The organism is Pontibacter lucknowensis (assembly GCF_900156415.1).
Taxonomy (GTDB): Bacteria; Bacteroidota; Bacteroidia; order Cytophagales; family Hymenobacteraceae; genus Pontibacter; species Pontibacter lucknowensis.
In genome coordinates this window covers 57,672-115,342 of the sequence record NZ_FTNM01000005.1, presented here as the reverse complement: position 1 = coordinate 115,342, position 57,671 = coordinate 57,672, and the positions used below count along the sequence as shown (strand labels likewise).

Sequence of the window (57,671 nt, the reverse complement as noted above, 5' to 3'; positions counted from 1 at the left end):
TAAACCTGTATTTGTGTCAATCGTATTTTACTTTAATTCAATTTTAATGCCTCTTTTTGCAGCATTTCCTTGTCTGACATTTTGAGTTGGCATTGCCTTAAGTCCATCAGCCCAATATCGTTTCCATGTACATCAGTCTTTATACAGCCCGACAACTGCGTAAGATCAAAGACCGGCTGCTTTGGTTAGGGCTGTTCATGGCAAGCGGAGGCGGCTCGGCATCTCTTTACAATCTCATACTGATAGATGAAATACGCTGGTTGTGGGGTATTGCAGCCATCATTATTGTTTTGGCTGGGCTATACCTGGTGGCGCTTGGTGCTGATAAGGTGCCCCTCAAAAACGCCTTTGTAGCCATATCTCCGGTTACGATCAGTTACAGACTTAATTTTTACAACAAGGAAAACAGGTTGAACTGGAACACGATAGCTGCAGTGCAATTGAGTGATCACTGTGTGCTTTTTGACCTGTATGGCGGTCAACAGAAATCACTGCTCTTGTCTGATATCGAAAGTCAAAACGTGGCCAGTCAGGTGGCTCTTAGTTTGCAGCTAGCAGCGCTGGAGCGCAATGTGGCTGTTAACGGTGTCCGGTTCAACGTCCCAAAACCGGTTGCAGATATATAAGCTCCTTATCTCTTGCTCCCCCCCAATGCCGGCCACCTCTCTTTCGGGATGGTTCTTATTTTCAGCGTTTCCCGGTCGAATTCTTAGCACTCAAGCACTGCTTCACCACTCACATTCGTGCTCCAATTTTAGAGTGTCATGGAAAATTTAGTGGTTGTTTTGTAATATGTAAATAAAAAATATAACTGAAAGTTTTTTTAATATATATTTTAAGTTTAATATTGCAATAGATAGTCTTCTCTCACCTATAACAACCAGCTAATGAAACTAAAATTCTATACAGCCTTAATTAGTGCCCTGATGTTTTTGTCATTCGCCAGTTTTGCTGATGCTAAAGTAAAGTCAGATAAGAGCGAGAAAATAACCAAGAGCAAAAGACAGGCAGTATCCAGCAAGAAAACAGCCGAATATTTTTCATTCAAGTCATCAGTTTATAATAAGGATGGCCTGGTAAAAAAGAAGCGTAACAGGAAGGGATGCCCTAGTTTCGACTAACCTTCAGATTGACCGCTATAAATATCATTGGAGCAGCCCGAGGGGCTGCTTATTTTTTTTGCGCATAATCTGGCTTAAACACAGGGGAATAAACTTACTAGCTGGCTAGGCAAACCACAGCATGTCATCCTGGCTATAGTTTTGGAGCGATTGTTTTCGGAACTTGCGGCTTTAATCTGACTATGGCCGAGCTGAAAACACGTGTGTATGGACTTCAATTTGGATTGCTGTGCCTGAGCTCTTTTCTTTTCTTCGCAAGCTTCAACATGATCATTCCGGAGCTGCCCAATTATATTACACAACTGGGCGGTGCTGAGTATAAGGGGCTTATCATTTCTCTCTTTACCCTGACGGCTGGCTTGTCCAGGCCATTCAGCGGACAGTTGGCCGACAAGATGGGGCGTATACCTGTCATGCTGATCGGGGGCACTGTCTGTATATTGTGTGGCTTCCTGTACCCGATCACCGGCACGGTAGCGGCGTTCCTGCTGCTGCGCCTTGTGCACGGCTTTTCAACAGGTTTTACACCTACTGGCACTGCCGCCTACGTGGCCGACATCATCCCAATGGAGCGAAGGGGAGAGGCAACGGGGCTATTGGGGCTAGCGGGCAGTCTGGGCATGGCTGCAGGACCTGCCATGGGAGCCTCAATCGCCAATAGCTTTTCGCTTGACGCCATGTTCTACTCTTCTTCAGCGGCTGCCTTCCTGTCCGTGGCCGTCGTAGCCCGCATGCACGAAACGCTGGACAACCCAAACCGCTTCCGGATGGGACTGCTCAAAATTTCCCGCAAAGAGATATTTGAACCCCGTGTTCTGCATTCTTCCATTGTGATGATGCTCACGGTGGTTTCGTTCGGTATCATCCTGACGATCATTCCTGACTTCAGTGAGCATCTCGGTATTCAGAACAAAGGGCTCTTCTTTACCAGCTTTACACTCTCATCGTTAGCTATCCGTTTCCTGGCTGGCAGGGCCTCTGACAAGTATGGGCGTATCCGGGTACTGAAAATCAGCTCCGCCTTACTGGTGGTGGCCATGGGGCTGATCGGTTGGGCCAGCACGGCTACAGAGCTTCTGCTCGCTGCGGCTGTGTTTGGTGTAGCCGTAGGCATGAACTCCCCGACAGTCTTTGCCTGGACCATTGATCTGAGCCACCCGGAGCACCGGGGGCGGGCAATGGCCACCATGTACATCGCCCTCGAGGCAGGTATAGGGTTTGGCGCGCTGGCTTCCGGTTGGATCTATGCCAACGATGCTTCCAGGTTCAGCATGGTGTTCTGGACAGGAGGGGCCTTTGCTCTGCTAGGGTTTTTATACCTCAACTTTGTGGTGAAGGACCGAAAGTAGATAATCACAGGTATAGCCCTTGTCCTTTTAGCATTTGCAGAGAGGTCTCCTCAGGTAGGGGCCTCTATTTTTGAGCGGAGCGCTACACTACTCCAGCCGGTATTTCACGTTAATCATAGACACAGGCCACAGCTGCCCGTATAGCTATTTACTGTATATACTTCAGTTAAACTTTAATCAGGCTACTTAGTTTCTTCTGCATTATGACAGCAATCAGCCAGGCTTTTATTGAACACTTGACGGCTGTGCACAAGCAGTCCCGCCACGTAGTGCCACACTCGATGAGCTGCGCCTTTCTGGATGGCCTGCTGCAACTGCTCTTTCCATCCCTTTCGGAGCGCTCCTTTAGTTCCCGGTCTGAAGTTGAAGCCTACGCCATGCTGCTGCGTGCTGATTTGGAGAAGATTCTGTACAGAATAGAAGAACGCCTGCCCGGCAAACCTTATGAAATAGCAGATGCTTATTTTGAGGCGCTGCCGGACCTACAGCGCCAGCTCAATGACGATGCCGCTGCCATAGAGGCAGGTGACCCGGCCGCAGTGAACGTAGACGAGGTGATCCGCACTTACCCAGGCTTTTTTGCTGTGGCCGTATACAGGCTGGCCCATCAGTTTTGCCGTATGGAGGTGCCATTGCTGCCACGCGTGCTCGCTACCTACGCACATACCAAGACAGGTATAGACATCCATCCCAAAGCTAGCATAGGAGCCCGCTTCTGCATAGACCATGGCACCGGCGTTGTGATCGGAGAGACAGCCGACATTGGCAACAATGTGAAAGTATACCAGGGTGTAACGCTGGGAGCACTAAGTGTAGAAAAATCAATGGCGAACCTCAAACGCCATCCTACCATAGAAGATAATGTGATCATCTATGCCGGAGCGACCATACTGGGTGGGAATACAGTGGTGGGCCACAGCAGCATCATAGGGGGAAATGTGTGGCTGACCGAAAGTGTGCCTCCTTTTGCAAGAGTGTACCACCGCCCACAAATAAAAGTGAGTTACTACGAAGACAGAGCCGATGTTCTGAATTTTTCAATTTAAAAAAAGATACAAATATGAAAGCGCATAGCATACTTGAAACCATAGGCAAAACGCCCCATGTGAAGATCAACCGCATGTTTAAAGACAAAGCGGAAGTATGGATGAAGTTGGAACGTGCTAATCCGGGCGGCAGCATCAAAGATCGCATCGCTTTGGCTATGATAGAGGATGCCGAAACAAGAGGTGTCCTGAAAAAGGATAGCGTGATCATTGAGCCCACTTCGGGTAATACCGGAGTCGGACTGGCCATGGTCGCTGCTGTGAAAGGGTATCACCTGATCCTGGTGATGCCGGAGTCCATGTCCATTGAGCGACGCAGGCTGATGGCGGCTTATGGGGCCAAGCTGGAGCTGACACCCCGTGAAAAAGGTATGAAGGGAGCGATAGACCGGGCACGTGAAATGCTCGAAGAACACGATAACTCCTGGATGCCCATGCAGTTTGACAACGAAGCCAACACACAGGTTCACATCGAAACCACAGCACAGGAGATTATGGCTGATTTTCCGGAAGGCTTTGATTACCTGATCACCGGGGTGGGCACAGGTGGGCACATAACTGGTGTGGCCAGGGTGCTGAAGCGGCACTTCCCCAATCTGAAGGTATACGCTGTAGAGCCAGCCGCCTCGCCGGTGCTGAGCGGTGGCCAGCCGGGCCCGCACCCGATACAAGGTGTAGGAGCCGGGTTTGTGCCCAGTATAATGGATACCAGTCTGCTGGATGGTGTGATAACGGTGGCAGCTGACGATGCATACGATTATGCCAGGAGAGTAGCTATGGAAGAAGGAATATTTGTGGGAGTGTCTTCAGGGGCCTCTTTAGCAGCGGTGCAGCAGAAACTGGACGAAGAAATTCCGGATGGTGCCAGGGTGCTGACCTTTTGCTACGACACAGGCGAGCGCTACCTGTCAGTAGAGGGATTGTTTGTATAACGCAAAAGCATATCTAAAAAAGCTGCGCCGCCTGTTGCTCTAAGCAGCAGGCGGCGCAGCTTTTTTATCAGGCAGCCAGCAGTTCCTGGATGTCCTCGTTTAGCGACTGCTTCACTTTCTCCAGCTGTCCGTCGGTCATGGTGCGCTGCAGAGCCCGGAAGACAGCCCGGAAGGCCGCTGTGATTTCTTCATCCTGCTGAAAGTCGTTATTAGCCGCAAAAGCATTCTTGTTGCGGATGTAATTGATCCAATCGTTCGCATCCCGTATCCTGACTGGCACCTTGGATGTGTCATACTGGTCGAAGTAGATGCCCTTCCAGAAAATAGGCAGCTGTGCGGCAAATTGTACGGCATCATTTACAGGTAATCTGTCCCGTATAGATTGCAGCACGGCTCTGAAAATGCGGCCGGCTTTGTTGAGGTCATCTGTTTGCAGCTCTGCAGCTACGTCCTGCAGCATTACTGTCGCGTTCTTGATGTTATCTTCAAAATTAAATGGCATTGACATAGATCCTCCCTTCTTTAAGCATTGCGTCCTATATGGTACGGGCAGTATGGGGGCATGTTCCGGAATATTTAACCCCTCAGGTATAACCAGTCTAGGCGTATTGGTATAAAATGGAGTTGCGTTTGCGCCATAGCTTATAAATGTGCTGTATGATTGGAATTAAGGGATGTCGGATAATACACACCTTCTGATAACGACTGATTTTGAGGAGTAAATCTGGCCCTCTCATGGAAGTAGCGGCAGGTATAAGTATAGTGGTTATAAACATTTTACATAGATAAAAGAATGCAGGAAGGCCAAAATACCCAATTAGGGGCACTCTAATCAGTCAAAATTGTAGAGCTGGTAGAATGAAAATAATTTCCGTGGTTTTAGTATAAAATTATCTATATATTGTACCGGTATTGAAGCAATGTGAATTATGAATGCCCAAGTCTCCTCGGTAGCTCATTCGATATATAATAACAAAGGTGCATTTGCGCTCTTATTAGGCTCTGGTGTTTCCAGCGGTGCAGGCATACCTACGGGTAGTGACATAGCCCTGGACCTGATCAGGCAGATAGCTGTGCTGGAGAATGCGAATTGTGAGCCGGAACCAGAGGAATGGTTTTTTAAGCGGTTTGGAGAAAGGCCGGGCTATGCAAGCCTGCTGGAGCCGCTTACGAACACTGAGACGGAGCGGCAAAACCTCTTGCGAAGATATTTTGAGCCTAACGAAACCGAACTTGAGGAGGGGCTGAAGAAGCCAACACTTGCCCATCAAACAATTGCCCGGTTAGTCAGCAAAGGCTATGTGCGGGTAATCATCACAACTACCCTCGACAGGCTGGTAGAAAATGCATTGAGATGCATCGGTATAGAGCCTGTTGTGATAAGCTGCCCCGGCCATATCGTAAACTCCCTGCCTATTGTTCACTCCAGAGTCACCGTCATTAAAGTCAACGGAGATTACATGGACTCCAGCTTCCTGAATGTAAAGAGTGAAGCAGACAAGTACGAGGAAAGACTGTCGGAGCTGTTGCGCTATGTGTCAGATAATTTTGGGCTGATCACCTGCGGATGGACGGCCACGAGTGATCGTGTGCTCAAGGAGGCTTTGGAAACTTCAAACAAGTTCAGGTTCTCTAACTACTTCACGTATTCAGACGAGGTTGGTAATGAACTGGAAGAACTAGCCTACATTAGAAGAGGGAAGGCTGTGAGCATCACCAATGCTGACTTGTTCTTCAAAGAACTGCATGAAAAGATAGAGGTGCTTGAAACCACTAAGTCTGCACATCTTTCAACATCGCAGATTGCACTGACCAAGTTGAAGAAGTTTATCGTGCATGATGAGCAGATCATATCACTTCATGATCTTATAAGAAGTGAAGTTGATCGGATAAACTTTAATTTCAATGCTTTGCCGGTCGCTGGCACCCCAGCCAAAGAAGAGATCAAGACACGGGTAAATTATTATTTCAAGCAATGCAGTTCTCTGAGCAGCTTATTTGTAAATGGGGTTTACTGGGGTAAAGAACAACACCATTCAATCTGGCTTAACAGCCTAGCCTGTTTCACGTCTGCAAAAGAGAGAGAAGAGGAAGGAGGCGTATGGCTGGATCTCGAAACGCTACCAGGGCTTATCTTCCTTTACAGCATCGGGCTTGCCAGCATCATGAAGAAGGACTACAAGTTGTTGTCTAAGATGTTCTCCATGACATCCCACCTAAGGTATGGCGAAGCCTCTATCCTTGATCATGTCAATGCGGCTAAAGTATTGGACTATGACACGCTGCGGGAAGCCCTTGGCAACAGGCAGCTTGTGCCTATGTCTGAGTTGTTGTTCTCAGAACTGAAACCACTTTTCAATTCTTTCCTGCCGCACAGTAAGGACTATGAAAACATATTCGATATGTTTGAGTACCTGCTAGCTTTGGCTCATACCAAGAAAATGGGTAAAGGGCGGGTTCCTGTTGGCAGGTTTGGGTATAGAGTAAAGCAGAGTGGCGTCAAACATCCGTTTGAACAAATCGCTAATGAACTAGGTACTCACAAAGAGGCTGAAAACCTGTTTTCTTCTTCTCTCTTTGTTGATATAGCAGACCTGAAGCATACAGAGAAGAAATTCAAAGAATATTTTGACAAGCTTTCTGGTTATTATTTCTAGAGGATAGAAGGCCATATAATAAGTAAGGCAACCTGTATAGGTTGCCTTTGTTGTAAGTATCCAGTTAACTGGTGAACATGAAAAGCCTCTGAGTTGTGCTAGCCAGCTTGATCAGCGGCTCGATGTACTTGCGGCTCTTCTTTCTTTTTATCTCTGCTTCCCTTTTGCGGGCGAGTTGCGTGATGGGGTAAGTCTCGCTATACCTGAGTGTCCACGGTGCTCCTGCTTTGGTGGAGGTATTCCGTCCAGCATTGTGCTGGGCCAGCCTAATCTCCCTGTACTGCAACTGCACACATAGTAGTGGTCCGTTATCTCAGAGTAGCGGGTATAGGGCATAGTTGTGTGCAATTTGTATAGGCCCTAAATAAAAAACCCTTACGTTTTTGACGTAAGGGTTTGATTATCAGTGTGGAGAATATCGGAGTCGAACCGATGACCTCTTGCATGCCATGCAGAAGATTGGTATTTTCCTTAGTATTCATCCTTTTCTATTTTATCTGTAAATGCTTGGTTATGACTCCGTAACACATAAATTTACTTAATATATCCTTTCTCGTATTTTCATTTATTTTATACATTTGTGTGTACCATTGTGTGACCCCCTTTGGAGGGATACACAGTATAATTCATGAATGTATGTTTGAATTCTCTGACAGTGGCGTAACGTTAGCCACCATACTTGAAACCCGTAAAGCCAACGCAGATGGGCTATGTCCTGTTAAGGTTAGGGTAACCCACCAACGGCAGCGAGCTTACTATTCGACAGGGAAAAGGTTAACCCTTGAAGACTGGGAAAAGCTACCGACCACAAAGGCACGGGAGTTGAAAGCCATTCGGGAATCTATACAGAAGTTTGCTAATGAGTTTGAAGCAACGGTAAGGCTGCTAATTAAGAACGATCAGTTTAGTATCGATAACTTGCAAGCACAGTTGAGCAAAGGACAGAGCAGTACTGTAGATGCAGCGTTCTCGGCTAAGATAGAAGAGTTGAAGGCACGGGGTAAGATAAGTACTTCAGACTGGTACAAGTACACGCTTAGGAGCATCGGGCTGTACAGGAAAGGCAAGAAGACAGAGTTTAAACATATCACAATAGATTGGCTAAGGCAATACGAGCAGTATCTGTTGGATGAGGGTAAGAGCTATACCACTATTTCCATGTACATGCGGGCATTGCAGGTTGTTGTCAATGACGCAAAGGCCGCAGGTATCATCAAGCCAGCTCAACACCCATTTGGTAAAGGCCGCTATGAAATTCCACAGCATGCAGGCCGTAATATTGCCCTAACCCTTAGCGATATCAAGAAGATTGTACAGTACGAGTGCGAAACCGACACAATAGAGAAATGCCGGGATCTTTGGTTTTTTTCCTACCTGTGCAACGGAGCTAACATCACTGATATCTGTAAGCTAAGATATTCCAGCATCCGCAATGGGGAGGTATGTTTCTACCGGCAGAAGACATTGGCGAAAGCGAAGAAGAAGAAGTTAATACACGCCACCCTTTTACCAGAAATGCAGGGTATTATTGACCGCTGGGGAAACATAGAGGAAAGCCCTGAAACATTTGTGTTTCCTATCCTGCAAGGTGAAGAAAGCCCAGCAGAAGAGCGCACTAAGATCAAAAATATCACAAAGCTCATGAATACCAAGCTTAAAGCCATTGGCAAGAAGCTGGGTATACCTAACATCAGCACTTATACAGCCCGACACAGCTACGCTACAGTATTGAAGCGATCAGGAGCAAACATAGCCTTTATATCAGAGAGTTTAGGCCATAACGACCTGAAGACTACTGAGAACTATTTAGCCTCATTTGAGCAGGAAGAGCGAGTTAAGAACGCTGCATTGCTTACTAACTTCTAAGAAGAAATATAGATGAACAATTTAAGGGATTGGCAAAATTCAGTAGGAACAGAAGTTAACTGGGCGCTACACGTTGCAAATGATGGGAACGCCATATTTAGAATTATCAAAGGTGACAAAAGCCTAAGTATTGCGTTAGAGCCCAGCAAAGTAACTCCTCTACTTCATCCCCTTTTTGAGAGGTACTCGATATGGTTTGAGCAGCAGTCTAATGTTATTGCTAAAGAGTTTGAAGAACTAAAAGAAGGTATTGTTTTGTGGTTACAGGATAGGTACCGTATTACCCCAACGGTAAAAGCTTTTACAAAATGGTTCGTGCTTAAACGTCTAAGTGCAACTATGATCAAGCTTGATTTTAGCGTTGATGAAATAACTGGAGACTTATTGCCTAAGATTAAGCTTAGTTTCAACTTCTCAAATATTGAAGAGACATATCCACCTGCTGTCTTAAAGAATGATTTAGTGGAGTTCTGTCATTGGGAAGATCAGGAACTTAATAAGATTGATCAATCCATAAACAGTAGTTTTCAGAGCAGTAAATTACCTCTAATAAAGGATGAAAGTGCTACAGATAAGTACGTTGTAAAATCAGGGTTGCTTGCAATAATCTATAGTACATTTGATGGTGATCTCTGGGAAGAATTACCACTGGGTGAGTTCTTACTTGTCTTTGCTAAAAATCCTATAGGCATACTAAATATCAAGAGTGGGAAGAAAGAATTGTTTTGTGGACTCCTACGGAGAATGCACGATTTGGGAGGAGATGGTTTTGAGTTCCAATATGAATGGGTAAGACCATTTATAGATCGTCATGGCTTGAGTTATGGAACATACGAGAACATCCACAATAAATTGTTTCACAAGCCTCACAAAAGTGACCCTCAAAAGAAGTTTCTAAAGAAGTTGGATCAGGTAATGCCACCAATTGAAAAGTAACTCACTAATGACTCACTAATTATTTTAGTTTAGAATTTCAATTGTTTGACTATCAATAATTTAATGTGCGAATTAAAGTAATGACTCACTAAATTTCTCACTAACCCCATAGCGTACTTTGTTGGAAATCAATCAAGTACATTATGGAACTGATAGTAACAACAGCAGATCAGCTATCAACTCTAATTCAGAGAGCAGTAGCAAGGGCAATAGTCCCAACATCAACACCCACCCCCAAACCAGACCGCTGCACATTAGATGAAGCAGTAGAGATCACAGGGCTTAGTAAGTCTAAGCTTTACAAACTCACTTCATCTAATGACATACCTCACAAGCGGTATTCAAACAGGCTTATTTTTAGTCGTAAGGAATTAACAGACTGGGTAGAAGAACAGACTATTAAGAAGAACAGCGATGATGCTACATTAGCATTGGCTGCATCTGCACGACGTAAAAAAAGGAGGGGTTAAGCTATGCGGAAACATAACCTAACCCCCATGCAATCTTTGGTAACTCGACAGACCAAAGGTAACAACCACCTAAACCAACTGCAAACCATATTTAAGTTTTTGCAGTCGCATGTAGCCACAGCCTCAATGGTTTCTGCAGAAACTGGCATCCCTCAGAAGTGTATCACACGCTATAAGCGAGATCTTGAGAAAGCTGGCCGCTTATGGGAAGTAACACGCACTAACTGTAAGCTCACAGGCTTCAGGGCATGGTATCTAACTACCGACCCCGAAAAAGCACCTAACTCATCTTCTCAACTTAGCCTGTTTTAGCGATGGATAGTTTAAACAATCATACACCCACCAATGGGGATACGTTTCCTAAACACGCTCTTCCTAAGGAGTTGCAATACATGGTTGAAATGTTGCAGGATGCCTACCAATTCCCGGTAGATTATTCTGTAGCTGCGATGATTTATGCTACCTCAATAGCCATAGGGAATACCCACAAAGTAGAGGTCAAACGAGGTTGGCAGGAAAGCCCAGTTATTTACATGGCACTCGTAGGCAGACCAGGTTCAAATAAAAGCCACCCACTCACATGGGCTCTTTCACCAATATTTGAGAGAGATGGTGAAGCTTATACTTTCTATCAGAAAGAATATGATGCATTTAAAAGCGTCATGAACCTCACTCAGAAGGAGAGAAGAGGGCAGGGGATCGAGGGAGAGCCAGCTAAACCAGTCTTAAAGAAGCATATTGTGCAGGACTTTACACCGGAGGCACTGACTAAAGTGCACGAACATAATCTAAGAGGTCTGGGTGTGTATGCAGATGAATTAGCCAGTTGGTTTAAGAATTTTGATAGGTATAGCAAAGGCAGTGAAGAGCAATTTTGGCTTAGTAACTGGAGTGGAAAGCCTATTGTAATTGACCGCAAAGGAGATAATCCCATTCTGATCAAAAAGCCTTTCATATCAGTTTGCGGCACTATTCAGAACGGCATCCTTACCGATTTAGCGAAAGACAGCCGTAGTCGGAATGGATTTATGGATAGAATGCTTTTTGCCATACCAGAATGCTCGAACAAGCCTTATCCAAGTGAAAAGGATTTGCACCCGCAGGTGAATCAGAACTGGTTTACATACCTATCTAATCTGCTTGACCTATCAGGCATAACAGATGGTGAAGGTAATACCAAACCTCAGCTTCTAAAGTTCACTTCTAAAGCTAAAGCAGTATTGAACGATTGGAATCGCACCAATACTGACCTGATCAATGGGACTGAATCTGAGAGTATTGCAGGGCTATACACAAAGCTTGAGGTGTATCTAATCCGGTTATCACTAATACTCCAAATGTTGGATTATACCACAGGAGAAAGCGCACGGGAGTACATTGAGGCTGATACCGTGGAGCGGGCTATTCTATTAGTGGAGTATTTCAGGCAGACAGGATTAAAGGTACAAGGCATACTAAATAGTACTCCTTATGACAGATTGAGCATTGTGCAGCGCAACGTATACGACCTATTACCCGACAATTTCCACACTAAAGCAGGGTTAAATATTGCTCACAGTGAGGACATGCCAGCAGTTACCTTTAAGCGACTACTGCAACGCTCTGATCTGTTCATAAAGGAGAGGCACGGGCAATACTCAAAGAAATTCTAAAAAGTGCAGGGTGTGATATTATTGATACTCCTGACACTTTCAGCACTTAATAATATCAATAGTATCAATAATATCATACCTGCACAATCTGTAAAAATCGATTGATAAGCATTATGGAAAGTGTTTTAAATGTACAGGTATCTTGTTTTAAAAGATGTTTCATACCAAGCGGTATGGCAACGGTGAATTTGTGTACATGGCTAACGTCTGATAAGTACGCCAAAGAAGTGCTGGCCATCAGGAATGAAGAGTATGATACTGAGCGAAGTATTTTGAAAAGGCGGCTACTGCCAGTAATTACACCATCAGGGATATTCCCATACCGGAACGAAGGAAACTGCAAAAGTCATAGTGGCTTAATACAGTTTGATATTGATGAGAAAGAAAACCCAGCTATGAAAGATCTTGATGCAGCCCGTGAAATGTTGGCAACACTGCCATACGTGGCGTATTGCGGACTTAGCGTAAGTGGGCGGGGTTTATGGGGGTTGGTAAGTATTTACGATTCAGCCCATCACACAGAGCATTTTGAATACCTGTATAGAGAGATTTCATCAATGGGTATGAAGCTTGACACAGCACCCCGCAACATAGCCAGTGCACGGTTCTACAGTTATGATCCTAACGCATACTTTAACCATTGGGCTAAACCATTGCGAGGGAGATATAAAGCGCCTAAGCAAGAGTACCATGCCACCACCACAGGTAACCCAACAGAAGACCAAGCAAAAGTTGAAGCCTGTATTAGTGAGATTATAAGGCAGGGGATAGATGTTACCACCTCCTACCATCAGGACTGGTTGCCCATTGGCTGCAATTTTGCCAGCACGTTTGGCGAAAGCGGGCGGGAATATTTCCATCAGGTAAGCCAATTCCATCCAAAGTACAGCCAAAGGGAAACAGATAGGCAATATGATAGATGCTTATCTAAGTGTAATGGTATTGCCGCAATAGGCACTTTCTTTAGTCGCTGTGCAGATAAGGGTATCAATTATAAGGAGTTATTGAAGCGGGGAGAAGTTTAAACAATCATCAGCATGGAAAATAATGCATTAACACCCAAACAGCAGCGGTTTTGCCTTGAGTACATCAAAGATAGCAACGCTACACAGGCTGCTATTAGAGCTGGTTACAGCTCTAAGACAGCCAATGAGCAGGGAGCACGGCTGTTAGCCAATGTTAGTATTCAGCAGGAGGTGCAGCGGCTGCAAAAGCAGGTAGCGGATGAAACAGGAGTCCAGGTAAAGGCATTGGTGCAGGAGCTCGCTAAGATAGCCTTTGCAAGTGTTCCTGATTTACTGGATCCTGTTACTAAAGAACCTAAACCATTGGATCAGCTTTCAGCAGCAGAGCGGGCCTGTATAGTGGAGATAAGTGAAATCACAGGCACTACAGGCATAACCCGAAAGGTAAAGCTGCACTCCAAGCTAACAGCCATTGATATGCTAATGAAGCATTTGGGTGGCTATGTAACGGCATCAGATATTATTGACAAGCTGCCACCGGAAAGGCTGGATCAGCTAATTGAAGACCTGCTAAGTAAGTTAAAAAGTAATAATGATCGGTTATGAAAGACCAGAAACGCAGCATACTGAAGCAAATAGTGAATGGCAATGTATCCGGTAAGGAGGCCGCTAACCTACTCAATAGAGCTAAAGGGGGCTATAATCTTATCATTGTGTATGTACAGGATGATGGTTCTTATTTAATCGATGACGTACGCTACCTGACAATGGAGCAGGTTAAGGAAAGGGTACAAGGGAATTCGCATGTTATCGTTCCGGAGAAAGCCCGTAGATTAGGAGATGCCATCCCTGAGAACTAATCGCTTCATTCCGTTGTCTGCCTTGCATGGAATGGTATCATGTGATTTTGTCACTGCCGGCAGTTGTTGCCGGTTGGTGGCTGTTAGACAAGCAAAAGAAGTTCATTGGACGTAGCCTGCACGGGTATAACCCACGTCGTAGGAAAAAGAAGCATTGGAAGTAATAGGTATAGATTAGGATGGATAAGCTCAAACTACGGGAGTATTTGCAGAGCAATACGACAAGGCTGTTTATGATTGGTGGCAGGGCATCTGAGGATATTTACCAAAAGAAGAAGCAGATAAGACTTGCAATGGTAGGTAGGCCTTTTGAATTCGTTTATGATGGACCTGTCAGACGTGTAAAGCCGTTCCAAGCTAAACTTTGGGTAAGACCCGCTCCTAAAGTTGGAAGCTATGCAGGCTTTGGATACCTGAACTATTTGGATCCAGATAACAGAAGCGGATTGGAAGCAATGGAATCTTTTGATTCCGCTTGTAAGGCTTATGAAAGGGAGTTTGGCTATTATCCAGATAGCATTCTTTTAGTGAGGGTATGATTATCTCACTATCACTGTCCACCTGAAAATTTTTTAAATCATTTCACTATAGAGTATCCTGTTGATTTGATTAATCTATTTAATATCCCTAAAAACTCATCGAATTCTTGTGGATAAGAATTGGAACCATAAGAGTTAATATTGATACCATTTCCTTTAACTTTCAACTCCCACTGAGTACCATCAAGTATTTCACTATCATACCTTTTATTCCATCTACAGCTTTTTAAATAACTAATTAAATAAAGCCAGTCGTTGTCGCAATCAGTTTGAATTAATTTGAAGTGTTCAGGCAGAGGTATACTATGATAGGTTGAAATGTAAAGGTTCTTATCCCTCAAGATTATATTGAAATTATTATCACGTCCATACCCACCAAGATAAAACTCAAAAACCATGATTGAAATAGTCTTGATTTTGCATTAAGTGCATCAATAAAAAACTATTTGTTTATGTATTTTATTTTTTCTTTTTCCGCCTTTTCAATAATAGAGATATTGAGAGCCCTAAGCAGTTGGTCTCCAAATAATTCAACACTCATTAAGTGTTTAGTTGATAAGTTAATTTCTTCTCCTACCTTAAAGTTGAAGCCCATTGAGTACGGCTTCTTAGATATTTCAGCTAAATCCTCAGGTACAAACTTCTGTCCATGTGTAAGACAATTCCTCAGAATAGCTATCCCCTTTAATGTTTCAACCCATGTTTCAGGAGACGTGTGTTCATAATCTTTAGGTTTCTCAAGACCTACTGTATTCATGTAAGACAGAAACACCTGTGGAAGACTTTCATAAAGCTTCTTCCTCTGCCAGTTACCTAATCGCTCCTCAAATGCTGAATTCCATGCTTCAGGATCACTTTCTCTATTATTGTAAATTTTCCTAAAATCTTTATTAGCAGGACCTACAAGAAATACATCTGGTTTATGCTTAAGATAAGATTTATAAAAATCGAAAATCAACTCTTCAAAGCAGGAGTACAAATCAATAATGCCATAACTGGCAATCATATTCACTGACTTCAGGTGAGCATCAGCAGCAACATTCCCGTCCCACTTTGCAATAGGAGCATCGACTATTTGGACCTCATTCCGCATTCTAAATCCTGTAACAATAAACTTTTTCCCGCTACGTCTCCATTTTGGGTCACTATAAGTTTTGCTTGCTTGATGAAGACCATTTATAGCTAAAGCCCAGCGGATGTATGTACTTCTAAATATATCACGCCATTCACCTATTTTATAGGTTGCTTCTTCTGCCCATTTAAGCTCTTCGATTGTAGTCTTATAAATGATATTATCAATTTGAGGTAAGCTCTTGAAGTTAGGTTCAGAGATATGATGAATCTCATGACCAACAAACCTTATGTTACGTCCTAATGACATTTTATTAATTACTTAGGACAGCCTCCTCAACTTCATTTAGTTTCATAACATCTAATTGCCTGGCAGAAGGCTCAAAAGCTTCTTTAAGTACCGCTTGCATCAGCATTTGTGCGTGCTTATCACTTTGGTCTATTTCAGCATCTAATGAGTGTAACTTTCCCATTAGTAAATCGACTTTATGAACTATGGCTTTTTGTTCTTCAAAAGGAGGCAATGGAACAGGGAATGATCGAATTCTCCCCAAATTAAAATTTCCCGCAGAGGCTCCTATACTACTCATATTACCAGTAGCGTATAAGTTCCCGTATGGTGAATTCATCACTATTGCTAAATACTCAGGAGAGGTAAATTCTTTGAATGTTTTTATCAATCCAAGACTAACATAAAAAGCAAATTCTATATCCCTATCGATTACCGCCGTTTCTCCTTTAGATCCAACACGTCCTACCAACAGGTCTCCTCTCTCGGCTAATCTGTTTTGAATATACTCCCTATAATCTTCCTCAGAAACATACTTATGATTCTCGGGTAAAAATTTGAAGGGCTTAACATTTTGTGCAGATAAAAATATTCTGCCTTTCTCAGTATAAGTTGGCGTTAAATGAGTCCCATCTGTAATATACTGTGATATATCATCCATATCTGCAAAAAGCCAAGTCTTAGGCAATTCAAATTGTATATTACCTAAATCGTTGGATAATTGCTTTTTACCTTTCTTTATTTTTTTCTCTTTTATTAGCTTCTCTTTTTCAGTTTTGATACGCTTAATCAATTCGCAGGCAGGTTCTACTTCAGGGTTTTGATTTCGCCAATCTATTGTCAATTTGCCTTCTATGGCTTCCTGAAGTATAGCTTGCTTGAGTTGGGAAAGAAGCTTTTTTTGATTTTTTAATTCATCTAAAAGCTTGAAACTTTGATTACGTGTATTCAAGAAGCTCTTCTCTATTTTCTCTTGCTCAGCTAAAGTTCCTAATGGGATTTTCCACTTTAAAACATCTTTAGGTCTGATTGCCGAATAGTTAGTAGAACCTTTAGCTTTTATTTGATCTTGAATGATCTCGGTTTGAATAATAGCTTCAAAATACTCTTTTCTGATTTTAGTAAAATCTACTTCAAACAAAAAGTAATGACTACTTACAATAGCGTTATCTAAATCTTCTGGTATAAAACCATAACCTCCTACTTTGGCATCCATTTCAGCAACTATAAAATCTAAATGCTTACACACTTGCTGCTTTTTGGTTTTAATTAGGCTGCCATATTTATTTTCGCGCAAGACAACACCTTTTCTGTTTGTTTGAACCCTACAAAGCTTATAATTCTTAGAATCAGAAATGTTGATAAAAACTTTCCTTAGGCTCAAGACCTCACTCAATTCAACTAATTTCATTCCTTTATTTTTTTGCCAACTCTTCAAGAATTACTTGACACTTACTAAATGAATTGAGTAACATCTCCTGCAACTCTATGCTGCTATACTTAATTTCTTCTTCAACCTTTGTCGGGTTTTTTATATCTAAATCCCAATCTTTCAGGTTCTCTACCTTCACTTTCCAAGCTATTTCATTTTCTACACGGTTATGCCACCAATCAATTAACGGAGTAAATTCATGAAATTGTATTGGCTTGGTTTTAGAGTAGCTTTTCTGCCCTTCTGGTAATTTATGTTCATAATACCATATCTCTTTAGTAGGGCTGCCTTTCTCAAAGAATAGTAGATTAGTACTAACTGTAGCTGGGAAAAAGGTACTTTGGGGCAAGCGCACAATCGTGTGCAAGTTAGTGTCAGACAATAACTTTTCTCGTATACGTGCTTTTACACCTTCACCCGTAATTGAACCGTCTGGTAGAACTATTGCACAACGACCTGTTGACTTGAGCAACTGTAACATTAGGACCACGAACAGATCAGCACTTTCCTTGCAGCGATAGTTCGCAGGAAAGTTAGAATCAACACCATCAGCAATAGTTGCCCCAAAAGGGGGGTTAGCCAGTATCACATCTACCTGATCCTTTTTACTAATGCTGTTGTATTCTTTTTTAAGACTATCGATGTAATGATAGTCAGGAACGTCCATTTCGTGTAGAATCAAGTTTGTAAGGCCTAAGACATAGGCCACAGGCTTCAATTCCCAACCTGTTATGCTATTCTGTAGGAGACTTTCATCATCTACCGTCTTTACATAATTCTCCCTCACATGGTCAATTGCTGCTGTTAAGAAGCCACCTGTACCTGCTGCTGGATCAAGAATCTTCTCACCAAGCTTAGGATTCGTTAGTTGCGTCATCAACTGGGTAACAGCTCTTGGAGTGTAGTATTCCCCTTTATTACCCGCATCTCGAAGCTCCTGTAATATGCTTTCGTAGATATTGCCAAAGATGTGCTTATCTTCTGAGTTATTAAAATCAATCTCGTTAAGCTTGTTGATGACTTTCCGCATCTCATAGCCCGACTTCATGTAGTTGTTTGAGCCATCAAATACTTCTTTCACTATAGCTGCTCTCTTAGGGTGAGCCGGTACATTCAAATTTCGTAAAGTAGCGAACAAACCTTTATTTCCCTCAGTATTGCTATCGATGAATTCAAGCAATTCATCCCCTGTTACGCCTTCAGGATCAGCGGCCCAATTACGCCACTGAAACTTTTCAGGGATTACTGAGATATAATCATCTCTTAGTATTTCAAGCTCCTGATCCTTATCATCAATAATCTTCAGGAACAACATCCATCCAAGCTGTTCTAATCGTTGTGCGTCACCAGATATACCTCTGTCCTGACGCATAATATTTCTTATGCTGCTTATGACAGCCCCTACATTTGCCATTTAATCTATGCTGATTGGTAAAGTTCTTTTTCTAATTCTTTCACTGCCTCCATGTACTGTGCTTTGTTGCCAAAGGCCTTTATTAGCTCTATAGGAGTACCTAACTTATTCAATGGATCAAGCTTCAGTACTTCAGTACTCTCAATAGTAAGCAAACCATCATCAGCATACTTATCCAGTAAGCTATTGATAACAGCCTGCGCTTTTTCCCCATACTTTGTAAAGTAGTTCTTCTTCTTAACGTTGTTAGCCCGCTCTTTTCTGGTAAGGGGCTTTGAGTCGTAAGCCACATGACAAATTAAATCAAATAAGTCGAAGTCTTTGCCTACTTCTTCCTTCAAGGCATCAAAGAAAATACCCTGACCTTCGAGCTCTTCTATAAGTGCCTTCTTCTGATCAGCACTATTCCAATGGGTTAGGAATTCGTCTAATGATTTGAAGTGCTTAATCAAATTCTTCTTAGTGTAATCCCTAAGATCTTCTGTGATGATTTTGCCGTCAGCATCCAAGTACTGTACTCTTTCATTGAGGATCTTCACCTGGACCCCATCTACCCTTACTTTTATCTTTGGCTCTTCTTTGATAGGACCACCTCCTTCAACTTCAGGCATTTCAGGCTCATCAGGAAACTCTACTTCTTCGCCTCCTTCACCTGTAACAGGATCATCAGGTGTTTCTTCATCTGCACCTCCTAAGTCCTCATCTTCGTTTACTTGCTTAATCATTGCCGGATCACCATCAAAGTCAGGATCTGCAAAAAGGTCTGTCACATTCCGGAAATCCATGATGGTGAAGTAGGTCTTTCCATACTCTTCATTAATGCGTGTACCTCTTCCGATGATCTGTTTAAACTCAGTCATAGAAGCAATATTGCTATCCAGCACAATCAGCTTACAAGTTTGAGCGTCTACACCTGTAGTCATCAGCTTTGAAGTAGTTGCAATCACCGGATAGCGTTCACTTGGGTTGATAAAGCTGTCCAGTTCCCTTTTGCCCTCTTCATTGTCACCAGTGATCTGCATGACATATTTAGAGTTCTGAGCTACCAGATCTGCATTGGCATTGGCCAGAGCCGTACGCATTCCTTCAGCGTGTTCTATATCAATACAGAAGGCAATGGTCTTAGCAAACCTATCATTACCTTTTAGAAATTCTGTAATCTTATGGGCTACAAGCTTTCTCCTTTCCTCAACTACTATATTCTTATCAAAGTCAGTCCGATTATAGATCCTATCCTCAACAGGATTGCCGGCCTTGTCTAAAAATCCTTTAGAGGGTCGCCATCCTTCAGCATCAATATCTAATGTCACCTTCACTACCTTGTAAGGAGCAAGGAAACCATCATCAATACCCTGCTTAAGTGAGTATGTGTAGATAGGCTTGCCGAAATAATGAATATTGGATACTTCTTCCGTTTCCTTTGGTGTGGCGGTTAGGCCAATATGTGTAGCTGTATTGAAGTATTGAAGTATCTCTCGCCATTTACTGTCCTCTTTGGCACTACCCCTGTGGCACTCATCTACTATTATCAGGTCAAAGAAGTCACGACTAAAATCCTTAAAAGCATCTGGCACTTCAGGATCAGAGTTACTTAGTCCTTGATATAAGCCCAAGAATATGTCATAAGCTTTATCAGCTGTATCTATACCCCGTTTCTTGCTTGACACCAGCGTCTCCTTCCCATCTAACACTACAATCTTCTTTTTGATGACGGTCATAGCATCTTTGAAGTGTCGGAAATCACCCCTGAGCGTCTGATCAACTAAGGCTGTCCTGTCAGCAAGGAAAAGGATCTTTCTCTTTGCTTTAGACTTGAATAGGCGATAAGCAATCTGAAAAGCTGTGTAGGTCTTACCTGTTCCTGTAGCCATCACCAGAAGGATACGGTCCTGCCCTTTGGCTACGGCCTCCACAGTACGGTTAATGGCTATTTGCTGATAGTATCTTGGGGCTCTTCCTGTACCATCTTGGAAGTACTCCTGAGCCACAATCTCTTCTTGCTTTTTGCTCTCAATTCCTTTGTACTGCTTATACTTCTCCCAAAGCATCTCAGGGCTTGGGAATTCATCGAGTATTAGCACTTTCTCTATTAGACCATCTGTAGCGGTTTTATCATGGAAATGAAAGCCATCACCATTGCTACTGAATACAAAAGGAATATCAAGAGTGTTAGCGTATCCTAATGCCTGTTGAATTCCGCCGCTGACTGAATGACTGTTATCCTTTGCCTCAATAATGGCAATGGGCATATTAGGCTTGTAGAATAGGATGTAGTCAGCAAATTTCTTTTTGCCCCTTGCAGTTAGCTTACCCTTTACATAAATACGACCAGCAGTGAAGCTTATCTCACGTCCTAACTGTGTCAGTTCATCCCAACCTGCTTTAAGTATAGCAGGTGTGATAAACTTAGCTTTGATATCTGCCTCTGATAAGCCTTTCTTATTCATTGCTTAACTTGGATTTTAACCCCTAAGTATATTATTTAGCTAATATATTAATAATTTAGCATAACAATCCCTTTTTATTTGATAACATCTCAGATTTTGGCGCTATAAAGTTTCCAAAATTGCGCTCAACCTTTAGTACTATAAAGTGTAGCTACAATTGCTTAATTAAAATGGTTTAACCTCTTACACTCCTCATATCAGAATAGGGACAATGGCTGTTTCGACAGAGGGCAAATATTAGATGAGGTAATAATTAGAATGTATCGAGAAAAGACCAATACACAAGAGTATTGAGAGCAATTGATGACATTGTGAATAGAATTAAAATCTATGCAAGCGAAGAAAGTAGCCAGCCCCCTATGATTTATTACTTTCTCAGCAGTTCTGATAAATCAATCAGGTTTAGGTAAGGCTCCAAACAGTTCTTACTCTTAAAGCTTCTGGTACGCTCTATTTGATTGTTGTAGGGGTTATACCAGACTTCTGCAAAGAACTTTCCCATGTGGTATAAGACGATACTATAAGACGCTTCACTCCTAATAGCGAGAAAAGAACCATGCTCCCAAACAGCTGAAATGCGCTCAGGCAGGGGTTTTAAGTTGAATTCGTACAGATTCATAATGTTGCATACGGAACTAGTTAGAATAATAGATACAGCTTTCTTCACATAGAAATGGATGTATATTAACCTTAGAATTTACTAATAACTTACCAACATTTTTAGCAAAATATGAATGGGGATTATTCACCCCAGCTTACAGGCTTGACTTAAGAGGGGATCTATTTATATTTATGGCTTTAGAACTAGACCCTTAATCTTTAATTGATGTCAAATCCTATACCTACAACTCGGGTATTTACTCCAACACAACCAGCAATAGATTCATTTGTAGAGAGAGGAAAAATTATTAACGGTCACTTAGTGGATGCGTTGTATACTCCAGGAAAACAAATTGTGCTTTATGGGTACTCAGGTTGCGGTAAATCATCTTTGATTATAAACAAGTTATCACAGACCTATGTAGGTTACATAAAAACACCATGCACCGAAGGTATGACATACGAAAGCATCTTACTTGATGCCTTCGACCAGCTTGGCCAATTACATACAGAAACCACTCGTACAAGCGGAATTAAATTTTCACCGGCTTTCACCGTCAGCTATGATGACATCAAAGCATCTCTAAGCTTGGGCGAAATCACTAACCAGAAGCATACATCTACAAAACAATTCATCCCACCCCAACTTACAGCAAGACGATTGGCTACTTTATTTGGGGAAGCTAAGTTCTGCTGGGTGCTCGAGGATTTCCATAAAATCAAAGGCGCTGATAAAACCAGAACTTCACAGCTCATGAAAGTCTTTATGGATATGTCGTTGGATTACCCAGAACTCAAACTTATTGCGATTGGTGCGGTTGGGACTGCTCGACAGGTAATAGAATACGATAAAGAAATGAATAATAGAGTCGCTGAAATTTCTGTGCCTTACATGAGCAATTCAGAAATTATATCCATAATAACAAATGGCGAGGAGAAGCTTAACCTTAAATTTAATCAGAAAGCAAAGTATAAGATCATAAAGTATTCATGCGGCTTGCCCTCAATTTGCCATCAGCTATGCTTAAATATTTGCTTGACTAAACGAATTTACTCTACTAATCCTGAAAAACACGCTATTATTATCAATCTCGAAGATTTAGAAGAAGCGGTGGAGAAATTTCTGTACGAAAAATCTGATACCTTCAAATCTGAATTCGACCAAGCCATTAAAATCGGAAATAATACCCAACTGAATTTACCTAAAGAGGTGCTCAAAACCGCGTTAGAGATCAATAAAGATGAATTCTCTTTCGACGACATTTACAATAAGTTGAAAGGCATACTTAGGTACAAAAACACAAAACTTAAGGCCGAAGATGTTGAGAAAATACTAGGCGAACTATGCTCCGTGAAGCGAAGCGAGATATTGGTTCATGATGATAATTCTAACAAGTATAGGTTTAATAATTTATTCTTGAAGGCTTACACTCAGCTGCAGTTTAAAGAAGAGCAGGCAGAGATTAAAATGCTGACAGATAAGAACAGAAGATTAGTTGAGCGACTAATGGAGATAATTGAGCACGATGTTTCCGATATGGATGAGTATCCTATGGGTGATCTTCTAGAGGATGAATATTAACCATACCAAACTAAAAAAGGCTGCTCATCACGAGTAGCCTTTTTCTATAGTCCCAATTCTAGGTGTAGAATAGGAGAAGTTGTGTGTACTTTTGTGTGACCCCCTAAACAAAAAGCCCCTACGCTTTTGACGTAAGGGCTTGATAATGAGTGTGGAGAATATCGGAGTCGAACCGATGACCTCTTGCATGCCATGCAAGCGCTCTAGCCAGCTGAGCTAATCCCCCGTTTGAGTGTCACAAAATTAGGACAAATTTTGAATATGCAAAAACTGGAGCGCTATATTTTGAAAATAAAAAAGGCGGGACATTGGTCCCGCCTTTTTGCTGTATAAGCTTTTCTGCTTAGTTGAAGATGTAGCGCAGACCAAGCTGCATGCTCCATGTACTAGATAAGCTGAAGTTCTCACGGAATGGAGAGTCTGGCAGGAATGTGTTGCCATCATTGTCACGTACCGTGATCATGTTGTAAGTAGGAACACCGTCAGCTGAAACTGCAGCAACTCTCAACAGCTGGTAGTGGAAGTTAGAACCACCGTTCAGTTGGTCTCTTACACCCCATGCAGAGTTCAGCATGTTACCGATGTTGTTCACGTCAACGCTCACCTGAAGTGTGTTGCGCTTGCCACCGATGTTACCGAAAACGTCCTGCAGCAATCTGAAGTCAAACTGGTTGAACCATGGCATCAAACCATTGTTACGCTCAGCATAAGCACCTCTTTCCAGACCTTGGTTAGCTACGAATGTATCAAAAGCCTGACGCTGCTGCTCAGCAGTGAACTGTACCTGACCATTGCTCATGATAGGAGCGAAGTTCATTTCAGCAGAGCTGGTTGGGATCCAAAGCAGGTCGTTGCTGATACCGTCTCTGTTTACGTCACCGTTGTAGATGTAAGAGAAGCGGCCCTGAGAAGAACCCTGGTAGAACAAGGATACTGTAGTAGCAAGACGGTTAGCATACTCCAGGCGGTAAGAAGCGTTAGCTACTACACGGTGAGGAGTCGCGAACTGAGAAATACCCATCAACAGTTCGTTTGGATCGTTGATAGAGTAGTTGTTAGACCAAGCAGAACCAGCGTTAGAACCTGGGTTGCCAGTGATGTCTTTCGCCTGCGTGTAAGTATAGAAAGCAGAACCGAAGAAGCCTGTTCTAGAGTTAAGTGACAGACCAGCAGTTGCTGACAGCGAGTGGCCTTTGTCTGTGTTTGACAGAACGATAGCCTCACGAGTGGCAGTAGTGTACTGGGCGTTAGAAGAACCATTCCAGAAGTCACGGTTGTCACCGTTGTTGTTCAGCTGCTGTGTAGCTGGCTTTCTGTTAGCGTTGAACTGGTAAACACCTACCAGGTCTTTTGTGTAAAGGATGTCAGCAGTAGCTACCAATGGAGTACCAGGGATTGTGTAGTCAGCACCTAAGCTGCTTCTCCATACCTGTGGCATTTTGAAGTTACGGTCAACAAGGGCAAAGCTGCCAGGAGCACCAGCGTTTGGCTGACGGATGAACACGTTAGACGGGCCATTCTCTAACCAGTACAGACGCTCAGGCTGGAAACGAATCACGTCAAGTGCGCTTGAAGGAACACCTTCCAATACGTTCTGGATTACACCAGCGTTAGTTGGCATGTTTGTCAACCATACAAAAGGAATACGGCCAGAGAAGATACCTGTACCACCACGAAGTGACAGTGAACGGTCTTCCAGCAGATCAAGGTTGAAACCGATACGTGGCGACAGCAGAACTCTTGACTTAGGCCACTCACCGCTAGAGTAAGTTGTAGGGTTTCCGTCAGTGTCGAGCAGTGTCAGGTTGTCGATTGATGAGTTTGGAGTCAGGTCGTTCATGTAAACTGGCAGCTCAGCACGCACACCCATAGTCAGGTTCAGGCGGTCAGTTGCAGCGAATTTATCCTGTACGTACAGACCAGCCATACCGAAGTTGATGCGTGAATATGGATCCTGACCTTCATAAGGGTAAGTCAGACCAAACTGAAGTGGACGGGCATCATTGATGAAATCATCCACAGAAGCATAACGGTAGTAAGAAGTACCGTAACGCTGGTAGCTGTTACCGAAGTTCTGTACCTCAAAGCTGGCACCACCTGTCAGGTTGTGCTTGCCCAGCATGTAAGAAAGGTTGTTGATGAACGAGTAGTTGTTGTTGATTACGTCGTTGTTGTAAGTGAACAGTTCGTAACCGAAGTTCATGTACTGGTCGCCGTCTTTCCAGATGTCAACAAATGGGAAGATGCTGCTTGGAGAAGTACGCGTGTCCTGAATACGGCTGTAAGTAGCCAGGAACTGGTTAGAAAGTACAGAAGAGAATGTGCTATTCAATTCAGCTGTTACGGAACGTACAGAGTTTTCGAAACCGTAGTTAGAACCAGCGAAAGAAAGCGCGTTCTGGCCGATACGGGCAGAGCTGGCACGTGGGTTAGGAGCAGAGCTGGCGTTTACTGTCTGGTCGCTTGTACCTACTACCTGGTTGTAACGAAGTGTGAACTTGTGCATGTCGCTGATGTTCCAGTCGATACGCGTCAAGAACTTCGTGTTTTTGTTGTTAAACTCGTTTGCGTAGTTCTCATAAGCACCTGGGTCATAACCATACTTGGTGATCAGGTGCTGACGAACGCGCTCTAGGTCTTCTGCAGTAGTTCTGGAAACGTTTGGACCACTAAGGCCTGGACGGGAAGCTACCCAGTTTACACCAGGGTAAGTTTCGTTCTCGTGCTCGAAGTTAGCGAAGAAGAACAATTTGTTTTTGATGATCGGACCACCAAGACGGGCACCGAAGATCTGGTTCTTTCTTTCAGTCTGCTCTGGCAGTTCGTTGTCACCAACTTTTCTACCGTTGAAATCCTGGTTTCTGTAGAAGGTATAAGCAGAACCAGAGAATTGGTTTGTACCGCTACGTGTTACAGCGTTGATGCCAGCACCAGTAAAGCCTGACTGACGTACGTCGTAAGGAGCGATGTTTACCTGAACCTCTTCGATCGCGTCAAGAGAGATCGGCTGAGAGTTGCCACCAGGAAGTGGATTAGAGCTAAGACCGAAGCCGTTGTTGAAGTTAGCACCGTCTACCTGAAGGTTGTTGAAACGACCGTCACGGCCAGCAAAACCGTTACCGTTTGCCTGTGGAGTCAGACGTGTGAAGTCTGTTACACTTCTGTTGATAGTAGGAAGTTTCTCCAGCTGCTGTATGCCTACGTTAGTAGCGGCACCTGTTTTGTTAGCGTTGAACACAGAAGAGCGGTCAGTGCTAACAATTACTTCCTGAAGCTGCTGACCACCGTCAGCCATTGTTGCATCAAGCTGGTAAGGAACACCCAGGCTCAATGAAATGTTGCTGTAAACTTTTGGCTCGTAGCCAATGTAGCTTACTTCGATGGTGTAAGGACCACCAACGCGAACGTTAGGAACGTTAAAACGACCCTCAACATTCGTTACACCACCGTACGTGGTGCCTGAAGGACCGTGTGTTGCTCTTACGGTTGCACCGATCAAAGCTTCACCTTTTGAATCCTTAACGGATCCGGTAATACTACTTGTTGTTACCTGTGCGTGCATAGTAACCACGCACAGCAACATAAGCAGTGTTGATAGTAATAACTTTTTCATAAAAGATTGATTGATTTTTGCCCGCAAAATTAGAGGGTATAATTCGAAATGCAACTACTTAATGATTAAATTATTATTAATAATCTGTCTTATGTTATTTGCTTTTTAGCAACAAAAAATTATTGTATGTTGCGAACATACTACTTGTCTAAACACTGAGTGCCAAAAAGAAAGGCGGAGCCATACAGCTCCGCCTTTCTTTTTGGCACTCAGTTAATTTTTGGACAGAGTTTACTTTTAATTGAAAATGTAGCGAATACCGAACTGGGCTCTCCATCGTGACGAAAAGTCATTCACAAAATAGGGATTTCCGTCGGTCAGACCGCGACCGGTGTAGTTGAAGCGGGGTGTTGTGGTACCGGGCTCGTAGCCTACAAAATCAATGGCCTGAAAAGCATTGAAAGTGGCAGTGTACTGTCGCCCCCAGTCTTTGTTGAGCAGGTTCGTAAAATTAAAGATGTCAAAGGTCAGTTGCAGCCGATGGGCGTTATCATTTTGCCCTACCCTGAATTCCTGCATAATGCGCAGGTCAATCTGGTTAGTCCAGGGGAGTCTGTCTCCGTTTCGCTCGGCATACTGGCCTCGTCTATCGCTTAGATAGTCATTGCCGCTGATAAAGGCATCCAGCGCCTGCCACTGCTGCTCAGGTGATACGACCGTTCCATCCCGATCGGTAAAAGGGACCAGGTTTATCTCTGAGGCATTGCCTGGTACATAGATCAGGTCATTGGTTCTGCCGGCATCATTGTTCACGTCTCCATTGTAGATGTAGGAAAGCGGTACCCCTGTCTGCCCATTGTAAAAGGCGGAGATGGTCGTACCTGCGAAGCCCAGGTAATTGAAGTTATACGTCAGGCCAGCCACTACCCTGGAGCGCACATCATTGTCAGCAAAGGCTTCCCTTACATTATTGAGACCTTCCACCTGGTTTACGTTTATCCAGTTAGAGCGGGCCTGGCTGGAGTTGCCGGGGTTCACATCCTTAGCTCTGGAATAGGTATAGGCCAATGAACCTGAGATGCCGTTTTCCATGAAGGTCTTTTGTAACTGACCTGTCAGACTGTAGCCAAAACCACGGCTGGTATTGGTCAGGTAGATGATGTCCTGAAAATTATTGCCCTGTATACGGCCAAACACAGGCCGATTGTCTGCTCCTGTCAAAGTGCCGGTTTGCTCTAGGTTCAGGTTCTGGTAATAGATGTTGTTCAGGTTCTTGGAGTATATACCTTCCAGCGTTGCGATCAGATCAAAGGGGAGGCGATGGTCAACGGCCGCGTTTACCCTGAACAACTGCGGAAACTTAAAGTCAGGATCTGTGATATTGATCTCAGCCGTTCTGTCTGACAGGCCAACCGTGGTAGCTGTTGGCTGGGTGTTCGGGTTTGGGTTGAAGCGAATCTGCTCCAGCAGCGGGCCTGAAGTGAGTGCCAGACTACCCAGCATTTGCCCTGTATTGGTATATTGATTTGCTATCCACACGAAGGGAGCTCTACCGGTGAAGACCCCGGCTCCGCCACGTACCTGCGTATTGCCATCATCAAACACATCCCAATTGACACCAACACGGGGGGAGAGCATAAACTGAGCGCCAGGGGTCTTGTCAGTGGCCAGGCCCCTGCTGGCAAACGCCTCATTGAACTCTGCATTGGCAGCCGGATCATCATTAAACGTCGGGATGTCGAGGCGTATACCTGCTGTTACCTTCAGGTTATTGCGTACGGCGTACTCGTCCTGTGCATAAAATCCGAGCTGAAAAGCAGAGAACTCTGCGCCCTGCTGGCGATTGTCGGTGCGGGAGTAGTTGCGGAAGAAAGCCCCTGGCGCAGCTTCGTTTGGTGTGCCAATCGCTTCGAAAGCTTCGAGGGAGTTGTATTCGTAGGCTCCAAACTCCTGCCGGATGAATAGGTTGTAAGTTTTGTAAAACTCATTGTGCGTACCCAGCGTGATCGTGTGCTTGCCCAGAAATGCGTTGAAGTTATTCGTAATAGTGAGTACATCCTGGTCAAGCTGGTTTTGCACCGAAAACGGCTCACTACCCAGCGAAATAGTTCGGCCACCAGACAAACGGATCAGTACGTTCGGGAAAGGGTCACCGATGATATCACGGTCGTCACGCACTGCCGTGAAGCCGATCAGAGCCTCGTTGGCAAACTGCCCCCCAAACTGACTGCGCAGCTGCATAACGGTCGAGTTAGTGGTACTCGGGAAAAATTCAGCATTGTTGGCAAAGCGGAGGGCATTCGGAGTGCGGGAGTTGTCACGGTTTTCACCATATACGTAGCTGTGCCGGAGGGTAAGTTGGTGGTTGTCGGTGATGTTCCAGTCGAGCCGGGCAAAGATCTTGTCACTCAGCGTTTCGTCATCTATCCCCCTAAAGCTGCCCGGATCGTAACCAAGGCGATTGGCAACGCTCAGCACTCTGTTTGCTTCGTCCACTGTAATATTTGAACCGGGGCTTCCGGGTTCGAACAGCAGCGGAGCGACCCTTTTGGTCTTCTCGCCATTCACAAAGAAGAACAGTTTGTCGCGGATGATCGGGCCGCCAAGTCGCAGGCCCATCTGGTAGTCTGTGAAGTCCGGCAGCCTGGTTCTTGCGTCATCAGGGCTTTTGCCCACTAATGCTTCATTGTTGCCAAAATAGTAGGCAGACCCCGTAAATCGGTTGGACCCGCTGCGTGTAATCGCATTGATACCACCGCCTGTAAAGCCGCTTTGTCTCACATCAAAAGGAGCAATTACAACCTGTATCGCCTCAATGGCATCCAGCGAGATCGGCTGCACGCCGGTCTGTCCGCCGTTAGTACCACTGGCCGATAGACCAAATACGTCATTGTTTACGGTGCCATCTATCGAGAAATTGTTGAAGCGGTTGTTTTGGCCGGCAAACGATATACCTGACCCGGAGGTGGAGGCCTGTGGCGTGATACGGGTGAAGTCATTCAGGCTTCGGGAGATCGTGGGAAGTGACTCAAGCTGCTCTGTAGACACGTTGGTGGAGGCACCTGTCCTGTCGGAGTTGATCACTTTGTCCTGCGTTGCGGTGATCTGCACTTCACCGAGGGTGGTTGTACTTTCGGAAATGGTGAGGTCCAGTCTGAAGTTTTGGCCGAGCGCCAGATTGATGTTTTCGAATCGCTGCTCCTGGTAACCCACATAGGAGGTTCTTACCGTGTAGGGGCCGCCTACACGCATGTTCTGGATATTGTAGCGACCTTCTGCATTCGTGGCGGCTACGTACTGCGTGTTGGTAGGTGTGTGTACCGCAATAACTGTTGCGCCTGGTAGAGGGGAGCCGCTTTGGTCCTGTACCACACCGTTCATAGCCGCCGTTGTCGTACCCTGTGCCCAGGCTAGGTGGCCACTCATTAGCAGCAATATGGTCACAAGCAGCTTTGTGTAAATAGTCCTCATAATACTTATAAGCTAAATTGAAAAAATATAACTTCTTATAAGTACGTATGTATGAGTATTTTATCTCTTTTTTGTCTTGAAATTTTGTGGCCTTACAGGCTAGGATGAAGGCCCCTATAATGTATTCGGCTATAGGAGTTGATTACGCCTAACCACCTATGGATTTTGGCTGTATCGGCAAAGCTTAGAATTACACCAGTAACCAATCAGTTACTATGCAGGACTTGAAATAAAATTTTGAAGAAATACAGGACGCAGCTTATTCTTCAAAAGGCCGCACCGCTTTGATAAAGATTTTTTGCCAGTAGTCAGAGTTGAGATTGTTTTCAATCACACCAAGACTGGTGGAGGCATGTATGAATTTAACTTCGCTGTCGTTTACAATTTCAGTCACCATGCCCACATGCGTGATCTCACGACTGTTTTTGTTAGCCCCAAAAAATACGAGGTCCCCTTCTTTGAGCTCCCTCACTTTTACTGTTTTACCGAAGCGGCTCTGCTCCTCCGATGTGCGCGGCAGGTTCACATTAATGCTTTGGAAAGAAGTACAGAGCAAGCCGGAGCAGTCCATACCTACGCGTGTCGTGCCACCCCACTTATAAGGAGTGCCCGTGTAGGAGCGGGCTGTATGGATGACAGTGGCCACATGCTCGTCGAGGCGGCGCGGGTTGGGTACATTGGTGCGACTGGTACGGTCTTTCGACGCTACAGTGCCTTTCCCACCGCTTCGGGCGGCCATTCTGGCTCTTTTGCGCTCCTGTCGCTTTTCCTCAGCTATCTCCCTGGCCGACTTATAAGTGTCGCCACGCTTGCTGAAGGTAGGCTTTGCTGACTGACAGGACGCCATCAATCCAATAAAAAAGATAAATAAAAGGTAACTGGTAATTGATGTTCTCAAAGCGTAACTTGGTAAATTGTGGCTAAAAAGATATTAGGCTTGCTAAATTAAGCATAAGCTATTTAATATAAAATGAATTTTAATAAGATAACCCCGGATCTGGTTGAAGCTTTCACCGCCATTGTCGGGCAGGAGCACCTTGTGCTGCCTGCTGATCAGGAGGGATTCGTACGCTATACCCACGACGAAACAGAGGATTTACGCTACCTGCCTGAAGTGGTGCTCAAACCAAAGAACGCAGAAGAAATCAGTCATATTATGCGGTTGTGCTACGACAACAGCATACCAGTGACACCCCGTGGGGCAGGTACCGGGCTAAGCGGAGGGGCGCTGGCCGTACATGGGGGCATAGTGCTGTCGATGGAGCGGCTCAATGCCATTATCCAGATAGACGAGCGCAACTTACAGGCCACGGTGGAGCCTGGCGTAATCACGCAGGTGTTTCAGGAGGCTGTGATCGCCCGCGGGCTTTTCTACCCGCCTGACCCGTCGAGCCGGGGCAGTAGCCAGCTGGGCGGTAACCTGAGCGAGTCTTCCGGTGGGCCCAGGGCAGTGAAGTATGGCGTTACCAAAGACTATGTGCTGAATGTGGAAGTTGTGTTGCCATGCGGGGAAATCACCTGGACGGGGGCCAATGTGCTCAAAAACGCCACGGGGTATAATCTGACGCAGTTGATGGTCGGGAGCGAAGGCACCCTGGGCATCATCACCAAAATTGTCTTTAAGCTTATACCTTACCCCACTCAGAACCTGGTGCTGCTGGTGCCTTTCCGGAAAGAAGAAGAGGCGGCAGCAGCTGTATCCAGCATATTTACCGCAGGTATAGTGCCCTCTGCCCTCGAATTCATGGAGCGTGAAGCCATTGAGTGGACTTGCCGTTACATGAACCTGGAAGTGCCTATGGCAGCTGATGAGCGGGCACACCTGCTCATAGAGCTCGATGGTAACGACATGGACCTGCTTTACAAGGATGCGGAGCGGGTTTATGAAGTGCTGGAAACATTTGATGTAGGGGACATACTCGTGGCCGATACTGAAAAACAGAAAGAAGACCTCTGGCGTTTACGTCGTAATGTAGGCCATGCTGTGAAGAGCAACTCCATTTACAAAGAAGAAGACACGGTGGTGCCCCGTGCCGAACTGCCCACTCTATTACGTGGTGTAAAGGAGATTGGGGCAAGGTATCACTTCAAGTCTGTGTGCTACGGCCATGCCGGTGATGGCAACCTGCATATCAATATCGTGAAGGCTGACATGTCAGACGATGACTGGAACAACAAGCTTCCTGAAGGTATAAAGGAGATTTTCAGGCTTTGTGTGTCACTGGGTGGTACCATATCTGGTGAGCATGGTATCGGTCTGGTGCAGCGTCCTTACATAGGTATAGCACTTAGTGAGGTCCAGCTCCGGCTTATGCAAGGTATAAAGCAGCTCTTTGATCCGAAGGGCATCCTGAATCCCGGGAAAATATTCTGAAAAAGAAAGCGGCAGTCATAAAATGGCTGCCGCTTTTTATTGGTAGAGAACCGGTATAAGTTCTGATTCTCGGTATATATCAGGATTTACGTTCATGGTTTGGCTTTTTGTCTTCCAGGGCCTCATCCAACTGTCGCAGGGTGTCCCATGATTGTAGCAGGTTGCGTGGTGATTCGTGCAGTTCAGGTATAGAGTTGCCTTGCGTCTCTCCCGCCTGCTGACCTGTACTCATGTTATACAGCTTGTTCTGGGCTTGGTTAGCCTTTTCTGTCGCCTGGTGACTGCGAAACAAGGCCTCTTTTAAGGTTTTATCGGGTTCCGTCATAATCGCTCGTTTTATGTTTATGAATTGTGTAATGTCTTTTCTTTCTTTTTGTCTTCCTCTTTTATAAAGTTGCTCACGTACCGGGAAACCTCATCGGCGTGCTCTTCCATCAGAAAGTGGCCGCTATCCTCAAAGTGCAGCACATAGCACTCATGGAAGAATTTTTTCCAGCGCTGTAATGCCTCAATTTTAACAAGCTTGTCACGCTCTCCCCATAAGATGAGGGTCGGAGTATCCTGAATCTTTTTGCGCTCTTTCCAAAGTTCATCATACCACTTGCTTACACCTACCAGCTCCCGGGCGCAGGCCAGTGAGCTTACGGTGTCGTCAGGGTCGCCAAGTGCGCGGGTATACTGCTCTTTAAGCTTTTCTGGCATCTTGCTCTCCTGCCCAAACAGTTCGTGTACCAGTTGGTCTGTGGTGAGGTTGAGCTTGGAATGCAAAAACTTGCCTAGCGGGCCTACCAGGTACTTACTGGCCTTTGAAAACACCTGATGATTGGACAGGGACCAGGTCCAGGTATTGAGCATAACAATATTCTGCACCTTTTCTGGATGTTTGATCGCATAGGCCAGCCCAATCGGTGCGCCAAAGTCATGTACCAGCAAGGTGATATTGTCAAGTCCCAGGTGCGCCATTAACTGCTCAAAGTTAGCGGCATGTGCCCTGGGCTTATAACTCCAGTCCTTAGGTTTGTCGGACAAGCCAAAGCCGATCAGGTCCAGAGCCACACAGCGGTATTTTTTGCTCAGGATCTTGATCAGGTTGCGGTAGGCAAAAGACCACGAGGGCGTACCATGGATCATAACGATCGGGTGGCCCTGCCCTTCATCGATATAATGCATCTTGCCCGCTTCTAATTCCAGAAATTTGGATTTAAAGGGGTATTCTTTGGTGTCCAGCCAGTCTGGTTTCATAGGTGACTCAGGGTGTGTTCTACCCTTATCTATACTTGAGACAGGAACTCAGGTTGTTGAGAAAAGTAAAAATATATCAGTTGCATCAATTTAGTGGGAGTACGGCGTTACTGGCAGATAATACTGACGTATATGAATGTATCCTAGCAACACAGGCTGTCGGATAGGAAAGAAGTAGTATTGATTTATTTTAATTTTTGAGGATATACCGTAACACTTTTGTCCTGAACAAAGTAAGACAAGTCGCCGGTTCACGGTATTTTGAAGGAAAGGCTCTGCCAGGTGATCAGATTGCCCGGTATTCCTGCGGCCAACATTAGTAGCCAAATTCAACTCCTTCTTAAAAAATGTTTAATTTTGACTTTTTAACTGTGTGGGTTTCATGGGGAACATCCCTGTGCAACTGTTTACATTTTATCAGGAGACAGGTGCTGGCTGCATAAGTTGATGCTTTCGCTCGCAAAATAAACTGCTCTGTTTAGTGAGTGGTTTATGAGAATTGGCAGCAATGGGATGCGGATAAGCTCGTTTAGATTGCATATTGATTTTTTAAAAAACTTTAAGTTTGTACTTCATTAATAATATTTACCTATGAGAATAGCTGTAGTTGGCACGGGCTATGTTGGCCTGGTGACGGGCACCTGCTTTGCCGAGGTGGGCATCGACGTGACCTGCATCGACATCGACTCCAAGAAGATAGACAACCTCAAGCAGGGCATCCTGCCCATCTACGAGCCGGGCCTCGAGGAGATGGTGACGCGCAACGCCCAGAAGGAGCGCCTCTCCTTCTCCACCAGCCTTGCCGAGAGCGTGCAGGGCTGCCAGGTGGCCTTCATCGCCGTGGGCACGCCCCCGGGCGAGGACGGCTCGGCCGACCTGAAGTACGTGCTGGCCGTGGCCCGGGAGATCGGCCGCTCGATGACCGACTACCTGGTGGTGGTGACCAAGAGCACCGTGCCGGTGGGCACGGCGGCCAAGGTGCGCCAGGCCATCGCAGAGGAGCTTGAGGCGCGCGGCGCCGACATCGCCTTCGACGTGGCCTCCAACCCCGAGTTTCTGAAGGAGGGGGCCGCCATCGACGACTTTTTGAAGCCCGACCGCATCGTGGTGGGCGTGGACTCCGACAGGGCCGAGCAGGTGATGGCCAAGCTCTACAAGCCGTTTTTGATGAACGGCCACCCCTTGATCTTCATGGACATCCCGTCCGCGGAGATGACCAAGTACGCGGCCAACGCCATGCTGGCCACCAAGATCTCGTTCATGAACGACATCGCCAACCTGTGCGAGATCATGGGCGCCGACGTGAACATGGTGCGCCGCGGCATCGGAAGCGACGTGCGCATCGGCAACAAGTTCATCTACCCGGGCATCGGCTACGGGGGATCGTGCTTCCCCAAGGACGTGAAGGCCCTGATCAAGACGGCCTCCGAGAACGGCTACTCCATGGAGGTGCTCAAGTCGGTGGAGACGGTCAACGAGCGTCAGAAGTCGGTGCTCTTCAACAAGGTGGACAACTACTTCTCAGGCGACCTGACGGGCAAGACCTTCGCCGTGTGGGGCCTCTCCTTCAAGCCCAAGACCGACGACATGCGCGAGGCGCCCTCGCTGGTCATCATCGAGAAGCTGCTCGAGCGCGGTGCCAGGGTGAAGGCCTATGACCCGGTGGCCATGAAGGAGGCAAAGCACTCTTTGGGTGACCGCATCGAGTACGGCAAGGACGAGTACGAGACGCTCATCGACGCAGACGCCCTGCTGCTGGTGACCGAGTGGCCCGAGTTCCGCTCCCCCAACTTCGCCGTTGTCAGCAAGCTGATGAAGGAGAAGGTGGTCTTCGACGGAAGAAACATCTACGACTGCAAGGAGATGGAGGAGAAGGGCTTCACCTACTTCGGCATTGGCGTCAAGCAGGCCAAGGTGGCCCAGGAAACTAAAGCAACTGTATAAGTATGGCCAGAAAAAGAGTATTGGTAACGGGGGGAGCCGGCTTTCTCGGCTCCCACCTGTGCGACAGATTCATAGCCGAGGGTTACCACGTGATCGCGATGGACAACCTGATCACGGGCAACCTGGAGAACATTGAGCACCTTTTCAAGCTGGAGCAGTTTGAGTTCTACCACCATGACGTGTCCAAGTTTGTGCACGTGCCGGGAGAGCTGGACTACATCCTGCACTTCGCCTCGCCGGCCAGCCCGATCGACTACCTCAAAATTCCGATCCAGACGCTGAAAGTAGGCTCGCTGGGTACGCACAACCTGCTGGGCCTGGCCAAGGCCAAGGGCGCGCGCATGCTCATCGCCTCCACGTCGGAGGTATACGGCGACCCGCTCGTGCACCCGCAGAACGAAGACTACTGGGGCAATGTGAACCCGGTGGGACCTCGCGGTTGCTATGACGAGGCCAAGCGCTTCCAGGAGGCCATGACCATGGCTTACCACATGCACCACGGGCTGGAGACGCGTATTGTGCGTATTTTCAACACCTACGGTCCGCGCATGCGACTGGACGACGGCCGCGTACTGCCTGCCTTCCTGAGCCAGGCCCTGCGCGGCGAGCCGCTGAGCATTTTCGGCGACGGCAGCCAGACGCGCTCCTTCTGCTACGTGGACGACCTGGTGGAGGGCATCTACCGCCTGCTGCTGAGCGACTACCCGTACCCGGTGAACGTGGGCAACCCGTCCGAGATCACCATCAGGCAGTTTGCCGAGGAAATCTGCCGGCTGACCGGCGCGGAGCTCAACATCGAGTACCAGCCCCTGCCGACCGACGACCCGCAGAAGCGCCAGCCGGACATCTCGAAAGCCAAAGAGGTGCTAGGTTGGGAGCCGAAGGTGGACCGTGCTGAAGGTCTGCAGAGAACACTCGAGTACTTTAAGGAGAAAGTGAAACTGCCTGTTGAACGTGTAGTAGATTAGGCGCTTTGCAAATAAACACAGAAGGGCCCTGACACTTGGCGATGTCAGGGCCCTTCTGTGTTTACATCCTTTGGTGAGGTTAGATCTTTTTGTGCGCCTTCATAAAGTCCTTCGCTTCCTTATTAGCCGCATGCTTTTTGTCGGTTGTTTCCAGTACAATCCCGTAATAATGCTTCGCTGTTTTTAGTTCGCGCTCCTGTTTGGCAATACGGGCAAGGTTCAAGTATGAATTGACGAAGTAACCGGAATCACGCTCATTGCTCATTTCAGCGTAAGTGATTGAGTTCTGGTAGTAAGCCTTTGCCTTTTGGAAATCACGATACTTATTCTGGTTGATATAAGCCAGAATATAAGAGGCGTAACGTCCACTCACAGCTTCGTAGCCTGGCATACGCCGGTCGAGCTTACTTAGAATGTCAAGACACACCCGCTCTGCCATGGTAAAGTGGCCCTGCACGAAAAGAGCACGTGCATAGAAGCGCTGGAAGTAGGCATTGTTCGGGTATTTTTCAACCAGCCCTTTTACCAGATCCAATGCGGCCTCCATGTTCCCTTCCTCATTGGCATATATCTTCATTAGAAAGAATTTAGCCTCCGTGCCGGTATAGAAACCGTTATTTGCTACATAACGCAACTGTTTTATACCTAGTCGCTTGTCGCCACTCGGGAAAAAAGCCAGCACAGGACGCAGCATCTTGTAGTTTTCGTGAATCCAGATGGAGTAGTAGTTGAAGAGCGCTTCCCCAAACAAAAACTCAGGGCTCAGGCCGTTGCCAGCCTTGGCTTTCTCTAAATATTCCAGTGATCGTTTGCTGGCAATGGTGGCTTTGCGCCAGTTGCTGCGCTCTGAGTGCAGGCGACCGGCAAATCCGTTGGCAGCCGATAGGAAAAAGGCTGCTTCATAGTCTTTGTTGTTCTGATCATAAAGTGTCTCAGCTTTTTGGATGGTTGAATCCATATAGGCAAAGAACAGATCGTCGTATTGCGTAGTCTGTATATTGGTAGGTACGATCTTCCACCATTGGCTGAGGCCCATCAGGAAGTAAGGAAGGGGGTGATTCGGATAACGGCGGCGCAAAGATTTGAATTGCTTCTCGGCCAATTCGTACTTAAAGTTGTACATGTTGTCCACGGCGCCCTCCAGTTCATACTGGATGTCTTTATCCATGAGCAGCATGCCTTTGATGTTCCCAGCCGCAGGTATAACCTCTACCGATTGTATTGTGACTTCTCGTATAGCTGTATCAGACTGCGCCTTAGAGCCCTGGCCCAAAGCAAAGTGTGACAGGGTGATACCGAGAAATGCAAGTACAATCTTCTTCATAAGTAAAAAGGAAAATCCGGCGTATCGTGTTTGTAGCCTCCTTATCTGGTAAACAGGTAATAAAAGTACAACAATTATATTAATTTTGAATTGATACAAAAGAAATATTGCATGAAACTTCTGAAACAACTCTGCAGCATACACGCACCGTCCGGCAACGAGAAAAAACTAACCGATTTTCTGCTTAACTACATTGAAGAACATAAAGTTCAGTGGAAACAGCAACCTATTATACTTTATGGGGAGGGCTTTCAGGATTGTATTTTGTTAATATTTGGGAAGCCCCGAACTGCCATTTTTGCCCATATAGACTCCATTGGCTTTACAGTGCGCTACGGAAAGCAGCTCGTAAAAATCGGAGGGCCTGACCTGGAAACCGGCTATACGCTGGTGGGTGAGGACTCACAGGGTAAAATTGAGTGTACGCTGGAGTTTGACGAGGAAGAGCACGAGATTAGTTACAGCTATGAACGTGAGATAGAACGTGGAACAGAGCTTGTGTTTAAGTGCGATTTCCGGGAAACGGATGAAACAGTGCAATCCTGCTATCTTGATAACAGACTTGGTGTGTGGAGCGCTTTAAAAGTTGCTGAGACATTGGAGAATGGCATCATTGCGTTCAGTAGTTGGGAGGAGCACGGTGGCGGTTCAGTGGCATACCTGGCCAAGTATATTGCTGAGCGCTACGGTGTGCATCAGGCGCTAATCTCGGATATTACCTGGGTAACGGAGGGAGTGAAGGCAGGTGAGGGCGTGGTGATCTCTATGCGCGACAGTCTTATACCGCGTCGGTCATATGTCGAGAAGATCATAGGTATAGCCAAAGCCTCCGGTATACCTTATCAACTGGAAGTAGAAGGCTCGGGCGGCAGTGATGCTAAAGAATTACAACACGGGCCTTATCCATGGGATTGGTGTTTTGTAGGAGCGCCGGAAGATAATGTGCATACCCCAAATGAGATCGTCAACAATAAAGACATCGAGAGTATGGTAGCTTTGTACCGGGAGTTGATGGAGAAGCTCTAGGTACTTGAGATTAGGATTTAGACAAGGGCTGCTAGGCATAAGCAGCCCTTTTTTATGTCTTTTAGGGTAGTTGAGGCGGTTGAGGTTAGGTTGAAGCCCTTTGGTACAGGATAAGCAGCGCAATAGCTTCAGGTTTAGAAATATAGCCTATATCTGCTAAATGCAGCTTTGCAGCCAATTATTTGGAAAAGTCAAACGAATAGCCTTTCTTTAATAGCTCTATATAGCAATTTCAGAATCTCAACCCTTATTAACAAAACTAACTCTTATTGAATGGAAACTATTCTCTACGCAATTCCTGGATTTGGTCTGGCGGCCCTCCTGTATACCTTTATCAGGTCGGCTTGGGTAACGAAGCAAGCAGCAGGTAACGAACGCATGACGGAGATTGCCCGTCACATTGCCGATGGTGCCATGGCCTTTTTGAAAGCGGAGTACAAAGTGCTCTTCTACTTTGTGGTCATCGCCAGTATATTTCTTTTTTATCTGGGCTATACCGGTGAAAACTCCCACTGGACAATTGTCATAGCCTTTATCATTGGTGCTCTCTTTTCGGCCATCGCCGGTTTCATTGGTATGCGCATTGCCACCAAGGCCAATGTGCGTACAGCAGAAGCAGCCCGTACAAGCCTTTCGCGTGCACTGAACGTGTCATTTGCAGGTGGCTCCGTAATGGGTATGGGTGTGGCAGGTCTGGCGGTACTGGGCCTTGGCTCACTTTTCATCGTGCTTTACTACTTCTTTGTATACAGCGTGAACGGTAATGTGAACGGCCACGAGATGGAAGTGGCGCTGGAAGTACTCACCGGCTTCTCACTGGGTGCTGAAAGTATTGCCCTCTTTGCCCGTGTCGGTGGTGGTATCTATACCAAAGCAGCCGACGTAGGTGCTGACCTGGTAGGTAAAGTAGAAGCAGGTATACCGGAGGATGACCCGCGTAACCCAGCTACTATTGCCGACAACGTGGGCGATAACGTGGGTGACGTAGCAGGTATGGGGGCCGACCTTTTCGGTTCGTACGTGGCTACTATCCTGGCAACCATGGTGTTAGGCCGCGAAGTGGTTTCGCAGGACAATTTCGGCGGCATGGCCCCGATCATTCTTCCGATGTTCATTGCTGGTCTGGGTATTGTCTTCTCCCTGATCGGTATGCTCTTTATTCGTGTAAAGGAAGGTGGCAATGTGCAGGCGGCTCTCAACCTGGGCAACTGGATCTCGGTAGCGCTGACGGCAGTGGGTGCTTATTTCGCTATTCACTGGCTGCTGCCTGAGAACATGAACCTGCGTAACTTCGAGTTTACTTCAAACGGTGTATTTATCGCTGTGATTGTGGGTCTTGTAGTAGGTACGCTTATGAGTATCATTACAGAGTACTACACGGCAATGGGCAAAAAGCCTGTTAATTCTATCGTACAGCAGTCTTCTACCGGGCACGCTACCAACATCATTGCTGGTTTGGCAGTAGGCATGCATTCGACTGTATTGCCTATCATTGTGCTGGCCGCGGGTATCGTACTGTCTTACGCCTCGGCTGGTCTTTATGGCGTAGCTATTGCGGCGGCGGGTATGATGGCGACAACAGCCATGCAGCTGGCCATCGACGCTTTCGGTCCTATTGCCGACAACGCAGGTGGTATAGCCGAGATGAGCGAACTGCCAAAAGAAGTGCGCGGTCGTACCGATATCTTGGACGCCGTAGGCAACACAACTGCTGCGACCGGTAAAGGCTTCGCGATCGCTTCGGCTGCTCTCACCTCACTTGCGCTGTTTGCTGCGTTTGTAGGGATAGCGGGCATCTCGAGCATCGACCTTTACAAAGCCCCTGTGCTGGCGGGTCTCTTCATTGGTGCCATGATTCCGTTTATCTTCTCGGCATTGGCAATCGCGGCCGTAGGTCGTGCGGCTATGGCCATGGTGCATGAAGTGCGCCGTCAGTTCCGCGAGATCCCAGGCATCATGGAAGGTACAGGCCAGCCGGAATATGAGAAATGCGTGGCTATCTCTACTAAAGCCGCTATTCGTGAAATGATGTTACCGGGTGCTATTGCCCTGATTGTGCCGGTTGTAGTGGGCTTTGGTTTCAGAGGTGTTTTTGATGAAACGCCTTCAGCTGAAATTCTAGGTGGCCTGCTGGCTGGTGTAACCGTATCAGGGGTACTGATGGCGATGTTCCAGTCTAACGCCGGTGGCGCCTGGGACAATGCCAAGAAGTCGTTTGAGAAAGGCGTGGAAATCAATGGCAAGATGGAGTACAAAGGCTCTGACGCCCACAAAGCGTCTGTAACGGGCGACACGGTAGGTGATCCGTTCAAGGATACATCAGGCCCGTCTATGAACATCCTCATCAAGCTGATGTCGATCGTGTCATTAGTAATTGCGCCTCACATTGCCACAGAGCGTACCCCAGCTATACCTGAGGAACCAAACCTGAACATGCAGCTAGAGCAGGAGGCACCATCTACAGTGCAGCATATCAATCCTGAGAATACAGTTATTGTTGCCGGTCTGACGGCTAGGTAACCAACACAAGTATGCGAAGTATAAATAAGCCCAACTATTCGGTTGGGCTTATTTTTTATTATCCTTACCTTTGTTTACCAACAAGACCGATACGCTATATGGATCCCCGTACAATCACGATTCACGATTGTGACTTCAGTACCTACATGTACGAAGAAGAAATCATTGCACGCATAGTGATGCTGGCAGAGCAAATTGAGCAGGACTATGCTGGTAAAAACCCACTTTTTCTGGCAGTACTGAACGGGTCGTTCATGTTTACAGCCGATCTGATGAAGCGCATCAACATACCTTGCGAAATATCTTTCATCCGCATGTCGTCCTACCAGGATATGCAAAGCACCGGCCATGTGAAGGAAGTACTGGGTCTGACTGAAAACATTGAAGGGCGTGACGTGCTGATCATCGAAGACATCGTGGACACAGGACACACCGTAAATGCGCTGCTGCACCAACTTCAAGAGAAGAATCCTTCCTCGCTCGAGATCGTAACGCTGCTGATGAAGCCTGAATGCCTGCAGCACCAGCTGGATGTGAAGTACGTGGCCAAGTCTATCCCGAATGACTTTGTAGTTGGCTATGGACTCGACTATAATGGATTGGGCCGCAACCTGCGCGATATTTACAAAATCGTATCTTAAGGAGTCTGGCGTGCCTGAAGCAGAAAGGGCCGACTCAGATTAGGCGCAACTCAAAAATTATTGAACAATACACCGATTTTATACTTAAATTTGTTTTTTATCATAAATCAAAGATATGCTCAACATCGTTTTGTTTGGCCCTCCTGGTGCTGGTAAAGGTACGCAAAGCCAAAAGCTGATAGATAAATATAACCTGATCCACCTTTCTACTGGTGATTTGCTCCGTTCTGAAATTGCCGCTGGCACCGAGCTGGGTATGAAGGCCAAGTCGTTGATGGACAACGGTATACTGGTTCCAGACGAAGTGGTGATCGGCATGATCGAGAACAAAGTGAAGGAGCATAGCCACGCAGGTGGTTTTATCTTTGATGGCTTCCCTCGTACTGTGCCTCAGGCGCAGGGACTGGATAAACTTTTGATGGACCATGGCACCGAAATTTCGTGCATGATCGCGCTGAAAGTAGACGATGAAGAGCTGACCAAGCGACTGTTGCTGCGCGGTGAGACTTCTGGCCGTCCGGACGACCAGAACGAAGAGCTGATCCGCAAGCGCATACAGGAGTATAACACCAAAACTACGCCAGTGGCTGATTACTATGCAGGTCAGGACAAGTACTGCGCAGTAGATGGAATTGGCGAGATCGAGGAAATCTTTGCTGAACTTTGCAAGCAGGTTGACTCCTTGAAAGAGAAGCAGCAGAAGTAATCTTCTTCAAAGCTTTATTTAGAAAGAACATAGAAGGTATAAGCAGGCCGGAACTTTGATGCTCCGGACTTGCTTATACCTTATAATTTATACCTATTAGCATTACCTACATTGGCCCAATCCAACTTTATTGATTACGTAAAAATCTGTTCCCGCTCTGGTCGCGGTGGCGCTGGATCTGCGCACCTGCACCGCGACAAACGCACTGCCATGGGTGGTCCTGACGGCGGCGATGGGGGCAGAGGAGGCCATATCATCCTGCGTGGCAATGCCCAGCTGTGGACTTTGCTGCACCTGCAGTACCGTAAACACGTGATCGCCGAAAACGGCCATAACGGAGGCCCAAGCCACTCTACTGGAGCACAGGGCAAAGACGATGTACTGGAGGTTCCACTTGGAACAATCGCCCGCAATGCCGAGACCGGCGAGTTCATGTGCGAGATCACCGAGGACGGACAGGAGATCATCCTGACACCGGGTGGCCGTGGAGGACTAGGCAACGCCCACTTTAAATCACCTACTAACCAGACGCCGCGCTATGCACAGCCAGGCGAGCCAGGTATAGAGGAGTGGGTGATCCTGGAACTGAAACTTCTGGCAGATGTCGGGCTGGTAGGTTTCCCGAATGCCGGCAAGTCTACTTTGCTTTCAGTAGTATCAGCGGCAAAACCAAAGATCGCCAACTATGCCTTTACCACGCTGGAGCCTAACCTGGGGGTAGTGGCCTACCGCGATTACAGGTCCTTTGTAATGGCCGATATACCTGGTATTATCGAGGGAGCTTCGGAAGGCAAAGGTCTTGGTCTGCGTTTTCTGCGTCACATCGAGCGTAACTCTATGCTGCTGTTCATGATATCCTGCGACAGCCCGGATATAGCTGAGGAGTACAAGGTGTTGGTAAACGAACTGCAGACCTACAATCCGGAGCTACTCGACAAGAAGCGCATTCTAGCCATCACAAAGACGGATATGATTGACGACGAACTGGAAGCTGAAATGCGCGAAACCTTACCGAAAGATATTCCAACGGTGTTTATTTCGAGCATGACCCAGAAGAATATCACGCAGCTAAAAGACATGATCTGGTCGGCGCTCAACTCATAGTTGCTGCAGCCAGTTTGAGAATACACATCGGTAGAGGCTGCAAGGCTTGCTACCGATTTTTTTTGAGATGCACCAACCAAATAAATGTCAATCTGACACAAAAACAGAATTGGCAAGACAATTGAAAAGACAAAATAGACCTATCAACCTATAATTCTTAAGGCATTATGTCAGAGAAAGATATCAAGAAAGAGCAGGAAAACACAGAACTAGAGGATAACACTGCCAATACAGAAGAAAACAACGGACAGGAGCAGGCTGAGGAGACAGTAGAAGAAACTGGCTCTGAAACCAAAGCAGAAGCCGAATTGGCAGAAATGAAAGACAAATACATCCGTTTGATGGCAGAGTTTGAGAACTTCAGACGCAGAACTGCCAAGGAGCGCATGGACTTGCTCAAAACAGCCAACGAAGACCTGATGAGCGAACTGTTGCCTGTACTGGATGATATGGAGCGTGCCCGCCAATCAATGGAGGCAACTAAAGATGTGGATGCGATGTTGCAGGGCCTGGAGCTGGTGTTCCACAAGCTGAAGCACGTGACGCAGCTCAAAGGTTTGAAGCCAATCGTGATCAACGCTGGCGATGATTTCGACAGCGATCTGCACGAGGCGGTAACGCAAATTCCGGCGCCATCAGAGGAACTGAAAGGCAAAATAGTAGACGTAATCGAGAAGGGCTATACCTTGAATGAAAAGGTGATCCGCTTCGCGAAAGTTATCATAGGAGCTTAAGCAATGGCTAAGAGAGATTATTACGAGATTTTAGGTGTAAGCAAAGGAGCAAGTCAGGAGGAGATCAAGAAGGCTTACCGTAAGCTCGCCATCAAGTTTCACCCCGACAAGAACCCCGACGACCACACGGCGGAAGAAAAGTTTAAGGAGGCGGCTGAGGCTTATGAAGTATTGAGCGACCAGCAGAAGCGCCAGCGCTATGACCAGTTCGGTCATCAGGGCATGAACGGTGGCTTCGGCGGAGGTGGCGGCATGAATATGGAGGATATCTTCTCCCAATTCGGCGACATCTTCGGCGGGGCTGGAGGCGGCTTCGAGAGTTTCTTTGGCGGCGCTGGCCGTCAGGGAGGCCGACGTACCCGCAAAGGCAGTAACCTGCGCATCAAGTTAAAGCTCAACCTCGAGGAAATTGCCAACGGCGTTGAGAAGAAGATCAAAGTAAAACGCTACGTAGCCTGTGGCACTTGCGGCGGCAACGGTGCCAAGAACGGTACCGAGATGCAGACTTGCGGCTCATGTCAGGGCTCAGGTCAGGTGCGCAAGGTAGTGAATACCATGCTGGGCCAGATGGTGAGCACAGCGACCTGCCCTACCTGTAACGGCGAAGGCCGTATCGTGACCAAGAACTGCGAAGCCTGCCACGGAAGCGGCCGCGAACTGCAGGAAGAGGTGATCACGATCAACGTGCCGGCTGGCGTGATGGATGGCATGCAGCTTTCCATGAGCGGTAAAGGTAACGTGCCGGAGCGTGGCGGTGTGCCGGGTGATTTGCTGATTCAGATTGAAGAAGAAGAACACCCAAGCCTGAAGCGTGACGGCAACAACGTAATTTTTGACCAGTACATCAGCTTCATTGATGCCGCACTGGGCGCTGACATTGAAGTGCCGACCATTGGTGGCCGCGTGAAGATCACGATCAAGCCTGGAACGCAGAGCGGCGAAATCTTCAGGCTGCGCGGCAAAGGCGTGAAAGACATCAATGGGTATGGGAAAGGCGATCAGCTGATCCACATCAACGTCTGGACGCCTAAGTCGCTGAGTAGCGAGGAACGTGCCGCACTGGAGCGTCTGCGTGACTCCAACAACTTTGCACCGCACCCCGGTAAGAGCGACAAGGGTTTCTTTGAGAAAGTGAAAGACTACTTTCAGTAGGCCTCTACATGACTAGATAAACAAAAGCCTGCCTTTTCAGTAGAGAAGGCAGGCTTTTTTGTTGCTAATAAAAGCCAGCACTCGTATTTGGTATAGCCTATACCTGCGTTAGTCGATTAAGTATAGTGCTTTATTGATATTGCTTGTCACTCAGCCCCAAAAAGGCTATTTTTGAACATACCAAAAGGTTAACAGCATTGAGCATTCTTAAAATAGATGGCGTAACCAAGCGATACGCCAACCACACGGCCCTTGACAACGTCAGCTTCGACATCCCGCAGGGCTGCATCTTCGGCTTACTGGGGCCAAACGGAGCAGGTAAAACATCCCTGATCCGTATCATCACCCAGATTACAGGTGCCGACTCCGGCGAGATATACTTCAAAGGGGAGAAACTGCGCCCTTCGCACATCAAGGACATGGGCTATCTGCCTGAAGAACGCGGTCTGTATAAAAAAATGAAGGTGGGGGAGCAGCTGCTATACCTTGCCCAGCTCAAAGGCCTGACCAAAGACGAAGCCATTGCCCGCATTAAGGAATGGGTGGCCCGCTTTGAGATAAAGGAATGGATGAATAAGAACATTGAAGACCTTTCCAAAGGGATGCAGCAGAAAGTACAGTTCATGGCCACCGTTATGCATCAGCCTTCCCTGATAATCCTTGACGAGCCTTTCTCTGGTTTCGACCCCATTAATGCCAACCTGATCAAAGACGAGATCCTGCGTTTGCGTGACAACGGGGCGACCATCATTTTCTCGACGCACCGCATGGAGTCGGTAGAGGAGCTTTGCGATAACATTGCCTTGATCAACCGCTCTCGCAAAGTGCTCGACGGTCCGGTGCGTGAAATTAAAGACACCTACAAGACGGACACCTACCAGGTAATCGGCAACGGACAATTGCTGATTACGTCACCTGATTTTGAAGTGCTGGAGCAGCACGACAACCACGGTGTGTTCCGGGCTTCCATCCGCCTGCTCGATGGCGCTTCGCCAAACGACCTGCTGCGTTACCTGATTCAGCGTGTAGAGGTACACTCGTTTGTGGAGCTTGTACCGAGTATCAATGACATTTTTATCCGAAAAGTAAAAGAAACTTACCATGCATAAGATCTGGCTCATTATACAGCGCGAATACCTGACACGCGTGCGGAAGAAAAGCTTCATCATCATGACCTTCCTGACACCGCTGTTGCTGGCCGCCTTCATGATCATACCTGCCTGGCTCGCCACTATTTCGGACAGTGAAGACGTGGTGATGGTGCTGGACGAAAGCGGACTCTTTGCAGATAAGCTGGAAAGCCGCGAGGACCTGAAAATTATCCCGATAGCGGCCAGTTCGCTGGAACAGGCAAAAGTTGCCTATCAGGAAACAGACTACACCGCACTGCTGCACATTCCGAAGCTTGATCTGGATAAGCCTGAAGGTATCCGCCTCTATTCAAAGAAGAATACCAGTCTGCAGGTGAAGTTCAGGCTGGAGAATATGCTGGAGAAGGAAATTGAGAGTCAGCGCTTCATGGCCTCCGGTATAGACCGTGATATGCTCAATAAAATGAAGGCCAACGTGACGATGACCACCGTGAACCTTAGCGAGAGCGGCGAGCGCGACAGCAATGTGTGGGTAACGTCCGGGGCTGGCATCATCGGGGCTGTTATCATTTATTTCTTCATCTTCCTGTATGGCGTGCAGATCATGCGCGGCGTGATAGAGGAGAAGACCAACCGCATTGTGGAGGTGATGATCTCCTCAGTGAAGCCTTTTCAGCTCATGATGGGCAAGATTGTAGGTATAGCCGGTGTGGGATTGACGCAGTTTTTACTCTGGGTTGTATTGTCGGCTATCGTGGTAAGCGGTGTGCAGGCAGCCTTTGACATTAAACCGGCGCCTACTCCAATCGAGCAGATGCAGTCTGGCCGTGCAATGGCAACAGGTGAAGAGGAGTCTGCTGAGACAGAAGAATCAAGCCAACAGAATACCTTGTCCGAGGTGAGCAGCGCCATCTCGAACCTCAACTTCCCACTTCTATTAGGCAGTTTCCTGTTCTACTTCTTGGGCGGGTACTTGCTGTACGGTTCTCTCTTCGGGGCCATTGGTGCGGCTGTGGACAACGAGACGGACACACAGCAGTTCATGTTCCCGATCACAATACCGCTCATCATTTCCTTCATCATGTCTTACACGGTGGTGATACAGAATCCTGATGGGCCAGTGGCTTTCTGGATGTCGATCATTCCGTTCACATCCCCGATTGTGATGATGGTGCGTATCCCATTCGGCGTGCCTGCCAGCGAACTCCTGCTTTCAATGGGGCTCCTCATTCTGGGCTTCATCTTCACCACCTGGATCGCCTCCAGGATCTACCGCGTAGGTATACTGATGTACGGCAAGAAGATCAACTACAAAGAACTATCGAAGTGGTTGTTCTACAGGGTATAGCCACTCAGGTATAGGTATAAAATTAGCATAGCTGGTTCTTCGGAGCCAGCTATTTTTTTGTAACTTGATTGGGCGAAATACTCCATAACTATGATGAGATTTTCACTCCTGACACTCCTGTTGCTTATGTTCACCACAGGTATAGCCACTGCCTCCGAAACCGATAAAGATAAACCTGCCTACCAACTCTTCACGGCAAAGGGCAAGCAGGTGAAGTATGGCAAAATGCTGGAAGAACTGCAGAAGGCCGATGTGGTGCTGTTTGGTGAGCAGCACAACGACCCGATCGCGCATTGGCTGCAATTAGAAGTGGCCAAAGACCTGCACAAGGCTCACCAGCAGCGCTTCACCATAGGAGCCGAGATGTTTGAAGCCGATGTGCAACTGGTACTGAACGAGTATCTGTCAGGGCAGGTAGCGGAGAAGAATTTTGAGCAGGAGTCGCGGCCTTGGAATAACTATCAGACGGATTATAAACCAGTGGTACGCTTTGCGAAAGAAATGTCCATACCTTTTGTCGCGACCAATGTGCCGCGCCGTTACGCTGCCATGGTATCAGGAGGTAGCTTGAAGGCGTTGGAGCATGTATCGGCAGATGCAAAACGCTACATTGCGCCGCTGCCTGTGCAGGTTGATATGGACCTGCCCGGGTATAAGAATATGCTGGCGATGTTTGGCAAAGGCACTCATGGCAATACCAAAAGCGAAAACATTGTGCAGGCTCAGGCCCTGAAAGACGCCACCATGGCTCATTTCATCCTGCAGCAGGTAAACAAAGGCAAAAAGATGTTACATCTGAACGGCGCTTATCACTCCGATAATTTTGAGGGTATAGGCTGGTATCTGAAGCAGGGCAATCCGCAACTCAGGACCATGACCATTACCACCGTGCTGCAGGAAGACCTGGACAAGCTGACAGAGGAGCATAAGCAGAAGGCGGATTATATTCTGGTAGTGCCATCGAGTATGACGAGAACCTACTAAGCGCGTACCTATGCTGGTAGCTACATTCTCCTGGTTAATTTACCTTATAGCAGCCTTTGTAGGACTCTGCGTCGTGAGTTATTTCAAGCTTAGGCCTGTAATGCAAAGGTATGGGCTCGGAAAATTTACAGTATGGGCTGGTGCATTATCTTTCATCCTTTTGAGTTTCCTGCTCACTTACTCTTCAAGCCTGGCTATCTGGCGCTATTACCCAAAAACAAGCTTTGATCAGGCAAAGTGGTGGGAAAAGCCGGATAAAAGGTATAAGATGACAGAGGACCTAATTGCTCGTGAGCTACTTATTGGGAAGAACAGATCGGATGTTGAAAAGTGGCTGGGTACTACAGGAAGAGAGAATCAAAGGAATGAACGGTGGAAATATTATACTGGGCGTTTGCCAGGTCCTTTCTCTTTATTACCCCATGTAATTGACATTGAGTTTAAAGAAGGCACCGTAGTTAGGGTTACGCAGTATGATGATCGCCACTGATAAAACAACAAAGCCCGGCCATTTGGCCGGGCTTTGTCTTTCTAAAGAGAAAGAAGGTATTTTTAGCTTATGCAGAGAATGAGCTGCCGCAACCGCAGGTGCTCTTAGCCTGTGGGTTGTTGAAAACGAAACCACGGGCGTTCAGACCGTCCTGGAAGTCAACTTCCATACCCAGTACATACATCGCGTGCTTCTTGTCCATGATCAGGTTCAAACCTTCAAGGGTGTAGATCTCGTCAGAGTCCTTTGCTTTATCAAAGCCCAGCAGGTAGGACATACCAGAGCAGCCACCGCCTTGCACGCCAATGCGCAGGCCGTATTCAGCAGGTACGTTTTTCTCTTGCATTATATTTTTAACTTCAGCCAGTGCTTTTTCAGTAAGCGCTATCGGTGCAGTTTTTGTTTCAGTTGCCATAGTCTGTTCAAATTTGAAATGGAGCTGCAATTTACGCAATTACTTGCAATTTTGCTGCAGCACTCCGGTGTATTAGCTAAACAGCTGTACCTGGAAAATGATTCATGCCAACCTAAATTAATTTTTTCCGATATTTAAGGTTCAAAACAATCGCAAATGGAAGAAGGCACCAACATTATACTCGATATACTTAAAATCTCTATACCTGCCATTTTGGTGGCCGCAGTAGCTTACTCTATGCTGAAAAAGTTTCTGGAGCGGGACTATAAGCTGCGCTTGCTGGAGCTACGCCATAAAAATGCGGAGGTCGTGACGCCTATCCGGCTACAGGCCTATGAGCGCATTGTGCTGTTGTTGGAGCGCATTACGCCAAGCAACCTCTTGCTGCGGGTGAGTGGGGGAGGCCACACAGCCGCCGAGTACCACCGCATCCTGCTCACCGAAATCCGAAACGAGTTTAATCACAACATGTCGCAGCAGGTATACATGACCGAGCAGGCCTGGCAGCAGGTAAGGCACGCTCGCGAAGAAGTTGTGAACCTGATCAACAAATCCTTCCAAAGCCTCGATGAAAAGGCAAAAGGCACGGAACTGGCCAAACGCATTCTGGAAAACGTGCTCAACAACGAAATCGACCCAACTGCCAAAGCTATCAGCTATCTGAAGCAGGAGATCGGGCAGGTGTTTTAATATAAGATCCTGAACTTGATGGTAGCCGGAACCCGCTTCATCTCCTCGATCACTTTCTTATCATATAGCTTGTCGATGTCGGTGATCACGTAGCCGATCTGCTCATTGGTTTTAAGGTACTGACCTAAGATGTTCACCTGGTTGCCGGCCAGCACGCTGTTTATATTGGCAAGCACGCCCGGCACATTCTGGTGGATGTGAATCAGGCGGTGCGCATTCTTGAGCTCTGGCAGCTGGATGTTCGGGAAGTTCACGCTCTGGTAGCTGTTGCCAGTGTTGATATACTCCATAATGCGGCTTGGCACAAAGGTACCGATGTTCTCCTGCGCCTCCTGTGTGCTGCCACCGATGTGCGGGGTCAGGATGACATTGGGCAGTCCACGCAGTTCACTTACAAACTCCTCGTCATTAGTGGCCGGCTCATACGGGTACACATCCACCGCCGCGCCACGTACCTTCCCTGATTTTATGGCTTCCACCAGAGCAGGTAAGTCCACGATATGGCCACGACTGAGGTTCAAAAAGATGGCCCCGTCCTTCATGGCGGCAAACTCTTCTGCACCGAACATGCCCTGGTTGCTGGTGCGGCCGTCTACGTGCAGGCTCACAATGTCAGCTATTTGAAGCAGTTGTTTCAGCGTTTCGCATTTACGGGCATTGCCGAGCTGTAGTCTTTCAACCACATCGTAGTAGTACACCACCATGCCCAATGCCTCCGCCAGCACTGACAGTTGCGCTCCAATGCTGCCGTAACCGATTATGCCCAGTTTTTTGTCACGTACCTCTACGCTGCCGGTAGCCGACTTATCCCAAATGCCCTGATGCATTTTAATGCTTTTGTCAACGGCATTACGGCAAAGCATGATGATCTCACCGATGGCCAGTTCCACTACGCTACGGGTATTACTGTAAGGCGCATTAAACACGGCTACACCGGCGTCCAGGCAGGCGCTCAGGTCGATCTGGTTGGTGCCGATGCAGAATGCACCGATACACATCAGTTTGTTGGCATGCTCGAGTACGCGCTTCGTCACCTGCGTTTTAGAGCGTATACCCAGCACCGACACATTCCTGATCCGCTCGCACAGCTCATCCTCACTCAAAGCTCCCGATACAGTCTCGATCTGGTAGCCCTCACGCTTGAACAACTCGACGGCTTTGGGATGTACGTTCTCCAGCAAAAGCACCCGAATGCGGTTTTTGGGATAGGAGATCGCCATCGGCAGTTTGTGTTGATACAGAAACTCGTCCAGACTTGGAGCCACGTCGTCAGCTTTCGCTACTACGCTGTCGCGCACCACGTTTTCGGTGAAAGCATAGAACTTATTGGCCAGTCCGGCTTCTTTTATCTCGTAATCGGTATACCCATCGCCCAGCACATACACATCGCCTTCCAGCGCCAGCTCTTCAAGTAGCTTTATCTTACCCCGGTCCAGGCACAGCAGGTTCTCTTCATCAAAGCCAATGATGTTGCCTTGTTCGTCAAACCTGAAGGTATTGGCGTAAATGTTTTCTTCCTTGATGCCATACTCGGTCACGATCGGGGTGATGAACTCTTTGAAGCCACTTGATACGATCAGGATATGGTCGGCATAAGTCTGGAAGAACTCTTTGTTACGCTTGATGGAGTCCGACACCTTGGTCTGCAAAAGCTGAATCAGTGGCTTCAGATGCCGTCGGTTCGCTTTGAGTAAAGCCAGCCTTTTGGACAGGCCTTCGGTAAACGAGCTCCTCCCTTCCATGGCGCCATTGGTCAGATCCTTAATTTGCTGCAGGATTTCGTCTTTGTTCTCCTCACCCGCCAGACTTATTTCGCCCAGTTCATCCAGTGCCTCTACCTGTGTAAAAGTGCTGTCGAAGTCGATGATGTAGTACTTGTCTTTTGCCATAGTTTGGTCGGGTAATAGAGTTTAATTGTAAGGTATACGCATGGCGCAAGTGTCCTCGCCCACGCTATATTCGCGCTATATTAAAGTTAAAACTTCCCTCTTGAGAGGGGTGTGTTTCATTCTAAGAATACAGACTCAAAAATTATTGTCATTCCCTAAAGAAACTTGGTTGAAATAGGGGGGCCAACCCCGGGAAGTTAAGCTTATACTATTGGGGGGTAGAGGCCCTCTTTACCAGGATCTTTTCAGGATGACATAAAAAGTAAAGTGAAACTGCTCTCCTTTTGAGAGGGGCAGGGGTGTGCTCTTATTTTACATCCTTACATTGGGATGACGGCAATAATATAACACACCAAAGTAAATATAAGGCATAAAAAAATCCGGCAACAGGTATAGCGGCCGGATTTTTCTTCAATTTATTTCTGCTCTATAAGGGGTTGCCTGCTTCAGCCAGTTGCGCGTCGATGATGCGCTGGTAGAATTGCTCGTAGAGCGGCACAATCTTATCGATATCAAAATGATGAGCACGGGCCAATGCATTTGCCTTGAAGGTAGGCAGGTTGGCATCGTCGAGGATGTGCAGGGCGTTTTTCACCATGTCATCCACATCGCCTACTTCGCTTACGAAGCCGGTTACGCCGTGCACATTGAGTTCAGGTATACCGCCTGCGTTGGTTGAGATAACAGGTACTTCGCAAGCCATCGCTTCGAGTGCGGCCAAACCAAAACTCTCTTTCTCGGAAGGCATCAGGAACAAGTCAGCAATGGACAGCACTTCTTCTACTGCCTCCAGTTTACCCAAGAAACGCACGTCATTGCAGATTTTCAGGTCGCGGCAGAGTTTCTCCATTTTAGGTCGCTCTGGTCCGTCACCCACCAACAGGAGCTTCGATGGCATTTTTTCACGCACCTTGGCAAAAATCCGGATAACGTCTTCTACACGCTTCACCCCCCGGAAGTTGGAGGTATGTACCAACAGCTTTTCGTTGTTCGGACTGATGGCTGCCCGGAAGTGCTCTTTCTTCTGGCGCTTGAATTTTTTTAGATCAATGAAGTTTGGAATCACTTCAATGTCTTTCTCGATCTGAAAGAACTCATACGTTTCGGTTCGGAGACTCTCCGAGACAGCCGTCACGCCATCTGACTGGTTTATGCTGAAGGTGACTACCGGCTCAAACGAAGCATCCTTGCCTACCAGGGTGATATCCGTGCCGTGCAGGGTGGTGATAACAGGTATGTAAATGCCTTTGGTTCGCAGGATCTGTTTGGCCATGTAGGCTGCCGACGCATGGGGTATGGCATAATGCACATGCAGCACGTCAAGCTTCTCAAAACGGGCTATGTCTACCATTTTGCTGGCCAGCGCTAGTTCGTATGGCGGGTACTGAAAGAGTGGGTAGTTCGGGATGTATACCTCGTGGTAGGAAACATTCTCGTTAAAAAAATCCAGTCGGGCTGGCTGGCTATAGGTGATGAAGTGCACCTGGTGGCCTTTTAGCGCCAGTTCCTTGCCGAGCTCTGTGGCAACCACGCCACTTCCCCCAAAGGTAGGATAACAAACTATTCCGATTTTCATGGTTTTATGCTGAGGAAACAACAAGTGCAGCCCTATGCGGAGCTGCACTCGTAAAATTATCCTTTTTATTTAAGTTTTAGGTACTATCGCTTTATAGATCACATCGTGTATACGGGTGCGGATGTTGTACTTCACGAGTTTGGAGTTGCTCGCATCCGGGTATACTCTGTTGGAAAGGAATATGTAAATCAGTTGGTTGTCAGGATCTACCCAGGCCCCTGTTCCGGTAAAGCCTGTGTGGCCAAAGGTTGCGTTTGAGGCCAGATTCGACGTTGGGCCATTACCGTCAGGGTCTGGTTTGTCCCAGCCCAATCCGCGGCGACTCGTAGTTGATTGTCTTTTCGCAAACTCGCTCACCACCTCCGATTTGTAGAACTGGTGTCCGCCGTACTTACCGTTCTGCAGGTTCATTTGCATAAGCACGGCTAGGTCGTTGGCGTTGGAGAAAAGACCTGCGTGGCCACCCACACCGCCCATCATGGCAGCGCCCTGGTCATGCACCGTGCCCCAGATCAGGTTCTTACGGAAATAATTGTCATCCTCTGTCGGCACGATCACGTCGCGCTGGTGCTTCAGGAGTGGATTATAGGTCATGGTGCTCAAGCCGAGCGGACCGTAAAAGTTCTGATCCATAAACTCGTTTAGCGGCTGGTTCAGCATGCGCTCCGACATCCGCTTGAGAATGTAGAACCCAAGGTCGCTGTACTGGTAGTCATACGTCTTGGCAGCCTTTGGCTTCACCAGCAGGGGTGAACGCACTGTCCAGGCCCACAGCGAATCTTCCATCGATTTGATGGAGTAGATACCTGGCACCACTTCGTTCGGGAACACATCATTCTGAGCGCTGGCGTAGAAGGTCTGGTTCAGTTGCAGCTTGTCCAGCGTTTTCTGCCAGTGCGGTATACCTGCCCGTAAACCTGACTGGTGGGCCAGCACATCACGAATCACCAGGTTAGCCTTGTTGGTGCCTTTCAGCTCCGGCAGGTAAGTCGATACTTTCTCGTCCAGGTTGATCTTGCCCTGGTCTTTGAGGAACATCACCGCCTGCAGCGTAGCCGCCACTTTGGTGATGGAAGCGATATCATATACCGTGTTATTTGTAACAGGCTTTTTCTTGTCGTAGGTATAGTGGCCGTATGATTTGTTGAAGATCACGGTGCCGTTTTTCACCACCAGCACCTGCGCACCCGGCGTTGCGGCATAGGCAATGGCTTCAGTGGCTATGTTATCGATCTGCGCCAGGGTCTTGGAGTCCATTCCTACACTCTCAGGAGTGCCGTACTTCAGGCGACCGAGGGCAGGAGTAGCTATACCTGTTCCTGCTTTCAGCGTAGCCGAAGCCGTTACAGGTAATTTGCCTTTGGCGGCGCGGGCACCAAACAGCACCTGCGGCACCAGCGACTGCGAGGTTGGGTTGTCTTCGTAACCAGCTAACAGCCACTCACTCTGGTCAAAGAACTTCAGGCTATAGGCATTGCCGAACACAGCTACCACTACTTTCTTATTAGTGCTCTTCTGCAGGTATTGCACAAAAGCACGTGTGCCCAAGCCAATTCCAAAATCCTTGAAAGGCGTATTGTTCATGCCGTGCACGCTTACTACCACCACATCATGGTCCTGCAGCTTAGGTATAAGCTTAGTGAAGGCGGAGTCCGGTGCAAATCGGTCCTTGATGTTAAACTTGGTCACCGGAGCGTAATTGCCCAGTGTCTGCTGGAACACACTGTTCGGACCTGTACCGATGGCCACCGATGCAATGTTCAGCGTATCCAGGTTACGGAAAGGAATCAGGCTGGCCTTGTTGCGGGCTACCGTTACAGCATGCTCATACAGCTGCTCCTGCACCACATTGCTCAGCGGACGATCCACATCCTGCTGCAGGTTCGTCAGCGATACCGGCTTATAGTTGTTCAGACCAGCCCAGTATTTAGCGTGCAGAATCTTGCGTACACGCTGGTCAATGTCTTCCTGCTTAATTTGCTTGGTTGTGATAGCTTCGTTGATCTTACGGATAGCGGTTGGCACATCCTCCGGGAATAAAAGCACGTCGTTACCAGCCATCAAAGCCTTCAAATCGACTTCACCGGGCTTGTAGAAGCTGCTCACGCCTTTCATGTTCAGAGCGTCGGTAAATACCAGGCCCTTGTATTTCATTTTCTCTTTCAGAATGCCCGTTACGATCGGCTTGGAAAGTGTAGCTGCCTGATTTTTAGTGGAGTCGATCTTCGGCATGTGCAGGTGCGCCACCATCACGCCCATCACACCGGCCTCAAATGACTTATGGAAAGGGTATAGCTCCACCTCCGAAAGGCGTTTCATATCGTGGTTTACCACCGGAAGGGTTAGGTGGGAATCAGTATCTGTGTCGCCATGGCCGGGGAAGTGCTTGGCAACAGCAATCACACCGTGGTCCTGCAGCCCTTTAATGTAAGCTACACCGCGACGGGCTACTTCTTCTTTAGTCTCACCGAAAGAACGGTTACCGATCACCGGGTTGGCTGGGTTCACGTTCACGTCCAGTACGGGTGAGAAGCTCACGTGTACGCCCATGCGCTTCATCTTGAGCGCAATCTCGCGGCCCATCAGGTATATGTACTTGTCGTCGTTGAGCGCGCCCAGCGTCATTTGCTTGGCAAAGTGCATGCTGCTATCAAGGCGCATGTTCAGGCCCCACTCGGCGTCCAGGGCGATCAAGGCGGGTACTTTTGCCTTGCTTTGGAAGCGGTTGGTCAATTGTGCCTGCCTTACCGGACCACCCTGCATGAACATAATGCCACCCACATTGTAGCGGGCTACCAGGGTGTCGATCTGGCGGAAGTGTTTTTCGTCTTTGTTGGAGTAGGCGGCCACCATAAACAGCTGGCCGATACGCTGATTCGGAGTCATGGATGTGAAGACACTGTCTACCCAGCTCTGCTCTTTGGAGGCCACAATGATGTTGTCTGACGGTGTCAGTGACATCAGCGGTCCCATTCCGAGAAAGATAAGTATAAGTAATCCTAAGCTAAAACTCTTCAACATCCTGTACTGGTATTATTATATTGGAACAAGTCGAAATTAAGCCTATTTTTGCAGAAGGCGGTTCAAAAAACGAGAAAAATTATTTCCAGTCTTTCTGCCCCTGACAGGCGGTATAGCGGATGGCCTTTGTAGATGCTAACGCCTCGAGAGCCACAAGCCATACGTCGGTCTCTTGTTAAA

General features: G+C 47.0%; 46 protein-coding genes and 1 tRNA gene. 29 read left to right on the top strand and 18 right to left on the bottom strand.

From position 1 onward, the window contains the following. The first annotated feature begins 125 nt into the window (after positions 1 to 125). The 4 genes from BW972_RS15480 to cysK all read left to right on the top strand — a co-directional run bounded on the left by BW972_RS15480 (position 126) and on the right by cysK (position 4,448). Positions 126 to 626 (top strand): hypothetical protein, encoded by a 501-nt coding sequence (locus tag BW972_RS15480; protein ID WP_076422789.1) that lies wholly within the window; start codon positions 126 to 128, stop codon positions 624 to 626. Positions 627 to 1,303: 677 nt separating this feature from the next. Beyond that, positions 1,304 to 2,470 carry an MFS transporter gene (locus BW972_RS15470; RefSeq protein ID WP_076422787.1) on the top strand — a complete coding sequence of 389 codons (1,167 nt, stop codon included), beginning with the start codon at positions 1,304 to 1,306 and terminating at the stop codon, positions 2,468 to 2,470. Positions 2,471 to 2,673: 203 nt separating this feature from the next. Then, complete coding sequence (locus BW972_RS15465) at positions 2,674 to 3,516, top strand: serine O-acetyltransferase (protein WP_007652047.1); 843 nt, start codon at positions 2,674 to 2,676, stop codon at positions 3,514 to 3,516. A gap of 14 nt (positions 3,517 to 3,530) precedes the next feature. Next, a complete protein-coding gene (gene cysK / locus BW972_RS15460) occupies positions 3,531 to 4,448 on the top strand; it encodes a cysteine synthase A (protein WP_076422786.1) in 918 nt (305 codons plus the stop codon). A gap of 67 nt (positions 4,449 to 4,515) precedes the next feature. Here cysK and BW972_RS15455 read toward each other — a convergent pair whose 3' ends face one another. Further along, positions 4,516 to 4,956, bottom strand: coding sequence for a DUF2267 domain-containing protein (locus BW972_RS15455; protein ID WP_230392341.1), 441 nt, complete (start codon positions 4,954 to 4,956; stop codon positions 4,516 to 4,518). A gap of 421 nt (positions 4,957 to 5,377) precedes the next feature. Between BW972_RS15455 and BW972_RS15450 the strand changes: the two genes are divergently transcribed. After that, positions 5,378 to 7,105: an SIR2 family protein gene (locus tag BW972_RS15450; RefSeq protein ID WP_076422785.1), complete on the top strand. Its 1,728-nt coding sequence runs from the start codon at positions 5,378 to 5,380 to the stop codon at positions 7,103 to 7,105. Between the two features lie 64 nt (positions 7,106 to 7,169). Here BW972_RS15450 and BW972_RS15445 read toward each other — a convergent pair whose 3' ends face one another. Further along, positions 7,170 to 7,397: a GIY-YIG nuclease family protein gene (locus BW972_RS15445; RefSeq protein ID WP_143732111.1), complete on the bottom strand. Its 228-nt coding sequence runs from the start codon at positions 7,395 to 7,397 to the stop codon at positions 7,170 to 7,172. A gap of 344 nt (positions 7,398 to 7,741) precedes the next feature. Between BW972_RS15445 and BW972_RS15440 the strand changes: the two genes are divergently transcribed. The 8 genes from BW972_RS15440 to BW972_RS15400 all read left to right on the top strand — a co-directional run bounded on the left by BW972_RS15440 (position 7,742) and on the right by BW972_RS15400 (position 14,393). Beyond that, positions 7,742 to 8,971, top strand: coding sequence for a site-specific integrase (locus tag BW972_RS15440; protein WP_076422784.1), 1,230 nt, complete (start codon positions 7,742 to 7,744; stop codon positions 8,969 to 8,971). 12 nt (positions 8,972 to 8,983) lie between these two features. Further along, positions 8,984 to 9,907: a hypothetical protein gene (locus BW972_RS15435; protein WP_076422783.1), complete on the top strand. Its 924-nt coding sequence runs from the start codon at positions 8,984 to 8,986 to the stop codon at positions 9,905 to 9,907. Positions 9,908 to 10,050: 143 nt separating this feature from the next. Further along, on the top strand, positions 10,051 to 10,377 hold the full coding sequence (locus BW972_RS15430) for a helix-turn-helix domain-containing protein (protein ID WP_076422782.1): 327 nt from the start codon (positions 10,051 to 10,053) through the stop codon (positions 10,375 to 10,377). A 314-nt stretch (positions 10,378 to 10,691) separates the two neighbouring features. After that, a complete protein-coding gene (locus tag BW972_RS15420) occupies positions 10,692 to 12,029 on the top strand; it encodes a YfjI family protein (protein ID WP_076422781.1) in 1,338 nt (445 codons plus the stop codon). 113 nt (positions 12,030 to 12,142) lie between these two features. Next, positions 12,143 to 13,054 carry a BT4734/BF3469 family protein gene (locus BW972_RS15415; RefSeq protein WP_083674209.1) on the top strand — a complete coding sequence of 304 codons (912 nt, stop codon included), beginning with the start codon at positions 12,143 to 12,145 and terminating at the stop codon, positions 13,052 to 13,054. 12 nt (positions 13,055 to 13,066) lie between these two features. Next, complete coding sequence (locus BW972_RS15410) at positions 13,067 to 13,600, top strand: terminase small subunit (RefSeq protein WP_076422779.1); 534 nt, start codon at positions 13,067 to 13,069, stop codon at positions 13,598 to 13,600. Beyond that, positions 13,597 to 13,854 (top strand): hypothetical protein, encoded by a 258-nt coding sequence (locus BW972_RS15405; RefSeq protein ID WP_076422778.1) that lies wholly within the window; start codon positions 13,597 to 13,599, stop codon positions 13,852 to 13,854. Before BW972_RS15410 ends, BW972_RS15405 begins: the two co-directional genes overlap by 4 nt. A 179-nt stretch (positions 13,855 to 14,033) precedes the next feature. Beyond that, the gene (locus BW972_RS15400) at positions 14,034 to 14,393 is read left to right on the top strand and encodes a hypothetical protein (RefSeq protein ID WP_076422777.1); all 360 of its coding nucleotides are present in this window, start codon (positions 14,034 to 14,036) and stop codon (positions 14,391 to 14,393) included. A gap of 38 nt (positions 14,394 to 14,431) precedes the next feature. Here BW972_RS15400 and BW972_RS20075 read toward each other — a convergent pair whose 3' ends face one another. The 5 genes from BW972_RS20075 to hsdR are packed head-to-tail and all read right to left on the bottom strand — an operon-like array spanning position 14,432 to position 21,046. After that, a complete protein-coding gene (locus BW972_RS20075; RefSeq protein ID WP_076422776.1) occupies positions 14,432 to 14,791 on the bottom strand; it encodes a hypothetical protein in 360 nt (119 codons plus the stop codon). 44 nt (positions 14,792 to 14,835) lie between these two features. Then, positions 14,836 to 15,774, bottom strand: a complete 939-nt coding sequence (locus BW972_RS15390) for a hypothetical protein (protein WP_076422775.1) — start codon at positions 15,772 to 15,774, stop codon at positions 14,836 to 14,838. Between the two features lie 4 nt (positions 15,775 to 15,778). Further along, positions 15,779 to 17,164: a restriction endonuclease subunit S gene (locus tag BW972_RS15385; RefSeq protein WP_076422774.1), complete on the bottom strand. Its 1,386-nt coding sequence runs from the start codon at positions 17,162 to 17,164 to the stop codon at positions 15,779 to 15,781. Between the two features lie 4 nt (positions 17,165 to 17,168). Next, positions 17,169 to 18,557, bottom strand: coding sequence for a class I SAM-dependent DNA methyltransferase (locus tag BW972_RS15380; RefSeq protein ID WP_394333671.1), 1,389 nt, complete (start codon positions 18,555 to 18,557; stop codon positions 17,169 to 17,171). A 47-nt stretch (positions 18,558 to 18,604) separates the two neighbouring features. Further along, positions 18,605 to 21,046: an EcoAI/FtnUII family type I restriction enzme subunit R gene (hsdR, locus tag BW972_RS15375; protein ID WP_076422772.1), complete on the bottom strand. Its 2,442-nt coding sequence runs from the start codon at positions 21,044 to 21,046 to the stop codon at positions 18,605 to 18,607. 826 nt (positions 21,047 to 21,872) lie between these two features. On the opposite strand from hsdR, the gene BW972_RS15370 reads away from it, so the two are divergent. Beyond that, on the top strand, positions 21,873 to 23,228 hold the full coding sequence (locus BW972_RS15370) for an ATP-binding protein (RefSeq protein ID WP_143732109.1): 1,356 nt from the start codon (positions 21,873 to 21,875) through the stop codon (positions 23,226 to 23,228). A gap of 152 nt (positions 23,229 to 23,380) precedes the next feature. Here the strand turns inward: BW972_RS15370 and BW972_RS15365 are convergent. From BW972_RS15365 to BW972_RS15350, 4 genes are all read right to left on the bottom strand, one after another. Next, positions 23,381 to 23,454, bottom strand: a tRNA-Ala gene (locus tag BW972_RS15365). A gap of 117 nt (positions 23,455 to 23,571) precedes the next feature. Continuing rightward, positions 23,572 to 26,841 (bottom strand): TonB-dependent receptor, encoded by a 3,270-nt coding sequence (locus BW972_RS15360; protein WP_040573369.1) that lies wholly within the window; start codon positions 26,839 to 26,841, stop codon positions 23,572 to 23,574. Between the two features lie 237 nt (positions 26,842 to 27,078). Then, positions 27,079 to 30,252, bottom strand: a complete 3,174-nt coding sequence (locus BW972_RS15355; RefSeq protein ID WP_076422770.1) for a TonB-dependent receptor — start codon at positions 30,250 to 30,252, stop codon at positions 27,079 to 27,081. 259 nt (positions 30,253 to 30,511) lie between these two features. Then, positions 30,512 to 31,150 (bottom strand): C40 family peptidase, encoded by a 639-nt coding sequence (locus BW972_RS15350; RefSeq protein ID WP_234986406.1) that lies wholly within the window; start codon positions 31,148 to 31,150, stop codon positions 30,512 to 30,514. 72 nt (positions 31,151 to 31,222) lie between these two features. Between BW972_RS15350 and BW972_RS15345 the strand changes: the two genes are divergently transcribed. After that, positions 31,223 to 32,626 carry an FAD-binding oxidoreductase gene (locus tag BW972_RS15345; RefSeq protein WP_076422769.1) on the top strand — a complete coding sequence of 468 codons (1,404 nt, stop codon included), beginning with the start codon at positions 31,223 to 31,225 and terminating at the stop codon, positions 32,624 to 32,626. 79 nt (positions 32,627 to 32,705) lie between these two features. On the opposite strand, the gene BW972_RS15340 is transcribed toward BW972_RS15345, so the two are convergent. Both BW972_RS15340 and BW972_RS15335 read right to left on the bottom strand, forming a co-directional pair. Beyond that, on the bottom strand, positions 32,706 to 32,951 hold the full coding sequence (locus BW972_RS15340) for a hypothetical protein (protein WP_007652037.1): 246 nt from the start codon (positions 32,949 to 32,951) through the stop codon (positions 32,706 to 32,708). Between the two features lie 17 nt (positions 32,952 to 32,968). Next, positions 32,969 to 33,868, bottom strand: coding sequence for an alpha/beta fold hydrolase (locus tag BW972_RS15335; protein WP_007652036.1), 900 nt, complete (start codon positions 33,866 to 33,868; stop codon positions 32,969 to 32,971). A 591-nt stretch (positions 33,869 to 34,459) separates the two neighbouring features. On the opposite strand from BW972_RS15335, the gene BW972_RS15330 reads away from it, so the two are divergent. Together BW972_RS15330 and BW972_RS15325 are read left to right on the top strand one after the other, a co-directional pair. Then, complete coding sequence (locus BW972_RS15330) at positions 34,460 to 35,812, top strand: UDP-glucose dehydrogenase family protein (protein WP_076422768.1); 1,353 nt, start codon at positions 34,460 to 34,462, stop codon at positions 35,810 to 35,812. A gap of 2 nt (positions 35,813 to 35,814) precedes the next feature. Beyond that, entirely contained in the window at positions 35,815 to 36,780 is a 966-nt protein-coding gene (locus BW972_RS15325) for a UDP-glucuronic acid decarboxylase family protein (protein WP_007653163.1), read from the top strand. A 79-nt stretch (positions 36,781 to 36,859) separates the two neighbouring features. Here BW972_RS15325 and BW972_RS15320 read toward each other — a convergent pair whose 3' ends face one another. After that, entirely contained in the window at positions 36,860 to 38,104 is a 1,245-nt protein-coding gene (locus tag BW972_RS15320; RefSeq protein ID WP_076422767.1) for a tetratricopeptide repeat protein, read from the bottom strand. Positions 38,105 to 38,215: 111 nt separating this feature from the next. On the opposite strand from BW972_RS15320, the gene BW972_RS15315 reads away from it, so the two are divergent. The 11 genes from BW972_RS15315 to BW972_RS15265 all read left to right on the top strand — a co-directional run bounded on the left by BW972_RS15315 (position 38,216) and on the right by BW972_RS15265 (position 49,900). Then, the gene (locus BW972_RS15315) at positions 38,216 to 39,130 is read left to right on the top strand and encodes a M20/M25/M40 family metallo-hydrolase (RefSeq protein WP_076422766.1); all 915 of its coding nucleotides are present in this window, start codon (positions 38,216 to 38,218) and stop codon (positions 39,128 to 39,130) included. A 273-nt stretch (positions 39,131 to 39,403) separates the two neighbouring features. Next, on the top strand, positions 39,404 to 41,650 hold the full coding sequence (locus BW972_RS15310; RefSeq protein ID WP_076422765.1) for a sodium-translocating pyrophosphatase: 2,247 nt from the start codon (positions 39,404 to 39,406) through the stop codon (positions 41,648 to 41,650). A gap of 98 nt (positions 41,651 to 41,748) precedes the next feature. Further along, positions 41,749 to 42,291: a hypoxanthine phosphoribosyltransferase gene (hpt, locus tag BW972_RS15305; protein WP_040573523.1), complete on the top strand. Its 543-nt coding sequence runs from the start codon at positions 41,749 to 41,751 to the stop codon at positions 42,289 to 42,291. A gap of 115 nt (positions 42,292 to 42,406) precedes the next feature. Next, on the top strand, positions 42,407 to 42,997 hold the full coding sequence (locus tag BW972_RS15300; protein WP_076422764.1) for an adenylate kinase: 591 nt from the start codon (positions 42,407 to 42,409) through the stop codon (positions 42,995 to 42,997). A gap of 111 nt (positions 42,998 to 43,108) precedes the next feature. Then, positions 43,109 to 44,101, top strand: coding sequence for a GTPase ObgE (obgE, locus tag BW972_RS15295; RefSeq protein ID WP_076422763.1), 993 nt, complete (start codon positions 43,109 to 43,111; stop codon positions 44,099 to 44,101). 167 nt (positions 44,102 to 44,268) lie between these two features. Then, complete coding sequence (locus BW972_RS15290; protein ID WP_007653169.1) at positions 44,269 to 44,835, top strand: nucleotide exchange factor GrpE; 567 nt, start codon at positions 44,269 to 44,271, stop codon at positions 44,833 to 44,835. Between the two features lie 3 nt (positions 44,836 to 44,838). Then, complete coding sequence (dnaJ, locus tag BW972_RS15285) at positions 44,839 to 45,987, top strand: molecular chaperone DnaJ (protein WP_076422762.1); 1,149 nt, start codon at positions 44,839 to 44,841, stop codon at positions 45,985 to 45,987. A 197-nt stretch (positions 45,988 to 46,184) separates the two neighbouring features. Beyond that, a complete protein-coding gene (locus tag BW972_RS15280) occupies positions 46,185 to 47,096 on the top strand; it encodes an ABC transporter ATP-binding protein (RefSeq protein WP_076422761.1) in 912 nt (303 codons plus the stop codon). Beyond that, a complete protein-coding gene (locus BW972_RS15275) occupies positions 47,089 to 48,426 on the top strand; it encodes an ABC transporter permease (protein WP_007653176.1) in 1,338 nt (445 codons plus the stop codon). Before BW972_RS15280 ends, BW972_RS15275 begins: the two co-directional genes overlap by 8 nt. A gap of 90 nt (positions 48,427 to 48,516) precedes the next feature. After that, positions 48,517 to 49,410, top strand: a complete 894-nt coding sequence (locus BW972_RS15270) for a ChaN family lipoprotein (RefSeq protein ID WP_083674208.1) — start codon at positions 48,517 to 48,519, stop codon at positions 49,408 to 49,410. A gap of 10 nt (positions 49,411 to 49,420) precedes the next feature. After that, positions 49,421 to 49,900 carry a hypothetical protein gene (locus tag BW972_RS15265; protein WP_076422760.1) on the top strand — a complete coding sequence of 160 codons (480 nt, stop codon included), beginning with the start codon at positions 49,421 to 49,423 and terminating at the stop codon, positions 49,898 to 49,900. Positions 49,901 to 49,967: 67 nt separating this feature from the next. Here the strand turns inward: BW972_RS15265 and BW972_RS15260 are convergent, their stop codons facing one another. Beyond that, positions 49,968 to 50,315: a HesB/IscA family protein gene (locus BW972_RS15260; RefSeq protein WP_076422951.1), complete on the bottom strand. Its 348-nt coding sequence runs from the start codon at positions 50,313 to 50,315 to the stop codon at positions 49,968 to 49,970. Positions 50,316 to 50,471: 156 nt separating this feature from the next. On the opposite strand from BW972_RS15260, the gene BW972_RS15255 reads away from it, so the two are divergent. Next, a complete protein-coding gene (locus BW972_RS15255; protein ID WP_076422759.1) occupies positions 50,472 to 51,005 on the top strand; it encodes a DUF7935 family protein in 534 nt (177 codons plus the stop codon). Here the strand turns inward: BW972_RS15255 and serA are convergent. From serA to BW972_RS15240, 3 genes are all read right to left on the bottom strand, one after another. Beyond that, positions 51,002 to 52,894, bottom strand: coding sequence for a phosphoglycerate dehydrogenase (gene serA, locus BW972_RS15250; protein ID WP_076422758.1), 1,893 nt, complete (start codon positions 52,892 to 52,894; stop codon positions 51,002 to 51,004). The genes BW972_RS15255 and serA overlap by 4 nt on opposite strands. A 427-nt stretch (positions 52,895 to 53,321) precedes the next feature. Continuing rightward, on the bottom strand, positions 53,322 to 54,470 hold the full coding sequence (bshA, locus tag BW972_RS15245) for an N-acetyl-alpha-D-glucosaminyl L-malate synthase BshA (protein ID WP_192811626.1): 1,149 nt from the start codon (positions 54,468 to 54,470) through the stop codon (positions 53,322 to 53,324). 69 nt (positions 54,471 to 54,539) lie between these two features. Continuing rightward, positions 54,540 to 57,443, bottom strand: a complete 2,904-nt coding sequence (locus BW972_RS15240) for a serine hydrolase domain-containing protein (protein WP_083674207.1) — start codon at positions 57,441 to 57,443, stop codon at positions 54,540 to 54,542. Between the last annotated feature and the right edge of the window lie 228 nt (positions 57,444 to 57,671).

What these genes read in the sequence shown, in the direction of transcription:
- BW972_RS15480 (WP_076422789.1), top strand. Translation starts at nt 126, where the DNA reads ATGTACATCAGTCTTTATACAGCCCGACAACTGCGTAAGATCAAAGAC.
- BW972_RS15470 (WP_076422787.1), top strand. Translation starts at nt 1,304, where the DNA reads ATGGCCGAGCTGAAAACACGTGTGTATGGACTTCAATTTGGATTGCTG.
- BW972_RS15465 (WP_007652047.1), top strand. Translation starts at nt 2,674, where the DNA reads ATGACAGCAATCAGCCAGGCTTTTATTGAACACTTGACGGCTGTGCAC.
- cysK (WP_076422786.1), top strand. Translation starts at nt 3,531, where the DNA reads ATGAAAGCGCATAGCATACTTGAAACCATAGGCAAAACGCCCCATGTG.
- BW972_RS15455 (WP_230392341.1), bottom strand. Translation starts at nt 4,956, where the DNA reads ATGTCAATGCCATTTAATTTTGAAGATAACATCAAGAACGCGACAGTA.
- BW972_RS15450 (WP_076422785.1), top strand. Translation starts at nt 5,378, where the DNA reads ATGAATGCCCAAGTCTCCTCGGTAGCTCATTCGATATATAATAACAAA.
- BW972_RS15440 (WP_076422784.1), top strand. Translation starts at nt 7,742, where the DNA reads ATGTTTGAATTCTCTGACAGTGGCGTAACGTTAGCCACCATACTTGAA.
- BW972_RS15435 (WP_076422783.1), top strand. Translation starts at nt 8,984, where the DNA reads ATGAACAATTTAAGGGATTGGCAAAATTCAGTAGGAACAGAAGTTAAC.
- BW972_RS15430 (WP_076422782.1), top strand. Translation starts at nt 10,051, where the DNA reads ATGGAACTGATAGTAACAACAGCAGATCAGCTATCAACTCTAATTCAG.
- BW972_RS15420 (WP_076422781.1), top strand. Translation starts at nt 10,692, where the DNA reads ATGGATAGTTTAAACAATCATACACCCACCAATGGGGATACGTTTCCT.
- BW972_RS15415 (WP_083674209.1), top strand. Translation starts at nt 12,143, where the DNA reads ATGGAAAGTGTTTTAAATGTACAGGTATCTTGTTTTAAAAGATGTTTC.
- BW972_RS15410 (WP_076422779.1), top strand. Translation starts at nt 13,067, where the DNA reads ATGGAAAATAATGCATTAACACCCAAACAGCAGCGGTTTTGCCTTGAG.
- BW972_RS15405 (WP_076422778.1), top strand. Translation starts at nt 13,597, where the DNA reads ATGAAAGACCAGAAACGCAGCATACTGAAGCAAATAGTGAATGGCAAT.
- BW972_RS15400 (WP_076422777.1), top strand. Translation starts at nt 14,034, where the DNA reads ATGGATAAGCTCAAACTACGGGAGTATTTGCAGAGCAATACGACAAGG.
- BW972_RS20075 (WP_076422776.1), bottom strand. Translation starts at nt 14,791, where the DNA reads ATGGTTTTTGAGTTTTATCTTGGTGGGTATGGACGTGATAATAATTTC.
- BW972_RS15390 (WP_076422775.1), bottom strand. Translation starts at nt 15,774, where the DNA reads ATGTCATTAGGACGTAACATAAGGTTTGTTGGTCATGAGATTCATCAT.
- BW972_RS15385 (WP_076422774.1), bottom strand. Translation starts at nt 17,164, where the DNA reads ATGAAATTAGTTGAATTGAGTGAGGTCTTGAGCCTAAGGAAAGTTTTT.
- BW972_RS15380 (WP_394333671.1), bottom strand. Translation starts at nt 18,557, where the DNA reads ATGCGTCAGGACAGAGGTATATCTGGTGACGCACAACGATTAGAACAG.
- hsdR (WP_076422772.1), bottom strand. Translation starts at nt 21,046, where the DNA reads ATGAATAAGAAAGGCTTATCAGAGGCAGATATCAAAGCTAAGTTTATC.
- BW972_RS15370 (WP_143732109.1), top strand. Translation starts at nt 21,873, where the DNA reads ATGTCAAATCCTATACCTACAACTCGGGTATTTACTCCAACACAACCA.
- BW972_RS15360 (WP_040573369.1), bottom strand. Translation starts at nt 26,841, where the DNA reads ATGAAAAAGTTATTACTATCAACACTGCTTATGTTGCTGTGCGTGGTT.
- BW972_RS15355 (WP_076422770.1), bottom strand. Translation starts at nt 30,252, where the DNA reads ATGAGGACTATTTACACAAAGCTGCTTGTGACCATATTGCTGCTAATG.
- BW972_RS15345 (WP_076422769.1), top strand. Translation starts at nt 31,223, where the DNA reads ATGAATTTTAATAAGATAACCCCGGATCTGGTTGAAGCTTTCACCGCC.
- BW972_RS15340 (WP_007652037.1), bottom strand. Translation starts at nt 32,951, where the DNA reads ATGACGGAACCCGATAAAACCTTAAAAGAGGCCTTGTTTCGCAGTCAC.
- BW972_RS15335 (WP_007652036.1), bottom strand. Translation starts at nt 33,868, where the DNA reads ATGAAACCAGACTGGCTGGACACCAAAGAATACCCCTTTAAATCCAAA.
- BW972_RS15330 (WP_076422768.1), top strand. Translation starts at nt 34,460, where the DNA reads ATGAGAATAGCTGTAGTTGGCACGGGCTATGTTGGCCTGGTGACGGGC.
- BW972_RS15325 (WP_007653163.1), top strand. Translation starts at nt 35,815, where the DNA reads ATGGCCAGAAAAAGAGTATTGGTAACGGGGGGAGCCGGCTTTCTCGGC.
- BW972_RS15320 (WP_076422767.1), bottom strand. Translation starts at nt 38,104, where the DNA reads ATGAAGAAGATTGTACTTGCATTTCTCGGTATCACCCTGTCACACTTT.
- BW972_RS15315 (WP_076422766.1), top strand. Translation starts at nt 38,216, where the DNA reads ATGAAACTTCTGAAACAACTCTGCAGCATACACGCACCGTCCGGCAAC.
- BW972_RS15310 (WP_076422765.1), top strand. Translation starts at nt 39,404, where the DNA reads ATGGAAACTATTCTCTACGCAATTCCTGGATTTGGTCTGGCGGCCCTC.
- hpt (WP_040573523.1), top strand. Translation starts at nt 41,749, where the DNA reads ATGGATCCCCGTACAATCACGATTCACGATTGTGACTTCAGTACCTAC.
- BW972_RS15300 (WP_076422764.1), top strand. Translation starts at nt 42,407, where the DNA reads ATGCTCAACATCGTTTTGTTTGGCCCTCCTGGTGCTGGTAAAGGTACG.
- BW972_RS15290 (WP_007653169.1), top strand. Translation starts at nt 44,269, where the DNA reads ATGTCAGAGAAAGATATCAAGAAAGAGCAGGAAAACACAGAACTAGAG.
- dnaJ (WP_076422762.1), top strand. Translation starts at nt 44,839, where the DNA reads ATGGCTAAGAGAGATTATTACGAGATTTTAGGTGTAAGCAAAGGAGCA.
- BW972_RS15275 (WP_007653176.1), top strand. Translation starts at nt 47,089, where the DNA reads ATGCATAAGATCTGGCTCATTATACAGCGCGAATACCTGACACGCGTG.
- BW972_RS15270 (WP_083674208.1), top strand. Translation starts at nt 48,517, where the DNA reads ATGATGAGATTTTCACTCCTGACACTCCTGTTGCTTATGTTCACCACA.
- BW972_RS15265 (WP_076422760.1), top strand. Translation starts at nt 49,421, where the DNA reads ATGCTGGTAGCTACATTCTCCTGGTTAATTTACCTTATAGCAGCCTTT.
- BW972_RS15260 (WP_076422951.1), bottom strand. Translation starts at nt 50,315, where the DNA reads ATGGCAACTGAAACAAAAACTGCACCGATAGCGCTTACTGAAAAAGCA.
- BW972_RS15255 (WP_076422759.1), top strand. Translation starts at nt 50,472, where the DNA reads ATGGAAGAAGGCACCAACATTATACTCGATATACTTAAAATCTCTATA.
- serA (WP_076422758.1), bottom strand. Translation starts at nt 52,894, where the DNA reads ATGGCAAAAGACAAGTACTACATCATCGACTTCGACAGCACTTTTACA.
- bshA (WP_192811626.1), bottom strand. Translation starts at nt 54,470, where the DNA reads ATGAAAATCGGAATAGTTTGTTATCCTACCTTTGGGGGAAGTGGCGTG.
- BW972_RS15240 (WP_083674207.1), bottom strand. Translation starts at nt 57,443, where the DNA reads ATGGGACCGCTGATGTCACTGACACCGTCAGACAACATCATTGTGGCC.